At 55.3% G+C, this 56,422-nt stretch carries 57 protein-coding genes and 1 pseudogene (2 of these 58 cut by a window edge); 25 read left to right on the plus strand and 33 right to left on the minus strand.

What is annotated here, in order from left to right:
- Window positions 1-408: the beginning of a tyrosine-type recombinase/integrase gene (locus tag FY206_RS00545; protein WP_032644403.1), read on the minus strand. 855 nt of this gene lie to the left of the window's left edge; only the first 408 of its 1,263 coding nucleotides appear in the window; it begins with the start codon at window positions 406-408; the stop codon falls past the left edge of the window.
- A 193-nt stretch (window positions 409-601) separates the two neighbouring features.
- On the minus strand, window positions 602-1,465 hold the full coding sequence (locus tag FY206_RS00550) for a YicC/YloC family endoribonuclease (protein WP_008502687.1): 864 nt from the start codon (window positions 1,463-1,465) through the stop codon (window positions 602-604).
- A 125-nt stretch (window positions 1,466-1,590) separates the two neighbouring features.
- Between FY206_RS00550 and rph the strand changes: the two genes are divergently transcribed.
- Window positions 1,591-2,307 carry a ribonuclease PH gene (gene rph / locus FY206_RS00555; RefSeq protein ID WP_006177715.1) on the plus strand — a complete coding sequence of 239 codons (717 nt, stop codon included), beginning with the start codon at window positions 1,591-1,593 and terminating at the stop codon, window positions 2,305-2,307.
- A gap of 67 nt (window positions 2,308-2,374) precedes the next feature.
- Window positions 2,375-3,016, plus strand: a complete 642-nt coding sequence (gene pyrE / locus FY206_RS00560) for an orotate phosphoribosyltransferase (protein WP_032644404.1) — start codon at window positions 2,375-2,377, stop codon at window positions 3,014-3,016.
- Between the two features lie 82 nt (window positions 3,017-3,098).
- Here pyrE and slmA read toward each other — a convergent pair whose 3' ends face one another.
- The 3 genes from slmA to coaBC all read right to left on the minus strand — a co-directional run bounded on the left by slmA (window position 3,099) and on the right by coaBC (window position 5,463).
- Window positions 3,099-3,695, minus strand: a complete 597-nt coding sequence (gene slmA / locus FY206_RS00565) for a nucleoid occlusion factor SlmA (protein WP_008502690.1) — start codon at window positions 3,693-3,695, stop codon at window positions 3,099-3,101.
- 120 nt (window positions 3,696-3,815) lie between these two features.
- Window positions 3,816-4,274 carry a dUTP diphosphatase gene (dut, locus tag FY206_RS00570; RefSeq protein WP_008502691.1) on the minus strand — a complete coding sequence of 153 codons (459 nt, stop codon included), beginning with the start codon at window positions 4,272-4,274 and terminating at the stop codon, window positions 3,816-3,818.
- Entirely contained in the window at window positions 4,252-5,463 is a 1,212-nt protein-coding gene (gene coaBC, locus FY206_RS00575) for a bifunctional phosphopantothenoylcysteine decarboxylase/phosphopantothenate--cysteine ligase CoaBC (RefSeq protein WP_086379674.1), read from the minus strand. The genes dut and coaBC overlap by 23 nt, the downstream gene beginning before the upstream one ends.
- A gap of 171 nt (window positions 5,464-5,634) precedes the next feature.
- Between coaBC and radC the strand changes: the two genes are divergently transcribed.
- From radC to mutM, 4 genes are all read left to right on the plus strand, one after another.
- Window positions 5,635-6,303, plus strand: coding sequence for a RadC family protein (radC, locus tag FY206_RS00580; RefSeq protein WP_032644406.1), 669 nt, complete (start codon window positions 5,635-5,637; stop codon window positions 6,301-6,303).
- A 218-nt stretch (window positions 6,304-6,521) separates the two neighbouring features.
- On the plus strand, window positions 6,522-6,758 hold the full coding sequence (rpmB, locus tag FY206_RS00585; protein ID WP_002436699.1) for a 50S ribosomal protein L28: 237 nt from the start codon (window positions 6,522-6,524) through the stop codon (window positions 6,756-6,758).
- Between the two features lie 22 nt (window positions 6,759-6,780).
- A complete protein-coding gene (rpmG, locus tag FY206_RS00590; protein WP_003024094.1) occupies window positions 6,781-6,948 on the plus strand; it encodes a 50S ribosomal protein L33 in 168 nt (55 codons plus the stop codon).
- A 72-nt stretch (window positions 6,949-7,020) separates the two neighbouring features.
- Window positions 7,021-7,830, plus strand: a complete 810-nt coding sequence (gene mutM, locus FY206_RS00595) for a bifunctional DNA-formamidopyrimidine glycosylase/DNA-(apurinic or apyrimidinic site) lyase (protein ID WP_023309890.1) — start codon at window positions 7,021-7,023, stop codon at window positions 7,828-7,830.
- A 2-nt stretch (window positions 7,831-7,832) separates the two neighbouring features.
- Here mutM and coaD read toward each other — a convergent pair whose 3' ends face one another.
- The 7 genes from coaD to rfaQ all read right to left on the minus strand — a co-directional run bounded on the left by coaD (window position 7,833) and on the right by rfaQ (window position 14,725).
- Complete coding sequence (gene coaD / locus FY206_RS00600; protein ID WP_032644407.1) at window positions 7,833-8,312, minus strand: pantetheine-phosphate adenylyltransferase; 480 nt, start codon at window positions 8,310-8,312, stop codon at window positions 7,833-7,835.
- Window positions 8,313-8,315: 3 nt separating this feature from the next.
- Window positions 8,316-9,086, minus strand: coding sequence for a glycosyltransferase family 2 protein (locus tag FY206_RS00605; RefSeq protein WP_032644408.1), 771 nt, complete (start codon window positions 9,084-9,086; stop codon window positions 8,316-8,318).
- A complete protein-coding gene (gene waaA / locus FY206_RS00610; RefSeq protein ID WP_032644409.1) occupies window positions 9,086-10,360 on the minus strand; it encodes a lipid IV(A) 3-deoxy-D-manno-octulosonic acid transferase in 1,275 nt (424 codons plus the stop codon). Before waaA ends, FY206_RS00605 begins: the two co-directional genes overlap by 1 nt.
- 66 nt (window positions 10,361-10,426) lie before the next feature.
- Complete coding sequence (locus FY206_RS00615) at window positions 10,427-11,416, minus strand: glycosyltransferase (protein ID WP_032644410.1); 990 nt, start codon at window positions 11,414-11,416, stop codon at window positions 10,427-10,429.
- Window positions 11,417-11,427: 11 nt separating this feature from the next.
- On the minus strand, window positions 11,428-12,528 hold the full coding sequence (locus tag FY206_RS00620) for a glycosyltransferase (protein WP_032644411.1): 1,101 nt from the start codon (window positions 12,526-12,528) through the stop codon (window positions 11,428-11,430).
- A gap of 2 nt (window positions 12,529-12,530) precedes the next feature.
- Window positions 12,531-13,658, minus strand: a complete 1,128-nt coding sequence (locus FY206_RS00625) for a glycosyltransferase family 4 protein (protein ID WP_032644412.1) — start codon at window positions 13,656-13,658, stop codon at window positions 12,531-12,533.
- Window positions 13,655-14,725 (minus strand): putative lipopolysaccharide heptosyltransferase III, encoded by a 1,071-nt coding sequence (rfaQ, locus tag FY206_RS00630; protein ID WP_077064258.1) that lies wholly within the window; start codon window positions 14,723-14,725, stop codon window positions 13,655-13,657. The genes FY206_RS00625 and rfaQ overlap by 4 nt, the downstream gene beginning before the upstream one ends.
- 150 nt (window positions 14,726-14,875) lie before the next feature.
- Between rfaQ and FY206_RS00635 the strand changes: the two genes are divergently transcribed.
- The gene (locus FY206_RS00635; protein WP_032644413.1) at window positions 14,876-15,832 is read left to right on the plus strand and encodes a polysaccharide deacetylase family protein; all 957 of its coding nucleotides are present in this window, start codon (window positions 14,876-14,878) and stop codon (window positions 15,830-15,832) included.
- A 24-nt stretch (window positions 15,833-15,856) separates the two neighbouring features.
- On the opposite strand, the gene FY206_RS00640 is transcribed toward FY206_RS00635, so the two are convergent.
- Genes FY206_RS00640 through rfaD form a run of 6 tightly spaced genes read right to left on the minus strand, consistent with a single transcriptional unit; the run spans window position 15,857 to window position 22,054 of the window.
- A complete protein-coding gene (locus FY206_RS00640) occupies window positions 15,857-17,071 on the minus strand; it encodes an O-antigen ligase family protein (RefSeq protein ID WP_032644414.1) in 1,215 nt (404 codons plus the stop codon).
- Entirely contained in the window at window positions 17,059-17,967 is a 909-nt protein-coding gene (locus FY206_RS00645) for a glycosyltransferase family 2 protein (RefSeq protein ID WP_032644415.1), read from the minus strand. The genes FY206_RS00640 and FY206_RS00645 overlap by 13 nt, the downstream gene beginning before the upstream one ends.
- A 5-nt stretch (window positions 17,968-17,972) precedes the next feature.
- On the minus strand, window positions 17,973-19,082 hold the full coding sequence (locus FY206_RS00650; protein WP_032644416.1) for a glycosyltransferase family 9 protein: 1,110 nt from the start codon (window positions 19,080-19,082) through the stop codon (window positions 17,973-17,975).
- Window positions 19,083-19,085: 3 nt separating this feature from the next.
- Window positions 19,086-20,069, minus strand: coding sequence for a lipopolysaccharide heptosyltransferase RfaC (gene rfaC / locus FY206_RS00655; protein WP_032644417.1), 984 nt, complete (start codon window positions 20,067-20,069; stop codon window positions 19,086-19,088).
- Between the two features lie 3 nt (window positions 20,070-20,072).
- Window positions 20,073-21,119, minus strand: coding sequence for an ADP-heptose--LPS heptosyltransferase RfaF (gene rfaF, locus FY206_RS00660; protein WP_032644418.1), 1,047 nt, complete (start codon window positions 21,117-21,119; stop codon window positions 20,073-20,075).
- 2 nt (window positions 21,120-21,121) lie between these two features.
- Window positions 21,122-22,054 carry an ADP-glyceromanno-heptose 6-epimerase gene (gene rfaD, locus FY206_RS00665; protein ID WP_032644419.1) on the minus strand — a complete coding sequence of 311 codons (933 nt, stop codon included), beginning with the start codon at window positions 22,052-22,054 and terminating at the stop codon, window positions 21,122-21,124.
- 215 nt (window positions 22,055-22,269) lie between these two features.
- On the opposite strand from rfaD, the gene kbl reads away from it, so the two are divergent.
- From kbl to FY206_RS00680, 3 genes and pseudogenes are all read left to right on the plus strand, one after another.
- Entirely contained in the window at window positions 22,270-23,466 is a 1,197-nt protein-coding gene (gene kbl / locus FY206_RS00670; RefSeq protein WP_077064257.1) for a glycine C-acetyltransferase, read from the plus strand.
- 9 nt (window positions 23,467-23,475) lie between these two features.
- Window positions 23,476-24,501 (plus strand): L-threonine 3-dehydrogenase, encoded by a 1,026-nt coding sequence (tdh, locus tag FY206_RS00675; RefSeq protein ID WP_032644421.1) that lies wholly within the window; start codon window positions 23,476-23,478, stop codon window positions 24,499-24,501.
- A gap of 294 nt (window positions 24,502-24,795) precedes the next feature.
- Window positions 24,796-25,119 (plus strand): annotated as a pseudogene (locus FY206_RS00680) (IS4 family transposase); the annotation flags it as partial.
- 151 nt (window positions 25,120-25,270) lie between these two features.
- Here FY206_RS00680 and FY206_RS00685 read toward each other — a convergent pair.
- Complete coding sequence (locus tag FY206_RS00685) at window positions 25,271-26,350, minus strand: glycosyltransferase family 9 protein (protein WP_032644422.1); 1,080 nt, start codon at window positions 26,348-26,350, stop codon at window positions 25,271-25,273.
- 315 nt (window positions 26,351-26,665) lie between these two features.
- Between FY206_RS00685 and FY206_RS00690 the strand changes: the two genes are divergently transcribed.
- The gene (locus FY206_RS00690) at window positions 26,666-27,466 is read left to right on the plus strand and encodes a glycosyltransferase family 2 protein (RefSeq protein ID WP_032644424.1); all 801 of its coding nucleotides are present in this window, start codon (window positions 26,666-26,668) and stop codon (window positions 27,464-27,466) included.
- 3 nt (window positions 27,467-27,469) lie between these two features.
- On the opposite strand, the gene FY206_RS00695 is transcribed toward FY206_RS00690, so the two are convergent.
- From FY206_RS00695 to gpmM, 3 genes are read right to left on the minus strand one after another with little or no spacing between them, the layout of a single operon-like run.
- On the minus strand, window positions 27,470-28,402 hold the full coding sequence (locus FY206_RS00695; RefSeq protein ID WP_032644426.1) for a divergent polysaccharide deacetylase family protein: 933 nt from the start codon (window positions 28,400-28,402) through the stop codon (window positions 27,470-27,472).
- A 3-nt stretch (window positions 28,403-28,405) separates the two neighbouring features.
- Window positions 28,406-29,665, minus strand: coding sequence for a murein hydrolase activator EnvC (gene envC, locus FY206_RS00700; protein WP_229267856.1), 1,260 nt, complete (start codon window positions 29,663-29,665; stop codon window positions 28,406-28,408).
- A gap of 33 nt (window positions 29,666-29,698) precedes the next feature.
- Window positions 29,699-31,243 (minus strand): 2,3-bisphosphoglycerate-independent phosphoglycerate mutase, encoded by a 1,545-nt coding sequence (gene gpmM / locus FY206_RS00705; protein ID WP_032644428.1) that lies wholly within the window; start codon window positions 31,241-31,243, stop codon window positions 29,699-29,701.
- Window positions 31,244-31,489: 246 nt separating this feature from the next.
- On the opposite strand from gpmM, the gene FY206_RS00710 reads away from it, so the two are divergent.
- The 5 genes from FY206_RS00710 to cysE all read left to right on the plus strand — a co-directional run bounded on the left by FY206_RS00710 (window position 31,490) and on the right by cysE (window position 34,599).
- A complete protein-coding gene (locus FY206_RS00710; protein ID WP_032644429.1) occupies window positions 31,490-31,921 on the plus strand; it encodes a rhodanese-like domain-containing protein in 432 nt (143 codons plus the stop codon).
- Between the two features lie 11 nt (window positions 31,922-31,932).
- Window positions 31,933-32,184 carry a glutaredoxin 3 gene (grxC, locus tag FY206_RS00715; protein WP_032644430.1) on the plus strand — a complete coding sequence of 84 codons (252 nt, stop codon included), beginning with the start codon at window positions 31,933-31,935 and terminating at the stop codon, window positions 32,182-32,184.
- A gap of 32 nt (window positions 32,185-32,216) precedes the next feature.
- Entirely contained in the window at window positions 32,217-32,684 is a 468-nt protein-coding gene (gene secB / locus FY206_RS00720; protein ID WP_003860835.1) for a protein-export chaperone SecB, read from the plus strand.
- Complete coding sequence (gpsA, locus tag FY206_RS00725) at window positions 32,684-33,703, plus strand: NAD(P)H-dependent glycerol-3-phosphate dehydrogenase (protein WP_032644431.1); 1,020 nt, start codon at window positions 32,684-32,686, stop codon at window positions 33,701-33,703. Before secB ends, gpsA begins: the two co-directional genes overlap by 1 nt.
- Before the next feature lie 74 nt (window positions 33,704-33,777).
- The gene (gene cysE / locus FY206_RS00730) at window positions 33,778-34,599 is read left to right on the plus strand and encodes a serine O-acetyltransferase (RefSeq protein ID WP_008502718.1); all 822 of its coding nucleotides are present in this window, start codon (window positions 33,778-33,780) and stop codon (window positions 34,597-34,599) included.
- Window positions 34,600-34,631: 32 nt separating this feature from the next.
- Here the strand turns inward: cysE and trmL are convergent, their stop codons facing one another.
- The 9 genes from trmL to FY206_RS00775 all read right to left on the minus strand — a co-directional run bounded on the left by trmL (window position 34,632) and on the right by FY206_RS00775 (window position 44,725).
- Window positions 34,632-35,102, minus strand: a complete 471-nt coding sequence (trmL, locus tag FY206_RS00735; RefSeq protein WP_032644432.1) for a tRNA (uridine(34)/cytosine(34)/5-carboxymethylaminomethyluridine(34)-2'-O)-methyltransferase TrmL — start codon at window positions 35,100-35,102, stop codon at window positions 34,632-34,634.
- Between the two features lie 45 nt (window positions 35,103-35,147).
- Window positions 35,148-36,488, minus strand: a complete 1,341-nt coding sequence (locus tag FY206_RS00740) for an MFS transporter (protein WP_032644433.1) — start codon at window positions 36,486-36,488, stop codon at window positions 35,148-35,150.
- Between the two features lie 183 nt (window positions 36,489-36,671).
- Window positions 36,672-37,859: a quinone-dependent L-lactate dehydrogenase gene (lldD, locus tag FY206_RS00745; RefSeq protein ID WP_077064256.1), complete on the minus strand. Its 1,188-nt coding sequence runs from the start codon at window positions 37,857-37,859 to the stop codon at window positions 36,672-36,674.
- Window positions 37,856-38,629 (minus strand): transcriptional regulator LldR, encoded by a 774-nt coding sequence (gene lldR / locus FY206_RS00750; RefSeq protein ID WP_032644435.1) that lies wholly within the window; start codon window positions 38,627-38,629, stop codon window positions 37,856-37,858. Before lldR ends, lldD begins: the two co-directional genes overlap by 4 nt.
- Window positions 38,626-40,281: an L-lactate permease gene (gene lldP, locus FY206_RS00755; protein ID WP_032644436.1), complete on the minus strand. Its 1,656-nt coding sequence runs from the start codon at window positions 40,279-40,281 to the stop codon at window positions 38,626-38,628. Before lldP ends, lldR begins: the two co-directional genes overlap by 4 nt.
- Window positions 40,282-40,556: 275 nt before the next feature.
- The gene (locus FY206_RS00760; RefSeq protein WP_032644437.1) at window positions 40,557-40,919 is read right to left on the minus strand and encodes a YibL family ribosome-associated protein; all 363 of its coding nucleotides are present in this window, start codon (window positions 40,917-40,919) and stop codon (window positions 40,557-40,559) included.
- A gap of 58 nt (window positions 40,920-40,977) precedes the next feature.
- A complete protein-coding gene (gene mtlR / locus FY206_RS00765; protein ID WP_032644438.1) occupies window positions 40,978-41,568 on the minus strand; it encodes a mannitol operon repressor MtlR in 591 nt (196 codons plus the stop codon).
- Window positions 41,565-42,713, minus strand: a complete 1,149-nt coding sequence (gene mtlD / locus FY206_RS00770) for a mannitol-1-phosphate 5-dehydrogenase (RefSeq protein WP_045890258.1) — start codon at window positions 42,711-42,713, stop codon at window positions 41,565-41,567. The genes mtlR and mtlD overlap by 4 nt, the downstream gene beginning before the upstream one ends.
- Before the next feature lie 104 nt (window positions 42,714-42,817).
- Window positions 42,818-44,725 carry a PTS mannitol transporter subunit IICBA gene (locus FY206_RS00775; protein WP_032644440.1) on the minus strand — a complete coding sequence of 636 codons (1,908 nt, stop codon included), beginning with the start codon at window positions 44,723-44,725 and terminating at the stop codon, window positions 42,818-42,820.
- A 652-nt stretch (window positions 44,726-45,377) separates the two neighbouring features.
- On the opposite strand from FY206_RS00775, the gene FY206_RS00780 reads away from it, so the two are divergent.
- The 6 genes from FY206_RS00780 to aldB all read left to right on the plus strand — a co-directional run bounded on the left by FY206_RS00780 (window position 45,378) and on the right by aldB (window position 52,530).
- On the plus strand, window positions 45,378-45,734 hold the full coding sequence (locus tag FY206_RS00780; RefSeq protein WP_032644441.1) for a DUF3302 domain-containing protein: 357 nt from the start codon (window positions 45,378-45,380) through the stop codon (window positions 45,732-45,734).
- A gap of 2 nt (window positions 45,735-45,736) precedes the next feature.
- On the plus strand, window positions 45,737-46,873 hold the full coding sequence (locus tag FY206_RS00785) for an HlyD family secretion protein (protein ID WP_077064254.1): 1,137 nt from the start codon (window positions 45,737-45,739) through the stop codon (window positions 46,871-46,873).
- A 90-nt stretch (window positions 46,874-46,963) separates the two neighbouring features.
- On the plus strand, window positions 46,964-47,572 hold the full coding sequence (locus tag FY206_RS00790) for a glutathione S-transferase (protein ID WP_032644444.1): 609 nt from the start codon (window positions 46,964-46,966) through the stop codon (window positions 47,570-47,572).
- Between the two features lie 103 nt (window positions 47,573-47,675).
- Complete coding sequence (gene selA, locus FY206_RS00795) at window positions 47,676-49,061, plus strand: L-seryl-tRNA(Sec) selenium transferase (protein ID WP_032644445.1); 1,386 nt, start codon at window positions 47,676-47,678, stop codon at window positions 49,059-49,061.
- Window positions 49,058-50,905: a selenocysteine-specific translation elongation factor gene (gene selB / locus FY206_RS00800; RefSeq protein WP_032644446.1), complete on the plus strand. Its 1,848-nt coding sequence runs from the start codon at window positions 49,058-49,060 to the stop codon at window positions 50,903-50,905. The genes selA and selB overlap by 4 nt, the downstream gene beginning before the upstream one ends.
- Before the next feature lie 86 nt (window positions 50,906-50,991).
- Window positions 50,992-52,530 (plus strand): aldehyde dehydrogenase AldB, encoded by a 1,539-nt coding sequence (gene aldB, locus FY206_RS00805; protein ID WP_032644447.1) that lies wholly within the window; start codon window positions 50,992-50,994, stop codon window positions 52,528-52,530.
- Here aldB and FY206_RS00810 read toward each other — a convergent pair.
- Window positions 52,527-53,489: a LysR family transcriptional regulator gene (locus tag FY206_RS00810; protein ID WP_032644448.1), complete on the minus strand. Its 963-nt coding sequence runs from the start codon at window positions 53,487-53,489 to the stop codon at window positions 52,527-52,529. The two genes, aldB and FY206_RS00810, sit on opposite strands and share 4 nt — an antisense overlap.
- Window positions 53,490-53,609: 120 nt before the next feature.
- Here FY206_RS00810 and FY206_RS00815 point away from each other — a divergent pair, with 120 nt between their 5' ends.
- The 3 genes from FY206_RS00815 (at window position 53,610) to FY206_RS00825 (ending at window position 55,164) form a co-directional block, all read left to right on the plus strand.
- The gene (locus FY206_RS00815) at window positions 53,610-54,350 is read left to right on the plus strand and encodes a MipA/OmpV family protein (protein ID WP_032644449.1); all 741 of its coding nucleotides are present in this window, start codon (window positions 53,610-53,612) and stop codon (window positions 54,348-54,350) included.
- Window positions 54,351-54,559: 209 nt separating this feature from the next.
- On the plus strand, window positions 54,560-54,745 hold the full coding sequence (locus tag FY206_RS00820; RefSeq protein ID WP_072001253.1) for a type II toxin-antitoxin system HicA family toxin: 186 nt from the start codon (window positions 54,560-54,562) through the stop codon (window positions 54,743-54,745).
- A gap of 14 nt (window positions 54,746-54,759) precedes the next feature.
- Window positions 54,760-55,164 carry a type II toxin-antitoxin system HicB family antitoxin gene (locus FY206_RS00825; protein WP_032644451.1) on the plus strand — a complete coding sequence of 135 codons (405 nt, stop codon included), beginning with the start codon at window positions 54,760-54,762 and terminating at the stop codon, window positions 55,162-55,164.
- 55 nt (window positions 55,165-55,219) lie between these two features.
- Here FY206_RS00825 and FY206_RS00830 read toward each other — a convergent pair whose 3' ends face one another.
- Window positions 55,220-56,422, minus strand: partial view of a glycoside hydrolase family 127 protein gene (locus FY206_RS00830; protein ID WP_032644452.1) — the 3' portion only. 747 nt of this gene lie beyond the right edge of the window; 1,203 of the gene's 1,950 nt are visible here — the last part of the coding sequence; its start codon lies off the right edge, out of view; its stop codon occupies window positions 55,220-55,222.

The following is a 56,422-nucleotide window of genomic DNA, read 5'->3' on the forward strand; positions in this document are numbered from 1 at the left end:
TTTTTCGATTCGGCGGCGCAGTATGTCGGGGTGCTTCCAGCGTTTAAGTATCTGGCGTTCAAAATATTCGCTGGCTAATTGGGATACCCGAAGTGCATGTTTTTCAGACTCTATTTTTTTGAGGGCGTCAGCTTTTCGTTCTTGCTTCTCTCCGGCAACGTCATAACCCAATGCTACACGTGCAGAGAGTTCTTTGGCGGTCTCTCGCGCTTTTGCTAGTGAGAGTTCAGCATAGGAACCGATACCCATTACCCGCTGTTTTCCAGAGAAACGATAGCGAAAACGCCAGAATGGAGCAGCATATTTCTTTGGAAAACAGAGAGATAAACCATTGCCATCTGACCTTGCTTCGAAGCGTTCGTCAGCTCTGATCCATGCCTTGATTTGTATGTCTGTCATTTTTGCCATATATGACTCTGCTTATGTGCTGTGTGTACATAATCATGATGCCATAAAAGTCATTATGTACATAGTTAAGTACACGCTAAACATGTGCTGTAGTGATACATGATGAGACAAGGTGATAAAGATATAGCCCGTATTAACGGGCTATTAGAGGTGGTCTTAGCTTGGGTGAGACAAGGTGAGATCGTCTGAGATATTACTCAATGTTCTGGATCTGCTCGCGCATCTGCTCAATCAGCACTTTCAGCTCAATCGCTGAATTGGTCACTTCTGCATTGATCGACTTAGACGCCAGGGTGTTCGACTCGCGATTGAACTCCTGCATCATAAAGTCCAGACGGCGGCCGACAGCTTCTTTCTTCTTCAGAATGTTGTAGGTCTCTTTGACGTGCGCTTCCAGACGGTCCAGCTCTTCAGCGACATCAATACGCTGCGCCATCAGCACCAGCTCTTGTTCCAGACGGGTATTTTCCAGCTGAACTTCCGCTTCTTCCAGTTTGGCGACAAGGCGCTCGCGCTGCCATTGCAGCACTTCTGGCATATGGGTGCGGACTTTGGCCACTTCGGCGCTCACGCCTTCAAGACGCTGCTCAATCATCGCTTTCAGCGCCTGGCCTTCGGTTTCGCGGGCAACGATAAAGTCGTCCAGCGTGCCGTCGAGGGCTGCCAGGATTTCAGCGGCAATGGCGTCCAGATCCTGCTCACCGGCGGCCATAACGCCAGGCCAGCGCAGAATATCAACCGGGTTGATTTCGCCTTCGTCGCTCTGCATTTTCACCCAGTTCGCCGCATTGACGAGCTGTTTCGCCAGTTTTTCATTGAGGATGAGTTCGCCCTGCGCGCTGGCATCGGGCTCAAAGCGCAGGTTACATTCCACTTTCCCGCGCGTCAGACGTGTACGGATACGTTCACGTACAACAGGCTCAAGGCTGCGAAACTGCTCCGGCATACGGAAATACGTTTCCAGGTAACGCTGGTTTACCGAGCGCATTTCCCATGTGGCGCTACCCCAGCTACCCTTGATTTCACGCCGGGCGTAGGCGGTCATACTGCGGATCATAGACATTCCCGTTTTTAAAGGAGAGATGGGGGGATTATAGCTTTCGGGGGCTTCACAGGATAGGAATAAGCGCCCTTTATCCGTATAATGCGCAGCCACATTCGTTTCAAGCCGGAGAATCCATCATGCGTCCATCAGGCCGTAGCGCCAATCAGGTGCGTCCCGTCACCCTGACCCGTAACTATACAAAACACGCTGAAGGCTCCGTGCTGGTTGAGTTTGGTGACACTAAAGTGCTGTGCACAGCCTCCATCGAAGAAGGCGTTCCGCGCTTCCTGAAAGGTCAGGGTCAGGGCTGGATCACCGCAGAATACGGCATGCTGCCGCGTGCGACCCATACCCGTAACGCCCGTGAAGCGGCAAAGGGTAAGCAGGGCGGTCGTACCATGGAGATTCAGCGTCTGATCGCGCGTGCGCTGCGCGCCGCCGTTGATCTGAAAGTTCTCGGCGAGTTCACCATCACGCTGGACTGTGACGTGATTCAGGCAGACGGCGGCACGCGTACCGCGTCCATTACCGGTGCCTGCGTGGCGCTGGCGGATGCTCTGAACAAGCTGGTTGCTGCCGGTAAGCTGAAAACCAACCCAATGAAGGGCATGGTTGCGGCGGTTTCCGTGGGTATCGTTAACGGCGAAGCGCTTTGCGATCTGGAATACGTTGAAGATTCCGCAGCCGAAACCGACATGAACGTGGTGATGACCGAAGATGGCCGCATCATTGAGGTGCAGGGCACGGCGGAAGGCGAGCCGTTCACCCACGAAGAGCTTCTCTCCCTGCTGGCGTTGGCCCGAGGGGGAATCGAATCCATTGTAACGACGCAGAAAGCGGCGTTAGAAAATTGATTTTAAAGGCGACCAATGAGTCGCCTTTTTTTTGCCTGTAAGACAGAAAAACCAAAGGAGCAAATCCATGAAATCGTATCAGCGCCAGTTTATTGAGTTTGCGCTTAACAAGCAGGTACTTAAGTTTGGCGAATTTACGCTGAAATCCGGGCGCAAGAGTCCCTATTTCTTCAACGCCGGGCTGTTTAATACCGGGCGCGATCTGGCATTGTTAGGCCGTTTCTATGCCGAAGCGCTGGTGGATTCCGGGATTGATTTTGACCTGCTGTTTGGCCCGGCCTATAAAGGCATTCCGATTGCGACCACCACCGCGGTGGCGCTGGCGGAGCACCATGACCGCGACGTGCCGTACTGCTTCAACCGCAAAGAGGCCAAAACCCACGGTGAAGGCGGGAATCTGGTCGGCAGCGCGCTGCAGGGCCGCGTCATGCTGGTGGACGATGTGATCACCGCGGGCACGGCAATCCGTGAATCGATGGAGATTATCCAGGCCAACGGTGCGACGCTGGCTGGCGTGCTGATTTCACTGGATCGCCAGGAGCGTGGTCGCGGAGAAATTTCCGCTATTCAGGAAGTCGAACGCGATTACGGCTGCAAAGTGACGTCGATTATCACCCTGAAAGATCTGATTGCGTATCTGGAAGAGAAGCCGGAGATGGCGGACCATCTGGCGGCGGTACGTGCATACCGGGAAGCGTTCGGGGTTTAATTGCTACGCCCGGTGGCGCTACGCTTACCGGGCCTACCCGTTCGTAGGCCGGATAAGGCAAAGCCGTCATCCGGCGACGGCATTACTGTAATTGTGCTGCCACTAACGGCCAGCGGGCGTCAAAATCGTCCGTTGGACGGTATTTGAACTCGCTACGCACAAAGCGGGAGAGCATCCCTTCACAAAACGCCAGTATCTGGCTCGCCAGCAGCGTTTCATCAATGCTATAACCCTCGCCTTCACGCATTTTCTTCTCGCGCAGTACCTGGCGCAGCTGCGCTTCAATACGCTCGAAAAGCTGGTTAATGCGGCCCTGCAGTCTGTCCTGTTCAAACATCAGCGCGTGGCCGGTGAGGATGCGGGTTAAGCCCGGATTGCGTTCACCGAAGCCCAGGATTAACAGCACAATCAGACGCAGACGCGCGGTGGTGTCTTTTTCGTCTTTCAGAATCAGGTTGATGCGCGTGATCAGGCTGTCTTCGATAAATTCGATCAGGCTGTCGAACATCCGGGTTTTGCTCGGAAAATGACGGTACAGCGCCGCCTCAGACACGCCTACAGAGGCGGCCAGTTTAGCGGTGGTGATGCGTTGACTGCCATCGCTGGATTCAAGCATCAGAGCCAGAGATTGAAGTATTTCTTCGCGACGATTCCTTTTCGCGGTTTGTTTTTCTGCCATGTTACAAAATACCCCTGAAAATAAGCACTTGCCAGGCTGGCATCCACACAGCGACCGCAAACTGGCGTTTGCGGTTTGTTATTGCATTATGGCGCTGTGAGATGCGTGTCTGTCGGGCCGTTATTTGCGCCCGGAATGGCCGAAGCCGCCTTCGCCACGGTCGGTGGCGTCAAAGTCTGCCACCAGGTTAAATTCTGCCTGTACCACCGGTACAAAGACCATCTGTGCGATACGCTCGCCCGGTTCAATGGTGAAGCTGTCCTGGCCACGGTTCCAGACGGAGACCATCAGCTGACCCTGGTAGTCGGAGTCGATCAGGCCGACCAGGTTACCCAGCACCACGCCGTGCTTATGACCCAGGCCAGAACGCGGCAGGATCACCGCTGCCAGTGACGGGTCAGCAATGTGAATCGCCAGGCCCGTTGGCACCAGGGTAGTGGCGCCCGGCGCCAGCTCTACGGCGTCATCGAGACAGGCGCGCAGGTCAAGACCGGCAGAGCCGGAGGTGGCATAGGTTGGCAGCGGGAATTGCTCGCCAACACGCGGGTCCAGAATCTTAACGTCGATTTTTTTCATCATAACGGGTAACGATCTCGTCCAGTAATTGTTGGCCCAGGAGTTCCTTGCGCTCAAGCGGTAAGACTTTATCTCCATCCTGCCAGAAAAGGTGCAGTGCGTTGCTGTCGCTGTTAAATCCTTGTGTGGCCAGCGATACGTCGTTCGCGCAAATCAAATCGAGGTTTTTGCGGGTACGTTTTTGCCGGGCATATTCTTCCACATTATTCGTTTCTGCGGCAAACCCAACAACGTATGGACGATGGTTTTTTAGTGCGGCGACACCGGCAACAATGTCCGGGTTTTTCACCATTTTTAGTGTTAATTCATCGCCTTGCTTTTTAATTTTCGCCTCGGCGATCGTCTCGGCACGATAGTCTGCCACGGCCGCACAGCCGATAAAAATCTGCTGGCGTTGGGCATGCGCCTGTACGGCGGCTTCCATCTCCAGCGCGGTGGTAACGTCGATACGCTTAACAAACGCAGGCGTAGGCAGCGATACTGGGCCGCTCACCAGCGTGACGTTCGCGCCGCGTCTTGCGGCGGCGGCGGCAATCGCAAAGCCCATTTTGCCGGAGCTGTGGTTGGTGATGTAGCGCACCGGATCCAGCGGCTCGCGCGTGGGGCCCGCGGTAATCATGATGTTGAGATGTTGCAGATCGTTGACAGGCGAAAAATGGGCTGCGGCCATATCAACAATCGTCAGCGGATCAAGCATGCGGCCCGGGCCGACGTCGCCGCAGGCCTGGCTGCCGCTGTCCGGACCCCAGATAAGCAGGCCGCGTGAGGCCAGCGTCTCCAGATTGTGCTGGGTAGCCGCGTTACGGTACATCTGCTGGTTCATGGCAGGAACGACGGCGACAGGCGCAGGCGTGGCCAGACAAATGGTGGAGACCAGGTCGTTTGCCATACCGGCCGCCACGCGCGCGATTAAATCCGCCGTGGCGGGGGCGAGGATAACCAGGTCAGCCCATTTACCCAGCTCAATATGGCCCATTGCGGCTTCGGCGGCCGGGTCGAGCAGGCTGTCAGAAACCGGGTATCCTGATACGGCCTGCAGGCTCAGGGGAGTGATAAAGGCTTTACCGCCTTCGGTTATCGCGACCCGCACGTCTGCTCCGCGCTCGCGCAGACGACGCACCAGTTCCGGCGCTTTATAGGCAGCAATGCCGCCGCTCACGCCAAGAGCGATTTTTTTACCGGCCAGGCTCATCATGATTCTTTCCTGTTGGGTTTCACCAGAGAGCGGGCATTTTATCACAATCCCCAAAGCGGGGTGATTTTGTGCTTCGTCCACTTTGCGAGGCGCTACGCAAGAACGCAATCTAGCCGTCGAGCGACGGATTGCCCTGTGGCAGCATGAGGTAAAAAAGGGAGAAAGAGCATGGAAGAAGAGGATGAGCTGCTGCTACCGCGCGAAAAACTACTGCGTTATGGCGTCACCCTGTTGAAAGACGATGAACTGCTGGCGCTCTTTTTGCGTACCGGAACGCCCGGAAAAACGGTGTTCACGCTGGCAAAAGAGCTGATATTACATTTTGGTTCGCTGTACGGTTTACTGACCGCCGATCTGGCGCAGTTTAAGCACGTTGAGGGGATCGGCGTGGCGAAATATGCCCAGTTGAGGGGCATTGCAGAACTTGCCCGCCGTTTTTACAATGTCCGCATGGAGGAGGAAGATCCGATCCTGACGCCCGCGATGACGCGCGAATTTGTGCAAAGCCAGTTAACCGATATTGAACGCGAGATCTTTATGGTGATCTTTGTCGATAACAGAAACCGGGTGCTGAAACATAGCTGTCTCTTTGCGGGCACATTGAGCCACGTTGAGGTGCATCCGCGTGAAATTGTGCGCGAAGCGATAAAAGTGAATGCAGCGGGCGTGATCCTCGCGCATAATCACCCCTCTGGCTGTGCAGAACCGAGCAGAGCTGACAAAGAAATCACCGAGCGCATTATAAAATGCTGTCAATTCATGGACATTCGTGTGCTGGACCATCTGATAATTGGCCGCGGAGAGTACCTTTCTTTTGCAGAACATGGCTGGATTTAGGCTATTTCTCGCGATCCATCGGGATCTTTGTCTGTTCGGGACTTGAGCACACCGCCGAGTCAGCGTATACTACGCCACCTTTGAGAATCTCGGGTTTGGCATTTGGGCCTGGCAATCGAGAGTTCACTTAGAACTATGCGATGACCGGGCTGTAAAGCCTGACGAGGCGCCGATACCCCATACGAAGCTCGAGCTAATTTGATTTTTGGAGAATAGACATGTCCCGAGTCTGCCAAGTTACTGGCAAGCGTCCGGTGACCGGTAACAACCGTTCCCACGCACTGAACGCGACTAAACGCCGTTTCCTGCCGAACCTGCACTCTCACCGTTTCTGGGTTGAGAGCGAGAAGCGTTTTGTCACCCTGCGCGTATCTGCTAAAGGTATGCGTGTAATCGATAAGAAAGGCATCGATACAGTTCTGTCCGAACTGCGTGCCCGTGGCGAAAAGTACTAAGTACTTAAAGAGGAAATAAATCATGGCTAAAGGTATTCGCGAGAAAATCAAGCTGGTTTCTTCTGCTGGTACAGGTCACTTCTACACCACCACGAAGAACAAACGTACTAAGCCGGAAAAACTGGAACTGAAAAAATTCGATCCAGTTGTACGCCAGCACGTACTGTACAAAGAAGCTAAAATCAAATAATTTTAGCCTCCTTGTATCGAAAAACCCCGCAACTGCGGGGTTTTTTGCATTCTGTATCTCAACGGAGGAACCATGCCTGAATTACCTGAGGTAGAAACCAGCCGTCGCGGCATTGAGCCCCATCTGGTCGGCGCGACGATTCTTCACGCGGTTGTCCGTAACGGACGTTTGCGCTGGCCGGTGTCCGATGAGATCCACGCGTTAAGTGACAAACCTGTTCTTAGCGTGCAGCGCCGCGCGAAATATCTGCTGCTGGAGCTGCCCGACGGCTGGATTATTATCCATCTGGGGATGTCCGGGAGCCTGCGCATCCTTACCGAAGAACTACCCGCGGAAAAGCACGACCACGTCGATCTGGTGATGAGCAACGGCAAAGTGCTCCGTTACACCGACCCACGGCGCTTTGGCGCGTGGCTGTGGACGAAAGAGCTGGAAGGCCATAACGTGCTGGCGCATCTGGGCCCTGAACCGCTCTCAGACGCGTTTAACGCGGAATACCTGAAAGCGAAGTGCGCGAAGAAGAAAAGCCCGATTAAGCCCTGGCTGATGGATAACAAACTGGTGGTCGGCGTGGGGAATATCTATGCCAGCGAATCGCTGTTTGCGGCCGGGATCCATCCCGATCGGCTGGCCTCTTCGCTGTCGGCGCAGGAGTGCGAGCTGCTGGTTCGGGTGATAAAAGCCGTATTGCTGCGCTCAATTGAGCAGGGCGGGACTACGCTGAAGGACTTCCTGCAAAGTGACGGCAAGCCGGGCTATTTCGCCCAGGAGCTGCAGGTGTATGGCCGTAAAGGCGAACCGTGCCGAGTCTGCGGCACGCCAGTTATTGCCACGAAGCACGCCCAGCGCGCCACGTTCTACTGCCGTCAGTGCCAGAAATAGGGCTACTTTAGCTTTTCCATCAACGCCTGGTGGACGTTAGCCGGCAGGAAATGAGTAACATCGCCGTGATGGCGCGCCACCTCTTTTACCAGCGTGGAAGAGATAAACGACCACTCTTTGGAGGGCATCAGGAACACGCTCTCCAGCTCCGGCATCAGGTGGCGGTTCATGTGCGCCAGCTGCATCTCATATTCGAAGTCTGCCACCGCGCGTAAACCCCGAATCAGAATATTGGCCTGCTGGGCGCGGGCGAAGTTAGCCATCAGATCGCTAAACCCGACCACCTCAACGTTCGGCAGATGCGAAATGGCATCGGTGGCGAGCTTTACGCGCTCGTTGAGGTCAAACATCGGCTTTTTGCTGGGGCTGGCGGCAATCGCCAGGATCACCTTATCGAACATGCACGCCGCACGTGTGATGATATCAAGATGACCGTTGGTGATCGGATCGAAGGTACCCGGATAAATCGCTTTTGTGCTCATGGCTCACGTTTTCTCTGAGTAGCCGCGGCAGAGCGCCCACAGCTCGGTGTATTTGTTGAAAGTATACTGGGCATTGACGACGGCGAGTAACCATCCCTGTTTACCGTCCAGCACGCCACCACGCAGCAGCAGCGTTTTCAGAAACGCGCCCAGCGTGTGGGTGAATATACCCGTCAGCGAGGCCTTCTTGCCGCGCTGGTGACGCTCCTGCGCCCATGCGGTGGCATAGTTAAGCTGTTTGCGCTGGAAGCTCGCGAAATCACGGCAGGTCAGGTGCAGCAAATCGCCCGTCAGGGGGATGACCTGGGCGCTATCGCAGCTCAGGGATTCATGGACCAGATTGTTGTTGTACTGATAACGCTCGCGCTCGTAGAGGCGCATTACGCGATCAGGATACCAGCCGCTGTGGCGCATAAAACGGCCAAGGAAGTAGTTTCGACGGGCAATGCTGTATACGGCGCCAGGCTGGGGCGAGGAAAGCACCGCCTGAATGGCCTGCTGGAGTTCTGGCGTAACGCGCTCGTCAGTATCAAGCACCAGGACATAATCACCGGAAGCAAAACCCTGCGCGCGCTGGCGCTGGGTGCCATAGCCTTGCCAGTCCGTATTGGTAAAGACCTTTGCACCCGCTGCGCGGGCAACGTCCACCGTGTTGTCCGTGCTGCCGGAGTCAAGAATGACTATCTCGTCAGCCCAGGCAACGGAGGCCAGGCAGTCCGGAAGCAGGTCGGCGGCGTTTTTGGCGATCATCACGACCGACAGACGCGTTGACATCAGTGGCTCCGCTGGGGCAGGTAAGGTTGCAGAAGCTGCAAAAGACGGGTGAGCGCGCCCTGATTCTGGTGCAGCACTTCAACGGCATGGCGGCCGTACCACAGGCGATAATCTTCGTCAGTCAGCAGGGTCGAAACCTCTTTAACCACCGAATCCGCATCGGTCACGGTAATTAAACCCTCCGCCTGCTGTAATTTCGCGCAGATATCTTTGAAGTTAAACGTGTGCGGCCCCATCAGCACCGGAATGGCGTGAGCTGCCGGCTCGAGCGGGTTATGACCGCCGCGTTCGACCAGGCTGCCGCCGACAAACGCGAGGTCAGCAATGCCGTACAGCAGCATCAGTTCGCCCATCGTATCGCCAATCACCACCTGGGTGCTGCCGGAAGGGATCTCACCGCTGCTGCGCAAGGTGAAGCTGAAGCCGCCTTTCTGGACCATTTCACGGGCATCTTTAAAACGCTCCGGATGACGAGGCACGAGGATCAGCAGTAAATCAGGGAATTTTTCCAGCAGCTTGCGGTGAGCCTGCAGGATGATCTCTTCTTCACCGTCATGGGTGCTGGTGGCAATCCAGACCTGACGACGCGGGGCCCACTGGCGACGCAGCGTGATCGCGCGGGCGGCGAGTTCAGGGGTAACGGAAATATCAAATTTCAGGCTGCCCGTTACCGCAAGCTGGTTGCGTTTCAGGCCCAGAGAGATAAAGCGTGCCGCATCTTCTTCATTCTGCGCGGCAATCAGCGTGATCTTGCTGAGCAGGCGGCGCATAAATTTACCCAGCTTGCCGTACCCTTTCGCCGAGCGTTCTGACAGGCGCGCGTTGGCAATCACCAGCGGGATTTTACGGGCATGCAGGGCGGAAATCATGTTCGGCCACAGTTCGGTTTCCATCACAATCACCAGTTTCGGGCGAACGGTATTCAGGAAACGATTCATGGCGCAGGGCAGATCGTAAGGAAGATAGACGTGCTGCACGTCTTTACCGAAAGCGGATAACGCGCGCTCCGAGCCGGTTGGCGTCATGGTGGTGACGGTGATCGGCAGCGACGGGTAGCGGTGACGAAGGGCGCGAACCAGCGGGATCGCCGCCAGCGTTTCACCGACAGAAACGGAATGCAGCAAAATACCGTCCGGTACGACCTTATTGCGGCAGAAGCCATAGCGTTCAGCCCAGCGTTTACGATACGCAGGCGCTTTCCGGCTACGAAGCAATAGTCTCAGCCACACCAGTGGCTGAATGATGTAGAGCAGAGCGGTATACAACAATTCCAAGCGATTATCCGTTTTTTTAGTTTCGGCGGGCAAATTCTAAGCATTTAGGCCAGGTAAAGCTATCTCTTATGCCAGATACCGTTTTAAACGGAAATAACGTCGACCCAGCCGCCAGCGCAAACGCGGACTTTTAGCACTTTTCCAGATGAGTTTCCAGATGCCTGTTTCGAAGAACTCTCTAATAATTAATGATTTCTTCTTTTCATCCTTCATGTTGTCGAAGGTATGAATAATGCCCAGCCCCTCTTTGGCAATTTGCCAGTGGCAGGCAGGGATCCCTTTCACCTTATCCGGGTAGCGCTGATTGATGGCATCGAGCATCTGCAGGATTTTCATGTAGTGACGCGCGGAGCGAATCAGCGTGTCGTCATTGTCCGGCATATGGGACACCGATGCAGAGTGAATGTAGTAGTCGTAATAACGTTCACTGGTGTACTGAACCCGCTCAGCCGCGAGCAGGACTTCGGTGGTCCACGGGATATCCTGATGGCGCAGACCCGGTTCGAAATGGAAGCTGTGTTTACGAATAAAATCGTGACGATAGATATTCAACCAGGTGACGTGAAGGAATTTACGCGAATCCAGCGCCATTTTTAACCACGCAGGGCCCGTCATGACCCCTGTCGACGCCAGTTTGTCTTCAGGGAAGATCGGCCGTGAGGGTTTCTTGTTATTCTCCCAGACGTAGTTCCCGTTACAGGTGGCGACATCCAGATCCTGCGTGACGGCCATATCCAGCAGGCGCTGGTACATGCCGGGTTTAAAGACATCATCAATATCCGGGAAGGAGAGATATTGACCCGTCGCAACGGCCAGACCGGTATTACGCGCGATGGAGACGCCCTGATTTTGCTGTTCGATTACCTGCATCTGCGGGAGTTTTTCGCGCCAGTTTTCAACGATCTCCATCGAACGGTCGGTAGAGCCGTCATTGACAATGATGACTTCCATGCTGTCGATGCGTTGATTTACAAGACAGGTAAAAAACTGATCCAGGAAAGCTTCACCGTTATAAACGGCAACCACCACGCTTAACAATGGGGCTGAATTTTGCATAAGAAACCTGATTATTTTTGATTGTCGACCAGAGCAATATATTGCTGGCAAATGGCTTTGATACCGAACGACGCGATGGTTGCATCGCCAAGGACCGGCGGGGCGGTATAAATATCCGCCAGCGTTTTTGCCAGTGATTCGTCGTTCAACTCTGCCAGCCCGCGCGCTAAGTCTCCGGTAAGGATTTCGGCTGGGCCGCCCGGGCAATTTGTACTGACCGGTGGCGTCTGGCAGATAATGGCTTCAACCAGCACATTACCAAAACCTTCGCAGTCAGAACTTAACACTAAAAGGCGTGCCCCTTGAATCCAGGGATAGGGGTTGGAATCGAACGGCCGGAAAACCGTTTTGTTTTCAATACCCAGCTCGGCAGCCAGCTGCTTGAGTTTTTGGATTTGAGCGTCCGATCCGTTGCCCATCATGACCAGCGTTGTGTCAATTTTACTCAGGGCGAACGCACGCAAAAGGCGGTCGTGGCGTTTGTGCTCATGGAAGCGGCCAACGTGAATAATGTAATCCTTTCCCTGCATTTCAAAGGGTGCGTCCGCCAGACGCTGAATTTCAGGAATATCAAAAGGATTATGGATAACCGCTTTGCGCCGAAGAGTAAGCGCCAGCGTCTCGGAAAGATCTTTCAATACGGCGCCTGAGACGGCGACAACGTTTCGGTTTTCGTAGGTATGACGAATTTTAAGGTGTTTAAACCAGCGTGAAAGCCCGCTGCGATGGCGAAGATAGGAGAACGAGAACATGCCATGTACGCAGAACCAGACTTTGTCGCGTTCCAGCGCGCGGCTGTGCGCCACAATGCGGTCTGTTTTATGCAGGTGAGAGAACGCCACGTCAAATTTGCCGCTGCGCTCAGCCCGCTCAATCGCCCGATCCAGCAGCTGGGCGCGGCGTGGGATCTCCGTCAGCTTCCGCCACGGTTTTTTGCAGGTATCCTGAACAACCTGATAATCGATGCCTTCCGGGATGGTGTAGTCGCACACTTTCCGCAGAGAGAAGAGAGAGACCTGATGCCCCATTTCTATTAACCCGCGGGAGAGTGTAAGAACCGTTTTTTCAGCTCCTCCACCGGGTAAACCATCAATAATCATTAGGATGCGCATTTTTAATCCAGTAATTTTTGATAAAGCGAAATAAGCTGACTTGACAGTTTTTCAGGGGTGGCGTCTTTCACACGTTCCCGTGCCGCGCGTCCCATATCGTTATTTTTTTCCAGAGAAGGAGTGGCGGATATCGCTTCCTTCAATGTGTTGATATCAAGTGCGTCACAATAAAATCCGTTCTGGCCCTGCTGAATAAATTCTGCTCCACCGCAACTCTCTGAAGTAATGACGGGCAAGCCGCAGGCCATCGCTTCAAGAATGACGTTAGGGAAGGGATCATACAGCGTTGGCAACAGTAAACCATCGGACAGCTGATAAAAAGGTAGCGTTTCTTTTTGCATCCCCAGGAAATGGATTTGCCCTTCGCAGCCAAGTGAACGGGCAAGGTCGCGATAACGGCTTTCTGCTTTATCCTGGCCAACCACAATCAGCCACGCCGCTGTTCCAGCGATAGCGCGTATGGCGCTCGCCAGGCCTTTTCGTTCAAACCCTGAACCGACAAAACAGAACACCACGGCATCGGCTGGCAAGCCGAACTGCTGACGCAGCGCGGCACGCTGTGCTTCCTGAGCCGGAACGAAGCGGCTGGAATCAATTGAATTATAAATTACATGTATTTTATTTGCGTCAATATCAAAGTCTTCGACGATTTCGCGCTTGATCATCTCCGCGTTACAGATGACAGCTTTTAGCTCAGGCGCCTGGTACATTTCTCGTTCGGCATGCATCACGTAGCGGTGATAGCGATCAACCATCAGCATCTTTGCACGCCACGCGGGTAGAATGCGCGCGCGCTGCAGTAGCCAGCGGCGGTGGACGCCATCGCCTGCGCGATAGATGTCGCAACCCGGGATACGCTCATGGCTTTGCACAATATCAAACTGCTGCTGCTGCCACAGCGCGCTCGCGGCCTGTGCAAATCCGCGTTCACGACTGATGCGACCCCATTTTTGCGGATTGCAAATGTGAATATGCCAGTCGTCTTGCTTCTCTCCCTGCCACTCACGCGTGATGACGTTGAGTTCAAGGTTCTGATTGCTCAGGGCCGTGAGGGCGCGCGAAACGAAGCGTTCCGCTCCGCCATCAGGGCGATACTTTTGGCGAACTATCGCCAGGCGATGGGGTTTCATGACAGATATCTCCTCGCGGCGGAGACGACAGCATCAACGGGAATGGCGTCGAGATAGCGTTCTTTCGTTTTAGTATCAATGGCGTCCGGATCGGGCAGCGGGCCGTAGTCGCCAGCCCAGATGACCTGGCCGTTGACCTGCCATGGAGACCAAAACGTCAGTTTGGAAGGACCAAACAGCGCCACGCAGGGCGTCTGCAGCGCGGCGGCCATATGCATCGGCACGGAGTCCACGCCAATAAACAGAGAGGCGCGATCGATAAGCGCGGCCAGCTGGCGTAGCGTTAATTGACCCGCCAGCGAGACGACGCCGGTCTTCGGCGCGGCAGCGAGAATGCGTTCGATCATTGCCAGCTCCTTTTTATCCGGCCCCGCGGTGAGAACTACCGTATGACCATCCTGCTGCAGCGCAGTAATAGTCTGCGCCATTTTGTCTTCATCCCAGCATTTGAAGAACCAGCGGGATGTCGGCTGAATCACGATGTAGCGTTCACCCACTCCGTTTTGGACCAGTTTTTGATGCGCGCGCTGCCAGTCTTCTTCAGTGTAGGCCATGGTGACGGCGGGCTGCGCCGGGACCGGTAATGGAGACAGAATGGAGAGGTTTTGCTCAACGGTGTGCAGGGATGGGTGATTCGCAACGGGGACTAATTCACTGTGACAAATACGCCAGAATGCATTGTTGCGTTTGTTAAAGGCAAATCCGAGGCGAACCGGCGCGCCGGTGAAGCGGGTGACAATCGCGCTACGCCACTGATCCGCAAGGTTAATCACCAGATGATAATGCTGCTTTCTTAACGCCCGCAGCAGCTGCCACTCTTTTTGAAGATGCTTCAGCGTGCCCAGCTGCTTCCATTTTCGATCGATGCCATAAAGGGTACCGATCGCCGGATGCGCGGCGAGCATATCGCGCGTTTCTTCATACAGCAGAACATCAATCTGCGCCTGCGGCCATTTTTGACGTAACGAATTAATGACGGGAGTGGTCAGCAACATGTCGCCATGATGGCGGAGTTTGATAAGTAAAATGCGCAAATCGGGCGTATCAGGTAAGTTATTCATCATCATCTTATCGGCGTTGTACTGTTGGCAATTCTAATAGACCTGATAGCGACTTGCACTCTTTCTCCATAATCTCAGGAATTTCCCGCCAAGGGTTTACTCGGGCTTTGGAGAATGCGTAACATAGCGCTAACTTCCCTGTCTTGCGGACTCATTATGAAAAAACCAGCGTTTATCATCACGATTGATACTGAGGGCGATAATCTCTGGCAAAATCACCGCGTTATTAAAACGGAAAACGCGCGCTATCTTGCGCGGTTCCAGACGCTTTGTGAACGTTTCGGCTTTAAACCCGTGTGGCTGACCAATTACGAGATGGCGGTTGAGCCCGTTTTTATCGAATTCGCCAGAGACGTGATTGCCCGCGGCCAGGGCGAGGTGGGGATGCATCTCCACGCATGGAATAGCCCACCGGAACACGATCTTACGGGAGACGACTGGCGCTGGCAGCCTTATTTGATTGAATTTTCGGATGAGGTGATGCGCGAAAAAGTGCTGTTCATGACTCGCCTGCTGGAAGAGACCTTCCAGACCAAAATGCTAAGCCACCGTGCCGGTCGTTGGGCATTTGATAGCCGCTACGCCAGGTTACTGATTGAGCTGGGCTATCAGGTTGATTGTTCCGTTACGCCGCGCGTGAACTGGCGCAACGCGAAGGGTGCACCACAAGGCAATGGTGGAACGAATTATCAGCATTTTCCGGACCACGCTTACTTTATTGATATTAATGATATCTCTCGGGCTGGCAATAGCCCATTACTGGAAGTGCCGATGAGCATTCAGTATAAACACCCGGCCTGGCTCAACACGGTTAAGCAGGGTTACGATCGTCTGCGCGGTAAATACCGCTCACCCTCCGTCAACTGGCTGAGGCCGTCCGGTGGCAATGCGGAGCAAATGATTCAGGTCGCACAGCAATGCCTTTCTCAGGGAAATGATTACGTTGAGTTTATGCTCCATTCGTCGGAATTTATGCCCGGCGGCAGTCCTACGTTTAAGGACGAGGCGGCGATCGAGGGGTTATACCAGGATCTGGAAGCGCTGTTTAGCTGGTTATCCGACAAGACGGTGGGGATGACGCTGGCGGAGTTTTATCAATACAAGAAAAAATAATGCCCGCCAGGCGGGCATTATTAGTTACTGGTGTTGTCGGGTTTGTGAAAAGAGTGTACTTAGCGCAAACACGGTGACAAAGAAGATAAGCGCCTCTGAGCTCAACAAAATGACGTCCGTCAGACCATAGAGCAATAAAAGAAGCATGGTCGTCAGCAGCAGGCCGTTTCTGTTTTTAAGCGCATAAGCGATCATCGATATATAGAAAAAGAAGAGTACTACCAGCCCGGGGATCCCCTGCAGAGAGTATTTTTCAATAAACTCGTTGTGTAGATGGATTTTTAAATATTCGAGTGCTGCAGTGAGATGTGGATGTCCATTTTTCACATATTGCTGTGTCCATGTTTCACGGCCTTCACTCGACTGCCCTAATGGATGCGCAAGCCCATTCTGAATGCCAACCTCCCACATGGAAAAACGTGCCCCAAGTGAAGTTGTATCGTACCCTTTTTGATAGCTATCTAATTCAGTTTGCGTTTGCGCTAGCTTAGGAGCAATCAGCGGCTTGTAGCTAACAATAACGATACCCGCCACAATGCATAAGAAAATCAGCGTGGATTTAAGATGGATTCTTCTGAAGTGGTAGAGCGTGAGTACAATTGCCAGGAGTAAATATAATCCCATTGCGGCACGTGTACCCGTTAAAAGAATGATAAAATAAGATATTAATATGGTGAAGCCGGCGACAACATACAATTTTACACTCTTCTGTAGATAAAGGCTGTATACAAACGCCAGTGACAATACAGAGTATACATAGGCCGACACGGTCGCACGGTTTATGGCCATCTCAATACGTCCCATGCCCTGTGATGCTTGCCATAAACCATAGCCAGTGGCAAGGACAAATCCTGCACCAGAGGCATACAAGAAATATTTGTGGAAGGATGTTTTATCAATATAAGACTTAAACCGGTCAAGATAGAAAATGAGAACACTCGCGAGAATCAATTTTTTACTTGCACCGAGATAACCGTTATAAACGTTCAGTCCTTCGCTATGATATTCATACACCAGATACCAGCCAAGATTAAGCAACCCAATTAATAAAATCGGTAATGCAATGGTAAATGGACGCACTGTGATTTTTTTATATTCGCATGCTAAGCCGATGATGCTGGCATAAATCGCAATATAGAAAAACTCTCGCTGTTTACCTGAGCTCAGTAACGCCAGCGCAAGCGAAATAAGGCTCAAAAGCAGCGTAAGCTGATAAAGCCGCAGTTTTACTTTTTCCATAATGCCTCAATAACCCTTTTTTTGTAGCTGAAACGAACATCGCTGGAGAAGAAAAAAGAGAACGAATAGAGTGCTCTTACCCGCTGTTTAACCAGTTTGAGTTGTGCATCAGTAAGATGTTGCCGGTGGTTACTGTAAATATCAAACCAGTGACAATTAATGAGATGCCTGAAGGCATGCGGGAACTTTTTTTCCATTTCTAATGTGCAATCAACCAGCATGGCGATTTTACCGGCGTCCAGACGACTCGATAAGCTGTCGCCACGTTTGATGTAATAATAGTGTCCCTTCCGCTGATACACGATTTTACTCGATTGCATCAGCATGCCGGGAAATACGGCGAAATCTTCATAACAGACCATCGAAGGAATCGGGTTATTTACATACAATTTTCGATGAATGAATTGCCCAATAAGATGCGCCTGAAAATCTTTGTGCTGCAGGAACCGCTTTATTGCCTCATGTTGTGACAAAGCAACAGGCGAGAACCCCTGCCAGTCGGCGGTGATTTTTTTGGTGTCGCGAATTTCCAGCAGGCGCGTCAGTAGCATATCAGGGCGCGCTGTTTTGAGAAACGCTATGGCGTCCCGGATGCTGCCCGGTTTCAATCGGTCATCGCTATCCAGCATGGTAATGTACTCGCCTGACGCCAGCGAGAGGGCGCTGTTTCGAACTTGACCGACGTTACGGTACTCAACGTATCGGGATTGCACATTCGGAAGCGTTGGCAACCATGCCTCAATAATATCCTCTGTGGAATCATTAGAACTGTCGTTAAAGATAATGATCTCAACAGCATCCCCCGCATTATCAATCGCGTTTTGCAGGCTTTGTAGCGTTGCGTCAAGCGTATCCTGGGCGTTATGTGCGGCAATAATGATGCTTAGAAAAGCCATAACAATTAGTTTCCTTGGGCATCAACGGTATATGCGGCCGCGTTAGCTGTTGCTAACGCGCAAATGAAATGTCTAATGCTGTCCAGCGATTCATCTGTTACAGAAAAGAGCTCTTCCCGGCTCTGTGAGAAGTAATACCGTGTTTCAAAAACATACGAGCAAATATTGTCATCATTACCAATCAGCAACACGTTGCCAAGCGGGCGCTGTTCGTAGTGGCAGCAGGGGCCAAACAGCAAGACGACCGGCACGCCTACCGCATCGGCAATGTAAACATTTCCCGAGTCGGACGCGATATAGCAATCCATCTTTGAAATAGCCCACGGGAGTTCTTCAAGCGAGATTTTGCCGATCAGATTGATAAAGTTGGGCAGTTCGCCGTAAGCGCGGGTGATGTCGTCCATCCACGATTGTTCATTTGGGGCGCCAAAGACATAAAACTCGCAGGGCAGGTCGGCGAGACGATCGGCAATTTGCTTCCAGATGACCGGTGGAACGGTTTTCGCTTTATTCCCTGCGGCAACGCTGATGCCGATTCGGATCACGCCGGGTTTATCGAGGATTGCTGGATAGGTCGCGGGTTTGAAAAGTGGCTTTGTAGCGTGCTTTGGCGAGTCTTGCCAGGTTAAAGAGCGATCGGCCAGTTTCAGATAGTTTGTGACCGACAGCGTCTTTTTATCGTGTACAACGATACCGTCTGCCGTTGCATAGAAAATACCGTGATACCATCTGCGCGTGTAGATGCTTAAGAATTGTTTGTTTTTAGCATTACATACGGAGGCTAAAAAGAGGTTCACGCTGTTGGGCTGCAGAAGATAGACATTGTCATAGCGGTTCATGATCTGGCAGGCAAAGACCAGCTTTCGCCACAGGTTACGCTTATGCTGCTCGATAAAAAAAAACTCGTCGATTGTCTCATCATGCTTCGCCAGCGCACCTACGCTACGACTGACGAGCACGTCGCTTTTTTGCAGGTATGCCAGAAGAGGCGTTGCATTAACAAAATCGCCGATTTTAGCTGTCTGAATGACCAGGTTTTTACCTGTCTCTTTACGGAACAGCTTCCGGATAAGCTTCACCGGAAAGAGTAAAATCAGCAGAAATACGTAACTCATGCGTTAAATATCCCTGTTGGAAAGCCAACGGCTGCCCTGTAAAAATGAAAAAATCGCATCTGCGCTGATATCCTTCGTTTGCTGGGTCGGGCTGACCATCTGATGCTGGTTTTTACCGTAACCCCCGATCAATCCAGGATCGGTCGGGCCAAAAATCGTAATATTCGGGCGATCCAGCGCCGCGGTTAAATGGCTCAAGCCCGTATCAACGGAAACAACAGCATTCGCTCCCGCCAGCTCTGCTGCAACCTGCGCCAGCGTGAGTTTCGGCAACACCTCGACGTGCGAAAAGCCTGACGCCAGACGCTCTGCACGCTGCCGCTCATGCTCTGCGCCCCACGGGAGTTTAATATGGATGCCGGTAGGTTGCATTAGTTCAATCAGGCTTCGCCAGTGCGTTTCCGGCCAGTGTTTATCGTCGCGCGTTGTGGCATGCAGGAAGACAAGATAAGGCTGAACGCGGGGATCTGTATTGCGCAAAAAGTGCTGCGCAATGGCGTAGTCGCCCTGGGTTTCCGGTTTCGCATAGCCCAGGCTTTTAGCAAACAGCTCGCGGGTACGTTCAACGGCGTGCTGTTGCTTTGCGATATGGTGGCGGCGGTTATAGAACAGGCTCGCCAGCGGTTCGCGGGCGGTGTGCCAGTCCATGCCGTGCTTGACGCCATGTGCCAGACGCGTCACCAGCGCCGCGCTTTTCACGAGCCCCTGGGCGTCGATGATAGCGTCGTAATGCTGTGCCTGCACCGCCTGACGAAAGGCTTTGCGTTCGGCTTTAACCGGCGCGGAGAACCACGCTTTGCGCCAGCGGCGAATCGCTACCGGGATCGCGCGGTCAACCGCTTCATGCCAGGTGGGAATTTGCGCGAAGCCTTCTTCCACCACCCAGTCAAAACGAATGCCGGGAATGGCCTGCATGGCATCCGTCAGCGACGGCAGCGTATGCAGCACATCGCCCATCGAAGAGGTTTTAACGATCAGTACCCGCATTCGTTATCCTTCTTCGCTTAACAGCAGTTCGTTAAGCTCTTCGAGAACGCGCGCTGGCGTAATGTCGATCAGGCTCTGATGATAACCTTCCGCGGCATCGCCTTTGCGCACCTTGTAGTAGCCGGTGATCAGGCGAATGACGCGGGCTTTATGCGAAAGCGGCGGCGTGAAGTCCGGGCTGCTTGGGCCATACAGCGCGACCAGAGGTCGGTTGAGCGCAGCGGCGACGTGCATCAGACCTGAATCGTTGGAGACCACAGCCTTACAGGCAGCAATCAGAATCACCGCCTGTTCAAGCTGCGTTTCTCCTGCCAGGTTGCGGCACCAGGCCTGCTGTTCATTGCTGAGCGTCGCGAGGATTTCGTTGCCAGCCTCGTGGTCTTTTGCCGAGCCGAACAGGACAATCTGGTAGCCTTCGTCAATCAGCTGTTTCGCCAGCTCCGCATAGTGATAGTGCGGCCAGCGTTTTGCCGGGCCGAACTCGGCGCCAGGGCAGAAGCCAATCATCGGGCGTTCAGACGAAAGGCCAAACGCGCTGCAGGTCTGGGACTTTTCACCGTCGTTAACCTGAAGCTGCGGCCAGAGCAGCGGCTGCGGCAGATCTTTTGCACAGCGCATCACGCCTTTGTCGTAGGCCAGCGCCACGTAGCGCTCGACCATTAATGGCCAGGCGGCTTTATCCAGCACCCGCGCATCGTTCAGCAGCCCGTAGCGCATTTCACCGCGCCAGCCGGTGCGATGTGGGATGCCCGCAAAAAAGGGCACCAGGGCCGATTTAAAGGAGTTTGGCAGAACGTACGCGCGATCGTAGCGCTTCTCGCGCAGGCTATGGCCGAGCTTGCGGCGTTCGCCGATTTCCAGCGCCCCGTGGCCGAGTGGCATCGGGATGGCTTCGTTCACTTCCGGCATACGCGATAGCAGCGGACGGCACCATGCGGGTGCCATCACGTCGATTATCGCCTGGGGATAACGCGCCTTGAGCGTGCGATAGAGACTTTGCGACATCATCATGTCGCCCACCCATGACGGGCCGATCACCAGAATTTTCATACTTACGCGTCGCGGTTCAGCCAGGCCATATATTCCGTTACGCCTTCGGCAACGGTCTTGAACGGCTTGTCGTAGCCTGCGGCGCGCAGATTAGTCAGGTCTGCCTGGGTGAACGCCTGATAGCGGCCTTTCAGCTTATCCGGGAACGGAATGTACTCGATGCTGCCTTTTTTATGGTACGCCAGCGTGGCGTCAGCCACCGCCTGGAAGGACTCTGCGCGGCCGGTACCGAGGTTGAAGATGCCGGAGACGCCGTTCTCCAGGAACCACAGGTTTACGGCGGCCACGTCACCCACGTAGACGAAGTCGCGCTTGAAGCCGTCGCTGCCTTCGAACAGTTTCGGGCTTTCGCCGTTATTCAGCTGGGTGTTCAGGTGGAACGCTACGCTTGCCATGCTGCCTTTATGCCCTTCGCGCGGCCCGTAGACGTTGAAGTAGCGGAAGCCGACGATCTGGGAATTCGCTTCTGGCAGAATCTGACGCACGTACTCGTCGAACAGGAATTTAGAATAGCCGTAGACGTTCAGCGGCTGCTCATATTCGCGGGATTCGATGAAGTCCGAGGTGCGCCCGCCGTAGGTGGCCGCGGATGAGGCGTACAGGAACGGAATTTCACGCTCCAGGCAGTAGTGCAGGATCTCTTTGGAGTACTGATAGTTGTTGTCCATCATGTACTTGCCGTCCCACTCGGTGGTGGAAGAACACGCCCCTTCGTGGAAGATGGCGTCGATCTCGCCGAACTCTTCGCCGGCCATAATCTGGATAAGGAAATCTTCTTTATCCATGTAGTCAGCGATGTTCAGATCCACCAGGTTGACGAACTTGGTGCCGTCTTTCAGGTTGTCAACCACCAGGATGTCGGTGATGCCTTTGTCATTGAGAGCCTTAACAATATTGCTGCCGATAAAGCCCGCGCCGCCGGTAACGATGATCATAACGGTAACCTTTGAAGTGTGGAGTCCGGGCACAATCCCGGACGCTAATGCTTCTATCATATCATTAGTATGGCTGCCCTTCAGCCATTCACCGACATAGCGCAAGGGTACACGTGATTTATGCTGCAAAAACGACAAGAGATGACGTGTCATCTCGTCATGAACTATAGGTTTGGGTAATATGTCCCGAAATTTGCCGAGTCTGGAGAATTGCAATGCGTGGTGATTTTTACAAACAGTTAAACAGCGACCTCGAGACCGCACGTGCGGAAGGGTTGTTCAAGGAAGAGCGTATTATCACGTCTGCTCAGCAGGCGGACATCACCGTTGCCGACGGCAGCCATGTGATCAACTTTTGTGCGAACAACTATTTAGGTCTGGCGAATCACCCTGAGCTGATTGCCGCGGCAAAAAACGGCATGGATACCCACGGCTTCGGCATGGCCTCCGTACGCTTTATCTGCGGCACGCAGGACAGCCACAAACAGCTTGAGCAAAAGCTGGCGAGCTTCCTCGGAATGGAAGACGCGATTCTCTACTCCTCCTGCTTCGACGCCAACGGCGGTCTGTTTGAGACCCTGCTCGGCGCAGAAGATGCGATTATCTCCGATGCCCTGAACCATGCTTCCATCATCGACGGCGTGCGCCTGTGTAAGGCGAAGCGTTTCCGCTACGCCAACAACGATATGGTCGAGCTGGAAGCGCGCCTGAAAGAGGCCCGTGAAGCCGGTGCTCGCCACGTGCTGATCGCCACCGACGGCGTGTTCTCCATGGACGGCGTGATCGCTAACCTGAAAGGCGTCTGTGACCTGGCGGATAAATACGACGCGCTGGTGATGGTCGATGACTCGCATGCGGTTGGCTTTGTTGGCGAAAATGGCCGTGGTTCCCACGAGTACTGCGACGTGATGGGCCGCGTGGACATCATCACCGGCACGCTGGGCAAAGCGCTCGGCGGCGCGTCAGGCGGCTATACCGCCGCGCGTAAAGAGGTGGTTGAGTGGCTGCGCCAGCGCTCCCGTCCGTATCTGTTCTCCAACTCCCTGGCACCGGCGATTGTTGCCGCCTCCATTAAGGTGCTGGAGATGGTGGAGTCCGGTGCTGAGCTGCGCGATCGTCTCTGGTCCAACGCCCGCTTGTTCCGTGAAAAAATGAGCGCCGCAGGGTTCACCCTGGCCGGTGCCGACCATGCCATCATTCCGGTGATGCTGGGCGATGCGGTCGTCGCGCAGCAGTTTGCCCGCGAACTGCAAAAAGAAGGGATTTACGTCACCGGGTTCTTCTTCCCGGTGGTGCCAAAAGGTCAGGCGCGTACCCGCACCCAGATGTCCGCGGCGCACACGCCTGAACAAATTGAACGTGCGGTGGAAGCCTTTACCCGCATCGGTAAACAGCTGGGCGTCATTGCCTGAGGACGTGTGATGAAAGCGTTATCCAAACTGAAAGCGGAAGAAGGGATTTGGATGACCGACGTGCCGGAGCCGGAAGTCGGTCATAACGATCTGCTGATCAAAATTCGTAAAACGGCTATCTGCGGTACTGACGTTCACATCTACAACTGGGACCAGTGGTCGCAGAAAACCATTCCTGTACCGATGGTTGTCGGTCACGAATATGTCGGTGAAGTGGTGGGTATCGGCCAGGAAGTGAAAGGCTTCCAAATCGGTGACCGCGTCTCCGGTGAAGGTCATATTACCTGCGGCCACTGCCGTAACTGCCGCGGCGGGCGTACGCACCTGTGTCGTAATACCATCGGCGTGGGCGTGAACCGTCCGGGCTGCTTCGCGGAATATCTGGTGATCCCGGCCTTTAACGCCTTCAAAATCCCGGACAATATCTCTGACGATCTGGCCTCTATCTTCGACCCGTTCGGCAACGCGGTGCACACGGCGCTCTCCTTCGACCTGGTCGGTGAAGACGTGCTGGTCTCCGGTGCGGGCCCCATTGGCATTATGGCGGCAGCCGTGGCGAAGCATGTGGGCGCACGTAACGTTGTGATCACCGACGTGAACGAATACCGTCTGTCGCTGGCGCGCAAAATGGGCGTCACCCGCGCGGTGGACGTATCGAAAGAGAGCCTGACCGACGTGATGGAAGAGCTGGGCATGACCGAAGGCTTTGACGTGGGTCTGGAGATGTCCGGCGCGCCGCCGGCGTTCCGCACCATGCTCGACACCATGAACCACGGTGGCCGAATCGCGATGCTGGGTATCCCGCCGTCAGATATGTCTATCGACTGGAACAAAGTGATCTTCAAGGGGCTGTTCATCAAGGGCATCTATGGCCGCGAGATGTTCGAAACCTGGTATAAGATGGCGGCGCTGATCCAGTCTGGTCTGGATCTGTCCCCGATTATCACTCATCGTTTCTCCATTGATGAGTTCCAGCAGGGCTTCGACGCGATGCGTTCTGGCCAGTCAGGGAAGGTGATCCTGAGCTGGGATTAAACCCACCAGCGGGCACCCGCATGAGCGGGTGCCATTGCGACTTTTAATAGTTTGAACTTTCGGTTTTTTCTTGTAATGATTTAATCAATTATATTTATTACTATAAATATTTTACACGTCAAATATATTTGGTGATTAACAGAATGTTTATTTTTCTGCTGATAAAGTGAATATTCGCAAACCGCGAAAATATAGTGACAAGATTATAAATGTTCCCAATAAAGCAGGCTATGAAAAGTAAGAACACTCCTCTATGCCTGCTTCACAAGTTTGTCATAAACTTTTCAGCCAGTCCCTTCACCTGTTAAGCACAAGATTAAGCGTGTTGAACGGCACCTCAACAGCGGCCTCATGTGCAGTGATATTCCCTCCGTCTATCAGCAACTTATATCCCGCTTTATGCACAGCCTTTCATTTTGTGTCATTGACGTGGACTGGAGTGGCTATCCTTCATCCGAACTCAGTGTTTTGCGGGCAAGCCTGTTGTGTGATGGCAGAGCTAACCATCGGATGAGTAAGGTTATGTCCTCCTGCTACCAGAACAACTCTGCCGTGCAAAATGCCTTTCTCGATCAGATGGCTGTCGCCATCGGCAAAAATAAGCAGGTCATTAATGTCATGCGGCAGTCGCGGGGCTCCTGTCGGGGATGAACCCCGACAGGGTATATGCCGATATAGCGAGGGCCTATCGAAACATTATCATGGTGTACTAATGATGTTTCTGGGGATCCCTCAGTCCTGAGGCTCTTTATTAGTTAGGATAACCCCTCTAATTAAGTTTACTCAGTACTTTTGATGAAATATCATCAATGTTAATTTTATTGTGGCGCTTATCATAAATCAGCTGCTCTGAGTTCTCACCAACAGGTGAGAAAATAGTATTGCCCTCAAAGTTTTTATTGTGATCCAGCAGCATCGAAAAATAGATGGCAATGAGTTTTTTGTCATATGCGCAGGCGATATGAACGATGGCTGTATCAACGGAGACCACCAAATCGGCTTTTTTAATCAGCGTGATGGCATCCCAAAGCGATTTAAAGCGACACACAGTAATTTTCTCATCATCGAAAGTAAGATCCGCCAGTTTTTTACCTTCACCAATGATAAAGACTTGAGCATCCGGGTACTGCGCAATATCATTCGCCAGTTTTTCCAGTTGAGGTTGCGAAAGACTCCGTTCCGCGACGCTCGCGAATGGGTTAAGCACAACGATCTTTTTTCCTGAATGCGGCTGTAGATAATTGTCTATGAAATCCTCATGTTCTGGTAAAACAGGTAACGAGTAACGAAGGAATTCTGGCTTAACGTTAAGGGCGTTAAGAATTTTCTTTTGTGGATAGGTTATATGAAACTCACAACTGATAGGCAGCATTAAGTTATAAGGCTTTTCCAGCCAGCCACCAAATCCAATCGCATATTTATAATGGATCTTCGCTAAAATTTGGGTATTAAATAATTCCTTCCTTTTCATCCATGAATAATGACTTATCACAAGGTCTGTCTCGATATCTTTCATTGCTTTGATATTGTTGATATCGACAACATAAACTTCATCAATATCCGTCATTTTTTCGAAGAGATCGCGATTTCGCTCTTCAACGATGACCTGAAGTTGATAGCCTGCATCTTTCAGGTTACGCCAGATTCCCGTGTGACATACCGCATCGCCAATTCCAAGATCAACGAAAGGGAAAAGGATTTTCTTAACGCTGGATACGTCAATTTTTTCTTTTCGCTTATCTTGTAGTTGTCGTGATAATGAAAGTAACTTTAGCCGTCTTTTTAGTTCTTTCGTTTTATAGTTTCGCTGTCTGTTAATTTCCTTGAAATAACCAATTATTTTTTTCATAACCACGCTAAGCCAAATTAAGCATTTTACTGTGGGTAGTATAATCTTAACGCCACCGAAAAGAAAAGACTGCGGAAATAGAGCTGAGCGGCGATAATTTTATTATTATTAAACAATGACTTAATGAGTTCTATTGCTCTTTGACCCCCGTCATTTTTCTGAGGCAATCAACGCAGCACAGAGTTTTTATTGATCAACGTGAGGCATGCATGCTTTTTCTTGAAAAATAACAAATAAGATACAGATCCGGAAGTGACAACAGTGATAGCAGGAACTATCTTGTCAGGAGTGACTTGACTGAGTTCAGGAGACCACATGTTTAAATTAACCGTATGTCTTTTGACATATAACTCTGCTCGATTATTACATAAGGTTTTAACTCCGTTAATCAGGATTGCAGATGAATTTATTGTTGTAGATTCTGGTAGTTCAGATGAGACGTTAGTCATCCTTAAGGAATTTGCCATTACGCCAATATTTCATCCGTATGCAATGCACGGCGAGCAGATGAATATTGCTATTTCCCGGTCATCTAACGACTGGGTGTTATGTATGGACAGTGATGAAATTCTTGATGAGGAAACCGTTCAGTATATCTTGGGGTTAAAGTCTGGAGAGGAGCCTCCTGCTGATTGCGGCTGGAGCCTTTCACGTTACTGGTATGTCTTAGGAGAGAGAACGCGAACCATCTATCCGATTTCTTCTCCAGATTTCCCATTAAGATTGTTCAACCGTCAGTACGCCAGATTTAACAATCGACCAGTGGATGATAAGGCGATAGGTGCGGCGCAAGTAACGCGCATACCAGGCCATGTTCGGCACGACACATTTTATTCCCTACATGAAGTGTTAAATAAGCTAAATGTCTATACCACCCGAGTCGTAAAAAATCAGACGCTCAGGCCGTCAATCGCACGTGGTGTGGCGAGTGCTATTGGAGCTTTCTTTAAATGGTATCTGTTTAGCGGGGCATGGCGGCAGGGAAAAGTTGGGGTGGTGACGGGACTCTATGCCACCTTGTACAGTTTTTTAAAATATTTCAAAGCCTGGTATCAGTATCAAGATAAACGCGAGTCCGCCGCCCGGGAGCAGACGGACTCTCAGATTGCGAAATAAGCGTCAGGCTTTCTTACCCCATCCCTGCCACTGATGCTGGAAATATTGCACCAGCGTACTCTGGCTCACGCTTTCACCAATCACAGAGAAGAAGCGGGTCGCATAGACCGGTTCTGGCGGCTGCTTCGGTGCACAGCGCTTCACGCCGCGGAACGGGTTACGCGGCTGCGTTGCGGGTGGTTGTGCGCTACCCGGGCGAGACGTATCGACCTGCGGCTCATTGAGCAGATCGCTCGGACGCACCAGCGTGATATCCGCAGGCAAGGTCGGCAGCATCTGCTGCAGGACGCGAACGGTAGACGGGTGCGGGTGACCGATAGCAATGGCTGAGCCATTGCGGCGGGCCAGCTGTACCGCGCGATTAAACTGCATGCGGATATCGGCTTCGTTCTGGGTATCATCCAGGAACACCTTGCGCTTAATCACCTTGACGCCCGTACCCTGAGCGGCACGCATCGCCTGGCTGTTGCCGATGGTCATGCTGTCGAGGAAGTAGAGATTGTAACGCTCCAGCGCCTGCATCACTTTGAGCATCCCGTACAGGCTGGACGTCATCGCGCTGCCCATATGGTTGTTCAGGCCCACGGCATAAGGCACTTTGTTGTACGCCTCGCGTATGATGCGCTCGATCTCATCGCTGCTCATATCCGGGCGCAGGGTGTCTTTCTCCAGCGGCTGCTTGCTGAGCGGCGCCATGGGCAGGTGGATCAGCACCTGGTGCCCGCTGTTGTGGGCTTTGGTCGCCATCTCATGTGCATGAGGGGCATTCGGAAGGACGGCAACGGAGATGGCCGACGGCATCGCCAGCACCTGATTTTCATAATGTGGACGATAACCGAAGTCATCAATCACGATGGCGAGTTTACCTGCGTATACCGGTGCAGCCAGCGCCAGCGCGCTGACGACGGAGAAAACGAATCGACGAAATTGAAGCAAAACTTATCTTCCCAACCACGGCTGTGGATTGACCGCCTGACCCTGGCGACGAATTTCGAAATAGAGTGACGGGCGGCCCTGACCGCCACTGCTGCCCACAAGGGCGATGGGTTGGCCCGCGCGCACCTGCGTGCCAACGCTGACCAGCGCGCTCTGGTTGTAGCCGTAAAGGCTCATGTCGCCTTTACCGTGTTCGACCACCACCACAAGGCCGTAACCCTGCAGCCAGTCGGCCAGAATCACGCGGCCATCGGCAATGGCTTTCACTTCGCTACCTTCAGACGCGCCGATAACGATCCCTTTCCAACGTAGCTCACCCTGCAGCTGTTCGCCATAGCGATGCAGAATTGAACCGCGAACGGGCCAGAAAGCCTGACCGCGAGGAGAGCCCAAACCGCCGGTACGCGACATCAGGGAACGTTCGCTCTCGCTTGGCTTGTAGGTCGTCCCTTTGCGGGACGCTTCCTGCTGCTTGTCGCGAACGGCCTGCGCCTCGCGAGCCTCTTTTTCGGCGCGCGCTTTCGCCGCCGCTTCCGCACGGGCGATGCTGTTACGCAGTTTTGATTCGTTGGCGCGCATTTCGCTCAGCTGGCTTTGGCCTTCCTGAATGGAGGACTCAAGGCCGGAAAGAGTTTTCTTACGCTCGTTGCGCGCCTGCTCAAGCTTTGCCTGCTGGGCCTGCTGATCGTAGAGCAGCGTTTGCTGCTGGCTCTGCTTCTCTTCCAGCTCGGCTTTTTGCGTGGAGACCTCTTCACGCGTCTGCTTCAGCTGCGCGATCGTCTCCTGACGTGCCTGGTTGAGGTAGCCAAAGTAGGCCTGCAGGCGCTGGCCACGCTGGCTCTCTTCACCGCTGAGGATCAGCTGGAGTCCGGTATGTTCACCCTGACGGAATGCGGCATCTAGCTGAGCGGCAAGGTTGCGCTCCTGCGCATCACGCTGGCGCTCCAGTTTGGCAATTGACGCATTCATCTCGTCGATCTGCTTATTCAACTGGGCGAGGGTATTTTGCGTTTCACGAAGTTTTCGCGTGGCGGCGGAGATGGCCTCTTCCTGCTGCTTAAGCTGGGCGAGCAGGGCGGCGCGCTGCTGTTGCTGCTGGCGTACCGCGCGCTCTTTGGCGGCGATATCGGCCTGAATGGATTTCAGCTGGTCGCGGTCATCCGCGTGGGCGGATGCGGCGCACAGCAATACGCCAGCGCTGAGCGCGCTGGCGTAAAACAGAGGCCTGACTGATAACCTAAGCGGCTTCACGACCCATGTGATTGAAAAAATCGCCTTTCCCCTCATGGGGAGCGATTATTCCACGATGAACAGCGGCTTACCAGTCATCTCTTCAGGGATCGGCATACCCATCAGCGACAGCATGGTTGGCGCGATGTCAGAAAGCTTGCCGCCTTCCACTGCTTTCAGTGATTTATCACCCACATAAATCAGCGGAACGGGCAGGTTGGTGTGGGCGGTGTGCGCCTGGCCGGTCGCCGGGTCGCGCATCTGTTCAGCGTTACCGTGGTCCGCGGTGATCAGCAGCTGGCCGCCAACGGATTCAACCGCTTTCGCCACCTGCTCAACGCAGTGGTCCAGCGCTTCGACCGCTTTCACCGCCGCTTCCATCACCCCGGTATGACCGACCATGTCGCCGTTAGGGTAGTTACAGATAATGGTGTCGTACTTACCGCTCTCGATCGCCGCAACCAGTTTTTCCGTCAGCTCGGCAGAGCTCATTTCTGGCTGCAGATCGTAGGTGGCCACTTTAGGGGAGTTGATCAGAATGCGGTCTTCGCCTTTGAACGGTTCTTCAACGCCGCCGTTAAAGAAGAAGGTCACGTGCGCGTATTTTTCCGTTTCGGAAATACGCAGCTGCGTTTTGTCGTTCTTCGCCATCCATTCGCCAAAGGTATTGGCCAGCGAGGCGGGTGGATACGCGCAAGGGGCTTTGATGTCTGCCGCATATTCGGTCAACTGGATGAAGTCGAGGTTTACCACTTTCTTGCGGGCGAAGCCGTCGAAGTCGCTGTTGACGAACGCACGGGTGATTTCGCGCGCGCGGTCAGCGCGGAAGTTCATGAAGATCAGCGCGTCGCCGTCTTCCATGGCGGCATCGGCCTGGCCTTCAGCGCGAATCACGGAGGCTTTCACGAATTCGTCGTTTTCATCACGTGCATAAGCCGCTTCCAGGGCTTCAACGGCGGTCGCGAACTGGAATTCACCTTTTGCCAGGGTCAACAGGTCATAGGCTTGTTCAACGCGATCCCAGCGGTTGTCGCGGTCCATGGCGTAGTAACGACCAATGATGGAAGCGACGCGGCCTTTACCCAGCGCGGCGAATTTCTCTTCGAAGGCTTGCAGAGAGCCTTTTGCGCTGCGCGGTGGCGTATCGCGACCGTCCAGGAAGGCGTGCAGATAGATTTTTTCCGCACCGCGTTCAGCGGCCAGTTCAACCATCGCCATAATGTGGTCTTCGTGGCTGTGAACCCCGCCGGCAGAGAGCAGGCCCATAATATGAACGGCCTTGCCAGCGGCAACGGCTTTATCAACCGCGCCAGTCAGCGTTGGGTTGGAGAAGAAGGTGCGTTCTTTGATTTCAACGTCCAGACGCGTCAGGTCCTGATACACGATACGCCCGGCACCCAGGTTTACGTGACCGACTTCGGAGTTGCCCATCTGGCGGTCCGGCAGGCCCACTTCCAGGCCAGACGCGTCAATCAGCGTATGCGGACGTTTCGCCCACAGCGCATCCATGACCGGGGTTTTGGCGTTGAAAATAGCGTTATCCTGGCTGTCTTCACGGTAGCCATAGCCATCCAGAATCACCAGTACCATAGGTTTTTTAGAAACCGACATTGCGACAACCTCATGCTCAAGAGTCAAAATTTGCGTAATTTTACTACAGCTGAATCGATCAAATAGCCGCAGAAGATCAAAGAAAGCGCGGAGGCAAGGTGCTGACCAGACCATTTTGAGGCATTTTTTTAGGTGGCATGCCGCAGAAAATGGATTAGGTTAGGGTCGCTGGCTGTATTTGCCAGAACGCACAGGTATACTCCTGTCCTGGTTTTTTTATCACTTAGTCGGGAGTAGTTACCCTCCATGCAAGAAATTATGCAATTCGTTAGCCGCCATCCGGTTCTGAGCATCGCGTGGATTGGCCTGCTGGCTGCTGTGCTGTCCACCACATTTAAGAGCCTGACGTCTAAGATTAAGGTTATCACCCGTGGTGAAGCGACGCGTCTGATTAACAAAGAAGATGCCGTCGTGGTCGATCTGCGTCAGCGTGACGATTTCCGTAAAGGTCACATTGCGGGCGCAATCAACCTGCTGCCAGCGGAAATCAAAGCGAACAACGTCGGTGAGCTTGAAAAGCACAAAGCCCAGCCGATTATCGTTGTGGATGCGACCGGCATGCAGGCACAGGAATCTGCCAGCGCGCTTCATAAAGCAGGCTTCGAAAACGTAACGGTGCTGAAAGAAGGTATTTCCGGCTGGAGCGGGGAAAATCTTCCTTTGGTGCGCGGTAAATAAGGAGTTCAGTCATGGCCCATATTGAGATCTATACCAAAGCGACGTGCCCGTTCTGCCATCGTGCGAAAGCGCTGTTGAACAGCAAAGGCGTTACGTTCCAGGAGCTGCCGATCGACGGTGACGCGATCAAACGCGAAGAGATGATTCAACGTAGTGGCCGTACGACGGTTCCACAGATTTTTATTGATGCGCAGCACATTGGCGGCTGTGATGACTTGTATGCGCTCGACGCCCGTGGTGGACTCGATCCGCTGCTGGGCTAAGAGACTTTAGGACAATTAAAAAGGGTATTTCCATGTCAGAACAAAACAACACCGAGATGACTTTCCAGATCCAGCGTATCTACACCAAAGATGTCTCTTTCGAAGCGCCAAATGCGCCACACGTTTTCCAGAAAGATTGGCAGCCAGAGGTTAAACTTGATCTGGATACCGCATCTACCCAACTGGCGGATGACGTGTATGAAGTCGTGCTGCGTGTGACCGTCACCGCTTCTCTGGGCGAAGAAACGGCTTTCCTGTGTGAAGTTCAGCAGGGCGGTATCTTCTCTATCGGCGGTATTGAAGGCAACCAGATGGCGCATTGCCTGGGCGCGTACTGCCCGAACATTCTGTTCCCGTATGCGCGTGAATGCATCACCAGCCTGGTTTCCCGCGGTACATTCCCGCAACTGAACCTTGCGCCAGTGAACTTTGATGCGCTGTTCATGAACTATCTGCAGCAGCAGGCTGGCGAAGGTGCTGAACAACATCAGGATGCCTGATGAGCACTGTTAATGCGTCAATGACTGTGATCGGTGCCGGTTCATACGGCACCGCTCTTGCCATCACGCTGGCAAGAAATGGTCACGACGTGGTCCTGTGGGGCCACGACCCAAAACATATCGCCACGCTGCAGCGCGATCGTTGCAACGTCGCGTTTCTTCCGGACGTTCCGTTCCCTGACTCCCTGCACCTTGAAAGCGACCTCGCGACCGCGCTGGCGGCCAGCCGCAACATTCTGATTGTGGTGCCGAGCCATGTCTTCGGCGACGTGCTCCGTCAGATTAAGCCGCTGATGCGCCCGGATGCGCGCATTGTCTGGGCGACAAAAGGACTGGAAGCCGAAACCGGACGTCTGCTGCAGGACGTTGCCCGCGAAGCGCTGGGCGATGCGATCCCGCTGGCGGTCATTTCCGGCCCGACCTTTGCCAAAGAGCTGGCCGCTGGCCTGCCGACGGCGATTTCACTGGCCTCAACCGATCCGGCCTTCTCCGACGATCTCCAGCAATTGCTGCACTGCGGCAAGAGCTTCCGCGTTTACAGCAACCCCGATTTTATCGGCGTGCAGCTGGGCGGGGCGGTGAAGAACGTGATTGCGATTGGTGCCGGGATGTCCGACGGCATTGGTTTTGGTGCCAACGCCCGTACGGCGCTGATCACTCGAGGGCTGACCGAAATGTCGCGCCTGGGCGAAGCGCTGGGTGCCGATCCGTCCACCTTTATGGGGATGGCGGGCCTGGGCGATCTGGTGCTGACCTGTACCGACAACCAGTCTCGTAACCGCCGCTTTGGCATGATGCTCGGACAGGGCAGCGATGTAAAAGGCGCGCAGGAGAAGATTGGTCAGGTGGTTGAAGGCTACCGCAATACCAAAGAAGTCCGCGAGCTGGCGCACCGTTTTGGTGTCGAAATGCCAATAACCGAGGAAATTTATCAGGTATTGTATTGCGGAAAAAATGCGCGCGAGGCAGCATTGACCTTATTAGGTCGTGCGCGCAAGGACGAGCGCAGCAGTAACTAGTCGGAAACGTTGTCACCTGAATGACCCAGCCAGCGCAGAACTGGCTGGTCATTAACTATCGTCTGGAGTAAGCAATGCCGTGTGAAGAACTGGATATCGTCTGGAACAATATAAAAGCCGAAGCCCGGGCGCTGGCCGACTGCGAGCCTATGCTGGCCAGTTTCTACCACGCAACGCTACTCAAGCACGAAAACCTCGGCAGCGCGCTAAGCTACATGCTTGCCAACAAGCTGGCGTCCTCAATCATGCCTGCTATCGCCATTCGTGAAGTGGTGGAAGAGGCTTACGCCGCTGACCCGGAAATGATCGCCTCTGCCGCCTGTGATATCCAGGCCGTGCGCACCCGTGACCCGGCGGTCGATAAATATTCTACGCCGCTGCTGTACCTGAAAGGCTTCCACGCCCTGCAGGCTTACCGCATCGGCCACTGGCTGTGGAATGAAGGCCGCCGCGCGCTGGCGATCTTCCTGCAAAACCAGGTTTCCGTGACCTTCCAGGTCGATATTCACCCGGCGGCGAAAATTGGCCGTGGGATCATGCTCGACCACGCCACCGGCATTGTTGTGGGTGAAACGGCGGTGATTGAAGATGACGTCTCGATCCTGCAGTCGGTTACCCTTGGCGGTACCGGTAAAACCAGCGGCGATCGCCATCCGAAAATTCGTGAAGGGGTGATGATTGGCGCGGGAGCCAAAATCCTCGGCAATATCGAAGTCGGACGCGGCGCGAAGATTGGCGCAGGGTCGGTTGTGCTCCAACCGGTGCCGCCGCACACCACCGCCGCTGGCGTACCGGCGCGCATCGTCGGTAAGCCAGACAGCGATAAGCCGTCCATGGATATGGATCAGCACTTCAACGGCATTCACCATACCTTTGAGTATGGTGACGGCATCTGAGATTTTGCCCGGCGGCGCTGCGCTTACCGGGCCTACCTTAATACGGCGCCGGGATACCCCAGCTGGCGCCAGGCTTCATATACCACCACCGACACCGCGTTCGACAGGTTCATGCTGCGGCTGTCCGGCATCATCGGAATACGAATTTTCTGCTCGGCGGGCAGGGCATCCAGAATCGTGGCCGGCAGGCCGCGGGTTTCCGGGCCAAACATCAGATAGTCACCTGCCTGATAGCTTACGGCGCTGTGCGCTGGCGTGCCTTTGGTGGTCAGGGCGAACATGCGCTGCGGCTGCTCGGCTTCCAGAAACGCGTCGTAGTCGCGGTGGCGAACCACGGCGGTAAATTCATGATAATCCAGCCCCGCGCGGCGCAGGCGCTTGTCGTCCCACGTAAAGCCCATCGGCTCAATGATGTGCAGGCGAAAGCCGGTGTTGGCGCACAGGCGGATGATGTTGCCGGTGTTCGGCGGAATTTCTGGTTCGAATAAAACGATGTTAAGCATGCTGCCCCCTTAATTGCGGGGGCAGAATAGCAGAAAAGAGCGGAACTACGCGACGCCGGGCTCCTGCGAGCGGCTATACAGCATTTTGTAGACGGTTGCCGCCGCGGCCACCAGCGCGGGCACGCTGAGGATCATTAAAATACTGTCTGCCTGCCACTGCATGGAAAGCAGCTGCGCGCTGGTCATGGTGCCCGCCACGCCGCCAAAGCGGCCAATGCCCTGCATCCAGGCGATGCCCGTCGCGCGGCACTCGGTAGGGTAAAAGGTGGCGGCCAGGGTCTGCATGCCCGACTGCGCGCCGTTCATCGCGATCCCCATCAGGAAGATCAGCCCGCCAAACAGGGCGATATGGTTATGCTCAATGCCCAGTAGCAGGATAAGGCCCATCGTAAGCACGAAACCACACGCAACCACCCTGTGCGCTTCCCAGCGGTCCATCATCCAGCCTGCAAGCAGAATGCCGGCGGTGCCCCCGAAGGTGAACAGCGAGGTGAGCCAGGCGGATTCCGCCAGGGCATAGCCCATCCCCTGCATCAGGGTCGGCATCCAGCTCAGCAGGACGTAGTAAATCACCAGCCCCATAAAGTAAGTGACCCACAGCATCAGTGTGCCGGGCAGCCAGGGCATGGAGAAGAGCTGCGCCACGCTCCCTTTTTTAGAGGCGACTTTCTCTTCCGCCAGGAAAAAGCCCGTGACGCTCTCCAGGGTGCTGCGAGCGAAGCGGCTGGCAATTCGGCGGACCTGCATGACGTCCTTCCCGCGCTGCACCAGAAACTTCACCGACTCCGGCAACAGCAGCGCCAGCAGCAGCGTTAAAATCAGCGGGGCAATCGCGCCGGTCAGCAGCACGCTTCGCCAGCCGTGGTGGGGGATAAGCCAGGACGAGATCGCCCCGCCGCCCGCCGCACCGAGAGGGAAGCCGCAGTACATGGTATTAATCGCCATGGCGCGGCAGCGCTGGGGGGCGAACTCGGAGATAAGCGTGATGGCGTTCGGCATGGCGGCACCGAGCCCCAGGCCCGTCAGAAAGCGCCACAGCGTCAGGGTATTCAGGCTTTGCGCCCAGGCCGTCCCCAGGCTTGCAAGACCGAAGAACAGGCAGGAAAAGACCAGCACGCGCTTGCGTCCGATCCGGTCCGATACCGGACCGGCGACCAGCGCACCCAGCGACAGCCCCAGCAGCGCCGCGCTCAGCACCGGGCCCAGATCCTGTTTGTGGATCCCCCATTCCGCCGACAGCGTAGGCGCGATGTAGCCCATTGCCGCCGTATCAAAGCCGTCGATCGCCAGAACCAGAAAGCCCAGCACAATGAGCAGCCAGTGAAACCCCGAAAAGGGGCTCTCATCGATTACCTGCTGAATATCCACCTTGCCTGAATACGTCATACGCTCCCCTTCGATGTGATGTTGTTTTTGTGTTCTTGTATTTGCTTGTCTATACAATTGCGGACGGCAGGTGGATGTCAAATTTTCTTATCCAATATGTTATCTGGATGTTATTTTCGGCAAAAAAAAGCGCCCGAGGGGGAGATCGGACGCGTAAGAAAGAGGGGTTAACGACGGGGAGATTTAAGCCGCGTTTCCCTGAGCAAGCGGAGCCAGCGCCGCCGGTAATTTGCTTAACTCCTGCACCAGAGAGTCTTTGCTGATTTCGCTAATCGTCTTCGCGCCGGTCAGCGTCATCGCCACCTTCATCTCTTTTTCGATCAGGTTAAGCAGGTTCGCCACGCCTGCCTGACCCGCCGTCGCCAGCGCGTACAGATACGCGCGTCCCAGCAGCACGCTGTCGGCGCCGAGCGCAATCATGCGCACCACGTCCAGCCCGCTGCGGATCCCGCTGTCGGCCAGGATGGCGATATCGCCTTTCACCGCATCGGCGATGGCCGGCAGGGCGCGTGCGGAGGAGAGTACCCCGTCAAGCTGGCGTCCGCCGTGGTTTGAGACCACAATCCCGTCTGCGCCAAACCGCACCGCGTCGCGGGCATCTTCCGGATCGAGGATCCCTTTGATCACCATCGGGCCATCCCAGAATTCGCGGATCCACTCCAGGTCTTTCCAGGAGATGGACGGATCGAAGTTGTTCGCCAGCCAGCCGATGTAATCTTCCAGCCCGGTCGGTTTACCGAGGTAGGCCGAGATATTGCCCAGATCGTGCGGACGTCCGTTCAGACCCACATCCCACGCCCACTGCGGGTGCGTCACCGCCTGCCAGTAGCGGCGCAGGGCGGCGTTTGGGCCGCTCATGCCGGAGTGCGCGTCGCGATAGCGCGCGCCGGGGGTTGGCATATCAACGGTAAAGACCAGCGTGGAGCAGCCCGCGGCTTTGGCGCGCTCGAGCGCGTTACGCATAAAGCCGCGATCGCGCAGCACGTACAGCTGGAACCACATTGGCCGCTTGATGGTCGGGGCGACCTCTTCAATCGGGCAAACCGAGACGGTAGAGAGGGTGAACGGAATGCCTTTGGCATCCGCCGCGGCGGCGGCCTGAACTTCGCCACGGCGGGCATACATGCCGCACAGGCCTACGGGCGCGAGCGCCACGGGCATGGAGAGCGTTTCGTTAAACAGCTTTGTCTCAAGGCTCAGGTCAGACATATTCTTCAGCACGCGCTGGCGCAGAGCCACCTCAGACAGATCTTCCACGTTGCGGCGCAGGGTGTATTCGGCATACGCCCCGCCGTCGATGTAGTGGAACAGGAACGGGGGCAAAATGCGCTGCGCCGCGGCGCGATAGTCACTGGCTGCTGAAATAATCATGCTTTGTTCTCCCTGGAAATATCACTGTCGCCAGGCAGACGGGTAATACGCGCCTGTCGGGCCTGGTCTTCATCAAATCGTTTAATGGTGGTGTGCACGAAGCCGAGATGCGCCATCATCGCCTTGCGCGCGGCCTCGGCATCACCGGCCAGAATGGCGTTGAGTACCGCCTCGTGCTGTTCGGTCAGCTGGGCAAACACCGGCGGGACCAGATACATGCGCTGGCGGCTCTGCTTCACGGAGGATTGCAGCAGGTCAAAGAACCCGCGCATGGTCTGGAGCAGCACCACGTTGTGCGACGCCTCGGCAATCGCCAGGTGAAAACGCACGTCCGCCTGGGAGGCGATATCCGGGTCGCTGCTTTGCGTGGCCTCAAAGCAGGCGACGAGTTTCTCCTTGTCGGCGTCGGTTGCCCGCATGGCCGCGTGCCAGGCGGTGCTGGTTTCGATGGCGTGGCGCGCTTCCAGGATGTCGAAGCTGTAGTCCGGATCGTTCTCCATCAGCGTCTTCAGCGGCTGAACGATGTTTTGCTCGGACCAGTCGTCATGCTGCCAGCGTACAAAGGTGCCGCCGCCGCGACGGCTCACCAGTACCCCTTCGCTGACCAGCGTCGCCAGCGCCTCGCGCAGGGAATTGCGCGACACGCCAAGCTGGGCGGCGAGCTGGCGTTCGGCGGGCAGCTTCATGCCCGCTTCCAGCTGTTGTTCTTCAATCAGCGCCCGCACGCGAGAGGCAATCTCGTCGGACAGGCGTCTGGGCATCACTATCATGGGATCATCCAGGTTAAGACATAGGCCTGCAGGGTGGTGATCACCCCGACCATGCAGGTGAATATCAGGCTGTGCTTCACGGTAAAGCGGAACAGATCCGACTCTTTACCGACCAGTCCCACCGCCGCGCAGGCAATGGCGATGGATTGAGGAGAGATCATTTTTCCGGTCACGCCGCCGGTGGTATTCGCGGCCACCAGCAGGACGTCCGACACGCCAATCTGCTGAGCCGCCGTGGCCTGCAGCGCGGCAAACAGGGCGTTAGACGAGGTATCTGACCCGGTCAGGAACACCCCCAGCCAGCCGAGGAACGGCGAGAAGAAGGTGAAGGCGTGGCTGGTATGCGCCAGCGCCAGTGCCAGCGTCGATGACAGGCCGGAGTAGTTGGAGATAAACGCGAACGCCAGCACCATGCCGATGGAGTAAATCGGCAGCATCAGCTCTTTAACGGTCGCCGCAAAGGTCTGCACCGCGGCGGCAGGCTTCATGCGCAGCCACACTACGGAAAGGATCGCGGCAAACAGGATGGCGGTCCCGGTGGCGGAGAACCAGTCGAATTTATAGACCGCGGCATACGGCGTGGCGGCGTGCACCACCGGCGGCATGCGGGCAACCATCTTGTCGAGGAACGGCACGGAAATATTAATCACCATGTCGTACAGCGCCCCGCCCGGCGCAAACAGGGCCTTAAACGGCGGGATGCTCCACAGGGTGACCGTTGCGGTCAGGAACAGGAACGGCGACCAGGCGCGGATCACCTGCCCAGCGGTATAGCCCGTGCGCGCCAGGGTTTGATCGACCTGCGAGGCGCCCATGTCGGCGAAGCGGAAAATACGCACCGGCTGCCAGCGCTTCAGGAACAGCGTCAGACAGACCAGCGAGACCAGCGAAGAGATAATGTCCGGCAGCTCCGGGCCGAGGAAGTTTGAACTCAGGTACTGGGCAATCGCGAACGAACCGCCCGCCACCATCACCGCAGGCCAGGTCTCCTTCACGCCGCGCCAGCCGTCCATAATCGCCATGATCCAGAACAGCACGATAATGGTCAGGAACGGCAGCTGGCGGCCCACCATCTGGCCGATCTCGAAGCTGTCCAGCCCGGTAACCTGTCCGGCCACCAGAATCGGAATACCCATCGCGCCAAACGCCACCGGGGCGGTGTTCACAATCAGGCACAGGCCCGCGGCATACAGCGGGTTAAAGCCCAGGCCCACCAGCAGCGCGGCGGTGATCGCCACCGGTGCGCCAAAGCCTGCCGCCCCTTCCAGAAACGCCCCAAAGGAGAAGCCGACAATCAGCATCTGCAGGCGCTGGTCCGGCGTGATGGAGAGAATCGACGAGCGGATGATGTCGAACTGCCCGGTTTTCACCGAGATTTTATAGACAAAGACCGCCGCGATGATGATCCACGCAATCGGCCACAGGCCGTAGAAGAAACCGTAGACGACGGAGGCCAGCGCGCGATCGACCGGCATTTTGTAGAAGAACAGCGCCACCAGCAGGGCGATGGCAACGGTATACGTCGCGGCGAGGTAGCCCTTCAGCTTGAGCTTAATCAGCGCAAAGAAGAAGAACAGGATCGGAAGCGATGCGATCAGGCTCGACAGCCAGATATTACCGGCCGGGTCGTAGTTTTGTTGCCAGAGGCTCATGCAGGTCTCCTGGGGACCAGACAGCCTGCGCTGCGGGTGAGTCTCCGCTCAACTCTGCGTCACAGTCTGTGTAAAAGTGGTCCTGCCAATGTTGTGTTGTAGGGTTAATGACAATGAATGGTTAATCAGATGTTATGGGCTGGCAATGGTTTTGTGAGCGGAAATAATGGAATTGTGAACAAGGGAAGGATTGGTTGCGCTATTGGTTGGACCAATTAACGTGAAGGTACAAGAGGAAGGTAGGCCGGGTAAGCGCAGCGCCACCCGGCATGAAATCAGAACGCGGTCTTACAAAAGCCCGTCATCTCTTTCAGGCCCATTTCGCGGCCAAGCTCGGTCATCGGATGTACCACCACCAGGCCACGGACGCTTTTCTTCAGCTTGCCCATGTCGGCCTGCTCTTTTTTGGTGATCGCACGGCGGTGCGGCATGCCCATTAGCTTTTGCGCTTCTTTGCTCAGCTTCTGGCCTTTCACCTCGCGCAGGCGCTCGATTTCTGTTTCCAGCGTGGCAACCTCTTTTTCCAGCTCGGCGTACTTCTCGGCGGAATCGACCAGCGACAGGCCCGCCATCTGGTGACGGATCAGATCCAGGCGGTCGCTCAGGCGTTTAATTTCGTTCTTTTCGACTTCTTTCATGACAAATAACTCTGAAAACGGGGAATTTACAGGGAAGGATACACCAATGTGAGCAGGCTTACTTCTGAAACGCTTTTTTTAAGCTGATTCGTGAAATCAGCTCGGTCAGGGAGAGAACCATCGTGGAGCGGACAACCTGCTGATAACGCAGCTTTTGCATCGCGTACAGCTCAGGATCGCTATTATCAAAATGCGGAGCAGGGGGTAGCGCGGTAACGCAGTGCAGCTCGCCAAACGGCCCCAGGATCTCATCGTCGGTAAACGTGTACTCGTTACCGTCATGGTTGAGCTCTTCGCGCAGCGCCATTAACAGCTCCGCATCTTCATACTCTTGTCGGTTCAGCACGCCAAGACCATAAATCAGCTTCAGACGCACGGAGAGATCGCCCAGCGGTCCATCGCCGTCCAGTAACGGTTCCACAGCATATTTTACCGCGTAGTCGTCTTTGCGAAACACCTGAAGCACCAGGATATTCACCGCCTCGGTTAACAGCTCGACGGCGGCAATCAGGAAGCTTCGTACGGTTTTGCCAGCATTCAGACGCTCAAGCACACGATTTTCAAAGGCCTGGGTTTGTTCCATTATTGCCTGCATATCTGACAATCTATAATCTGGGCGCAGGTTAACCTGCGCCGCACTGTGCATCATTTGGTTGCGTTGTATGCGTTAACCGCCTCCACAACCACGTCGCTGTTGGCGTCCAGACCGGAAATCTGCGCCAGCGCAGCCTGCGCGCCTTTGGTGTCAATCAGCTGAGCCAGCTCAATCGCCTGCGGATCCTGCTCGCTGCGGTAGTGCATGGCAGCGGCAATGCCTTTCACCAGGTTGGCGTGCGGCAGGCCGTATTCCAGCGTGCCGAGCAGCGGCTTAATCAGACGGTCGCCCGCGCTCAGCTTACGCAGCGGCTGACGGCCCACGCGCTCAACGTCATCTTTCAGATACGGGTTTTCAAAGCGACCGAGGATTTTCTGGATGTATGCTGCGTGTTTATCCGCATCAAAACCGTAGCGTTTGATCAGCACCGCGCCGCTCTCTTCCATTGCCCCTTTTACCACCGCGCGGATCTTCTCATCGAGGATCGCGTCACGAATGGTCTGATGACCGGCCAATTTTCCGAGGTACGCGGTTATAGCATGCCCGGTGTTCAGCGTGAAGAGTTTGCGTTCGACAAATGCCATCAGGTTATCGGTTAATTCCATGCCCGGAATGGTCGGCAGCGCGCCCTTAAACTGGGTTTTATCGACGATCCACTCGCTGAAGGTTTCCACGGTCACTTCCAGCGGGTCGTTGGCGGCGGATTCTGACGGCGGCACGATGCGATCGACCGCGGAATCCACGAACCCGACGTGCGCTTCAACCCAGGCTTTGTCTTCTTCAGCGACCGCGTTGAGTACGTGGCCTTTCAGCTGCGTGGTGCCGCGCACCATGTTTTCGCAGGCGATGATGTTCAGCGGGGTGTCGATACCCTGCGCTTTACGTTTTGCCAGGCCTTTCGCGACCGCAGGGGCGATACGCTCGAGTACAACCGGGCCCACGGCGGTAGTGATGAGATCGACGCTGGCGATCAGGTCAATCACGTCGTCACCGATGCTGCTGACCGCGCTGACGCCGGATACCGTCTCAACCTGCTCGTTTTCGCCCACCACGTGCACCTGATAGCTATGACGGGCATTCAGGGCATCCAGTACGACCTGATTCACATCGGCGAACGTCAGCGTAATGCCCGCGTCTGCCAGCAGTTTGCCGATAAAGCCACGACCAATGTTACCTGCGCCAAAATGTAATGCTTTCATAGTGTTAACCTTCATCAATGTTTTTACCCGAGAGGGCTGGGGTGAGGAGCTTTCTCCCCCTCACCCTAGCCCTCTCCCCGGAGGGGAGAGGGAAGAGAACGGACCTACTTGTTCAACAGCGCCAGCACTTCTTCAACGCTGGTGGTATTGGCCAGACGCTCAATAACCGTTTCGTCATCCAGCGCGTTGGTCAGGCTGGTAATCACCTGAATGTGCTCGTTATTGCGAGCGGCGATACCAATCACCAGGCGGGCGATGTCGTCTTCTTCTTCACCGAAGCGCACGCCCTGCGGATACTGACAGAATACGACGCCGGTTTTCAGGACGCGATCTTTCGCTTCAACCGTACCGTGCGGCACCGCGATGGATTCGCCCAGGTAGGTTGGCGTCAGTTTTTCGCGTTCCAGCATCGCATCGACGTATTCAGGCTGAACGTAGCCGCCTTTTACCAGCTGCTCACCGGCAAAGCGAATCGCCTCTTCTTTGGTAGCCGCGGTACGACCGAGGAAGATGTTTTCCGCACCCAGCTTGAACAGGTGGGCATTGCTCTCGTCAAAACTGTCCTGCAGGCTGGAGCGCACCTTCACTTCGTTTTCTTCGTGACGCTGTGCGGCAACCAGACGTTCGGTCAGGCTGCTGTACAGACCGCTGTCGAGGAAGTTGGTCAGCGAAATGTGCTGTGCCTGTGGCACCTGGCGCATGGCGCGCTCGGTCAGATCGCGGTGGGTGATGACCAGGTCAACGTCCGGCGGCAGGCTGTTAATCGCGCTGTTGGTCACGGAGATGTTGGTCAGGCCCGCATCCTGCACTTTCTTGCGCAGCACGCCGGCACCCATTGCGCTGGAACCCATACCGGCGTCGCAGGCAACGATAATTTTACGCACGTGGCTCAGGTCGTTAGACACATCGCCTGCTGCCAGCGGGGTTGCGCCTTTGGATTCGGCTTTCATGTCGTGCATACGACGGGTTGCCGCTTCGATATCGTCATCTTCTTTCACTTTGCTGGTTTTCAGCAGGATAGAAGAGACCACGAAGGAGACCGCCATGGCCGCACAGATGGCCGCGATGTTCGCGAAGTACGCCCCTTTTGGCGTCATCGCCAGTACCGCCAGGATAGAACCCGGAGAAGCAGGGGAGACCAGACCGCCGCCCAGCACGCTCAGGGTGAACACGCCGGTCATGCCGCCGAGGATAACGGCCAGGATCAGACGCGGGTTCATCAGCACGTACGGGAAGTAAATTTCGTGGATACCGCCCAGGAAGTGGATGATCGCCGCACCGCCAGCAGACTGTTTCGCGCTGCCGCGACCAAAGAACATATACGCCAGCAGGACGCCCATACCCGGACCCGGGTTCGCTTCAATCAGGAAGAAGATGGACTTGCCGAGATCGTGAGACTGCTGAATGCCCAGCGGCGAGAAGATGCCGTGGTTGATGGCGTTGTTGAGGAACAGGATTTTCGCCGGTTCAACGAAGATAGAGGCCAGCGGCAGCATGTCGTGCGCCACCATGAAGTTAACGCCCGCCGCCAGAATTTTGGACAGGACTTCAACCGCAGGGCCAATGCCGAGGAACGCCAGAATCGCGAGGATCATCCCGATGATGCCCGCAGAGAAGTTGTTCACCAGCATTTCGAAGCCGGATTTGATCTTACCGTCAACCCAGACGTCGAATTTCTTAATCGCCCAGCCGCCCAGAGGACCGGCAATCATGGCGCCGAGGAACATCGGCATATCCGCACCGACGATCACACCCATTGTGGTGATGGCACCCACAACGCCACCACGGTCACCGCCTACCAGACGACCACCGGTGAAACCGATCAGCAGCGGCAGGAGATAGGTAATCATTGGGCCAACAAGTTTCGCCAGCGTTTCGTTAGGCAACCACCCTGTCGGAATGAACAATGCGGTGATAATACCCCACGCGATAAACGCGCCGATATTTGGCATCACCATGTTGCTGAGGAAACGACCAAAGCTTTGAACTTTGATCTTGAAATCGGATGACATAAAACACCCCTTCTTCTGTTTACGCTTAGGCTTGCGGCCCGAGGTTTATTGTTAATGAGGCGGCAGAGGTAGCCGGACCCTGTTCTGATGCTGTGAAATCTGGCACTGAATCGTTCAACTGTCCAGACGGGGTAAAATTGTGTGATACGTGTCACGTAAAGGTAGGGGGTGCGGATATCAATGAAGTGATCTCACTCACAAAATTGGTGGGCAAAAAAAATACGATGGCGAGAAAAAAAGCAAAATCCACCCTTTTGTGTGACTGTTGTCACGTTTTGCTCTGGTGTGTTTGTTTCTGGATTGTGACTGATTTCACAAAATATTTTTATGCAGATTTCTCTGGCTGCGATCGCCAGCAAACTCTGCATTGCGGACATGGGCCAGGATTAACGTCACACGAAAAGCTAAAAAAATGCGTCACGAATGTCGTATGGCAAAAAGGATAAACCTGGATTACGCTCATATTGTAAGGTTACGTCTTTTATTATTCAGGATATATTTTGACACGCTTATAAACTTGCGCGGAGATATTATTAAAAACGATACTCCCCGGCTCTGAAATAGTAAGCACAAGTTCGTGTTTATATAAATTAATTAGGCTGCATACCATTCTATTAATTTAATGAGTTGACGTTGTTTAAGTGAGGAGAATATGTTTCTCAACTATTTTGCGCTGGGCGTATTGATTTTTGTATTTCTGGTTCTCTTTTACGGAATCATCGCTATTCATGACATTCCTTATAACATGGCCAAAAAGCGTAACCATCCGCATGCCGATGCCATTCATACGGCAGGCTGGATTAGCCTGTTTACGCTCCATGCCATCTGGCCGTTTCTGTGGATCTGGGCCACGCTGTACCGCGAAGATCGCGGCTGGGGTATGCAGAACCACATCACAAAGCCTGATGAGGTTCCGGGTATGGATGCGCTGGCCAAACGCGTGGCCGAACTCGAACAAAAGCTGGCAGCGGCACAGCCCGCTGCTGATAAAAACACGCTGGAGCGCTAATCATGGATCTGTTGATTATTTTGACCTATGTGGCGTTTGCCTGGGTAATTTTTAAAATATTCCGCATTCCGGTAAACCAGTGGACGCTTGCCACCGCAACGCTAGGCGGGGTATTTATTGTTGCCGGACTGATTCTGTTAATGAACTATAACCACCCGTATACCTTTACGGCGCAAAAAGCGGTTATTTCTATTCCGATTACGCCGCAGGTGACCGGAATAGTCAGTGAAGTGACCGATAAGAATAACCAGCTTATTAAAAAAGGCGACGTGTTATTTAAACTGGATCCGGGCCGCTACCAGGCGCGTGTCGACAGACTGCAGGCCGACCTGGTCACCGCGACGCACAATATTGACAGCTTGAAGGCGCAGCTTGCAGAAGCCGTCGCCAATACCACCCGCGTCTCCGCCGAGCGTGACCGCCTGTACAAAGATTATCAGCGCTACCTGAAAGGCAGCCAGGCAAAGGTGAATCCGTTCTCTGAAAGCGATATCGACAACGCGCGGCAGAACTATCTGGCACAGGATGCGCTGGTAAAAGGCTCCGTGGCTGAACAGACGCAAATTCAAAGCCAGCTGGACAGCATGGTGAACGGCGAACAGTCGCAGATTGCCTCCTTACGCGCCCAGCTTGCCGAAGCGAAATACAATCTGGATCAGACCGTGGTGCGTGCGCCGAGCAATGGCTATATCACTCAGGTGCTGATTCGTCCGGGAACCTACGCCGCCGCGCTGCCGCTGCGTCCGGTGATGGTCTTTATTCCGGAACAGAAGCGCCAGATCGTGGCCCAGTTCCGCCAGAACTCGCTGCTGCGTCTGAAGCCGGGCGATGAGGCGGAAGTGGTGTTTAACGCGCTGCCGGGCCAGGTGTTCTCCGGTAAGCTCACCAGCGTTCTGCCGGTGGTGCCTGGCGGGTCGTATCAGGCGCAGGGGGCGTTGCAGGCATTGACCGTCACGCCGGGTACGGATGGCGTACAGGCGCTGATTGAGCTGGAGCCTAACGCCGACGTCGATGCGCTGCCGGACGGCATCTATGCCCAGGTGGCGGTCTATTCAGACCATTTCGCCCACGTCTCGGTGATGCGTAAAGTGCTGCTGCGCATGACCAGCTGGATGCACTACCTCTACCTCGATCACTAATCTTCCAGGGGCAGGAATGCGACATCCATACCTGCCCTTTTTTCATCGCCTGATCCATACTGACCTTTTTCCGGCATCAAGGATCAGGCAATGAAACTCATCGGTAGCTACACCAGTCCCTTCGTGCGAAAAATCTCGATTCTCCTGCTGGAGAAAGGGATTGAATTTGAATTCGTCAATGAACAGCCCTACAGCGCCCAAAACGGCGTCGCGCAGTACAACCCGCTGGGGAAAGTCCCGGCGCTGGTGACGGACGAGGGGGAATACTGGTTCGATTCCCCGATTATTGCGGAGTATATCGAGCTGCTGGGCGTGGCCCCGGCGATGCTTCCGGCCGACCCTAAAGCGGCGCTGGCGGTGAAGCAAATTGAAGCTCTGGCCGACGGCATTATGGATGCGGCGCTGACTTCCGTGCGCGAGCAGGCCAGGCCCGCTGCACAGCAGTCGGAAACAGAACTGCTGCGCCAGCGGGAAAAAATCAACCGCAGTCTGGATATGTGCGAACAGCTCATCCGGGAGGGAAAAATTCACACCGACAGCCTGAACCTGGCCACCGTCGCCATCGCCTGCGCCATCGGGTATCTCAACTTCCGCCGCGTCTCCCCGGGCTGGTGCGTCGACCGTCCGCTGCTGGTGAAGCTTGCAGACACGCTGTTTAGCCGCGAGAGCTTTGCCCGTACCGAACCGCCAAAGGCTTGACGCGGGTTATAACACTTCGCTGCAGGAGGCGGTACAATCCCTCCACATGTTAACTCCCTCTCCCGTCGGGAGGGGGGAAGATATTTACTCGCCAGGCGCTTTCATGACTACTCATCATTCGCTCTACAGCCAGATCCCCGCTACCGACCGCCTTCTTCGCGAACCTCGCATTCATGCTGTTGTGGAGCGCTTTGGCCATACCGCGACGGTTGCGATGTTACGCCTGCTTCAGGACGAAGCACGATGCGCCATTCAGGCAGAAAATAGCTTGCCCGGCTGGTGTACCGCGTGGGAGCTGGAAGTGGAACGCCGGCTGGACGAGAACGCGCAGAGCGCGTTACGCCCGGTGATTAACCTGACCGGTACCGTGCTGCATACCAATCTGGGCCGCGCGCAGCAGGCGGAAGAAGCGGTTGCTGCGGTCGCGCAGGCTATGCGTGCGCCGGTCACGCTGGAGTACGATCTGGACGGCGCCGGACGCGGGCATCGCGATCGTGCCCTGGCGGATCTGCTGTGCCAGCTGACCGGCGCGGAAGATGCCTGCATTGTGAATAACAACGCCGCAGCGGTGCTGCTGATGCTGGCGGCTACCGCCAGCGGCAAAGAGGTGGTGGTTTCCCGCGGCGAGCTGGTGGAGATTGGCGGGGCGTTTCGCATCCCGGACGTGATGCGCCAGGCGGGCTGCACGCTCCATGAGGTGGGCACCACAAACCGTACCCACGCGAAAGATTATCGCGCAGCGGTGAACGAAAACACCGCCCTGCTGATGAAGGTCCACACCAGCAATTACCAGATTGAAGGCTTCACCAAAACGGTTGATGAGGCCGAGCTGGCGGCGATGGGGCGCGAGCTCAATATTCCGGTGATTGCCGATCTCGGCAGCGGTTCGCTGGTCGATCTGAGCCAGTACGGCCTGCCAAAAGAACCGATGCCGCAGGAGATGATTGCGGCGGGCGTCAGCCTGGTCAGCTTTTCCGGCGACAAGCTGCTGGGCGGGCCGCAGGCCGGGATTATCGTCGGCAAGCGCGAGCTGATTGCGAAGCTGCAGCAGCATCCGCTCAAGCGCGCCCTGCGCGCCGATAAAATGACCCTTGCCGCGCTGGACGCGACGCTGCGGCTCTATCTCCATCCGGAGAAGCTGGCCGACCGCCTGCCTGCGCTGCGCCTGTTAACCCGCGATGCCGCCTCGATTCGCGCCCAGGCCGAACTGCTGCTGCCGCGCATTGCCCCGCATTACCCCGATTTTGTCGTTCGCATTGAGCCCTGCCAGTCCCAGATTGGCAGCGGTTCGCTGCCGGTGGACAGGCTGCCGAGCGAAGCGCTCACCTTCACCCCGCGCGACGGGCGCGGCAGCCACCTGGAAGCCCTGTCGTTGCGCTGGCGCGGCCTGCCAACGCCGGTTATCGGGCGGATTTACGATGGCCGAATGTGGCTGGATCTGCGCTGCCTTGAAGATGAAGAGCGATTTCTGGAGATGTTGTTGAAATGATTATTGCCACCGCCGGTCATGTTGACCACGGAAAAACCACGTTGCTGCAGGCCATTACCGGGATAAACGCCGACCGCCTGCCGGAAGAGAAAAAGCGCGGCATGACCATCGACCTGGGCTATGCCTACTGGCCCCAGCCCGATGGCCGCGTGCTGGGCTTTATTGATGTTCCAGGGCATGAAAAGTTTCTGTCCAACATGCTGGCGGGCGTCGGCGGCATCGATCATGCCCTGCTGGTGGTGGCCTGCGATGACGGCGTGATGGCGCAAACCCGTGAGCACCTGGCGATCCTGCAGCTGACCGGCAGCCCGCAGCTGACCGTGGCGCTGACGAAAGCCGATCGCGTGGATGAAGCCCGCGTCAGCGAGGTGCGCGAAACGGTACAGGCGACCCTGCGCGAGTATGGCTTTGTCGACGCACCGCTATTTGTCACCGTGGCGACGGAAGGCCGCGGTATCGACGAACTTCGCCACCACCTGCAGCAACTTTCACCGCGTGACCATGCCAGCCATCACCGCTTCCGTCTGGCGATTGACCGCGCATTTACCGTTAAAGGCGCGGGTCTGGTGGTCACCGGTACCGCCTTGAGCGGTGAAGTGAAGGTGGGAGATAGCCTGTGGCTGACGGGGGTGAACAAGCCGATGCGCGTGCGCGGGCTGCACGCGCAAAACCAGCCTGCTGAGCGTGCTCATGCCGGGCAGCGTATCGCGCTGAACATCGCCGGGGATGCAGAAAAAGAGCAGCTTAACCGCGGCGACTGGCTGCTGGCCGACTCCCCACCTGAACCGTCTGAACGCGTGATTGTCTCCCTGCAGGCCAACGTGCCCCTGACCCAGTGGCAGCCGCTGCATATTCACCATGCGGCCAGCCATATCACCGGCCGCGTGTCGCTGCTGGAAAACGATCTCGCCGAGCTGGTATTCGATTCACCGCTCTGGCTGGCAGACAACGACCGTCTGGTCCTGCGGGATATCTCCGCGCGGGAAACGCTGGCCGGGGCGCGGGTGGTGGCGCTTAACCCGCCGCGGCGCGGCAAGCGTAAGCCGGAATATCTGCAGTGGCTGGCCGCGCTGGCACAGGCGCCGGATGATAGCGCCGCGCTGCGGGTGCATCTCGATCGCGGTGCGGTAAGCCTGAGTGATTTTGCCTGGGCACGCCAGCTGAGCGGGGAAGGGCTGCGTCAGTTGACCGGAGAACCGGGCTTTATTCAGGCCGGGAACAGCCTGCTCAACGCTCCGGTTGCCGCACGCTGGCAGCGTAAGATACTGAACACGCTGGCGACGTATCATGAACAGCATCAGGATGAGCCAGGCCCGGGCCGCGAGCGCCTGCGCCGCATGGCCCTGCCGATGGAAGACGACGCGCTGGTGCTGCTGCTGATCGAAAACATGCGTGAAAGCGGGGTGATTAAAAGCCACCACGGCTGGCTGCACCTGCCGGATCACAAGGCCGGGTTCACCACAGAGCAAGAGGCGATATGGCAAAAAGCGGCCCCGCTGTTCGGCGATGAGCCGTGGTGGGTTCGCGATCTGGCTCGGGAAACGAACACCGACGAGCAGGTGATGCGTCAGGTATTGCGCCACGCGGCGCAGCAGGGGCTGATAGTCGCGATCGTGAAAGATCGTTATTACCGTAACGATCGTATTGTGGCGTTTGCCAACCTGATCCGCGAGCTGGATCAGGCGCGCGGCTCAACCTGCGCCGCCGATTTCCGCGACCGGCTGAACGTCGGCCGCAAGCTGGCGATCCAGATCCTGGAGTATTTCAACCGCATCGGCTTTACCCGCCGTCGCGGCAACGATCACCTTCTGCGAGATTCGCTATTATTTCCTGAAACTCCGTGACCCCCGTCGTAAACGCCGTTACCGGCTGGCGAGAAAATCGCCAGCCGGAACTACCCTTGTTGTACACCAACAGCAAGGAGATGGTCATGACAAACAATCCTCCCTCATCGCGTATCCAGCCCGGCGAGTATGGTTTTCCCCTCAAGCTGAAGCCCCGTTATGACAATTTTATTGGCGGCGACTGGGTCGCTCCCGTCGACGGCGAATACTATTCGAACCTGACCCCGGTTACCGGCCAGCCGCTGTGCGAGATTGCCAGCTCCGGCAAGCGTGACATCGACCTGGCGCTGGATGCGGCCCACAACGCGAAAGAGAAATGGGCTCACACCTCCGTGCAGGATCGCGCGGCCATTCTGTTCAAAATTGCCGACCGGATGGAGCAGAATCTGGAGCTGCTGGCGACGGCGGAAACCTGGGATAACGGCAAGCCGATCCGGGAAACGATGGCGGCAGACGTGCCGCTGGCCATCGACCACTTCCGCTATTTTGCCTCCTGTATTCGCGCTCAGGAGGGGGGGATCAGCGAGGTCGACAGCGACACCGTGGCGTATCACTTCCACGAACCGCTGGGCGTGGTAGGGCAAATTATTCCGTGGAACTTCCCGCTGCTGATGGCGAGCTGGAAAATGGCCCCCGCGCTGGCGGCCGGAAACTGTATTGTGCTCAAACCGGCGCGTCTGACCCCGCTCTCGGTTCTGCTGCTGATGGAAATCGTTGGCGATCTGCTGCCACCGGGCGTGATTAACGTGGTGAACGGTGCGGGCGGTGAGATAGGGGAATATCTGGCGACCTCAAAACGGATCGCTAAAGTGGCGTTTACCGGGTCGACGGAGGTGGGCCAGCAGATCATGCAGTACGCCACGCAGAACATCATCCCGGTGACGCTGGAGCTGGGCGGGAAATCCCCGAACATCTTCTTCGCGGACGTGATGGAGGAAGAAGATGCCTTCTTCGATAAGGCTCTGGAAGGGTTTGCGCTGTTTGCGTTTAACCAGGGCGAAGTCTGCACCTGCCCAAGCCGCGCGCTGGTGCAGGAGTCCATCTATGAGCGCTTTATGGAGCGGGCCATTCGCCGCGTTGAGTCTATCCGCAGCGGTAACCCGCTCGATAACGTCACGCAGATGGGCGCGCAGGTCTCGCATGGGCAGCTGGAGACTATCCTCAACTACATCGACATTGGTAAGAAAGAAGGGGCGGATATTCTCACCGGAGGGCGTCGTAAGATGCTCGGCGGGGATCTGCAGGAAGGCTATTACCTTGAGCCGACGATCCTGTTCGGTCAGAACAACATGCGCGTCTTCCAGGAGGAGATTTTCGGACCGGTGCTGGCGGTGACGACCTTCAAAACGATGGAGGAGGCGCTGGAGATTGCCAACGACACGCCGTATGGCCTGGGGGCTGGCGTCTGGAGCCGCAACGGTAATCTGGCCTATAAAATGGGCCGGGGCATTCAGGCCGGGCGCGTCTGGACCAACTGCTACCACGCCTATCCGGCACACGCGGCATTTGGCGGTTATAAGCAGTCGGGCATTGGGCGTGAAACCCACAAGATGATGCTGGAACATTACCAGCAGACGAAATGTTTGCTGGTGAGCTACTCCGATAAACCGCTGGGGCTGTTCTAATCGCCCAGCTCAGGCCGTCCATGGGCGGCCTGAGCAATTTGCTGGCGCAGGCAGTTCAGAACGCCATCCAGAACGTATTGCACACGCCAGGGCTGGTAGTCGCGCTTGCGGAAAATCGCCGTCAGATCGAGCCACCACTCTTCCTGGTGCGGGAAGCAGGGGACCAGCATCCCGTGCGTTAATTCTTTTTTCAGACTCTCTTTTGGCGCAAAAACAATCCCAAGATTATTTCTCGCCAGTTCCAGGGCCGTTTGCGTATTGTCGCAAATATAATTACCGGTCACCCGGTAATCATGCACTTCTTCACTGCCATGCATCCTAAAACGCCAGATGTTGGCATCATCGACCAGCATGGAGTCAATGAGAATACAGGAGTGATGAATTAAATCTTCAGGTCCGGTTAAGGGATGGTTATTTAAATATTCGCGCGTTGCGAATGCCGTAACGGAATATTGTGTTAACACGCTGGCGACCAGGCTTTCGTCTTTCGGTTGCGCATAGGTAATTAAGATATCGCAGTCATCCGGAAAGGACACGCCTTCTGAAAATTCATTCCGGTCCAGGTTGTAGGTTTTCAGGGAGATGCGGATGTCACCGATGTCTTCTATCTGGTGGATCACGTGTCGCGCGAGGTAGGTCACGATACCCGTTGGGGCATAGATCGTCACTTTTCCGCGCTTTTCATGCTTATAATCAGCAATGAAATTAACAAGCTGGCTGTTCTTATCCAGCGTGGCATTCACGTAGGGGAGTAGCGCTTCACCAAACTGGGTCAGGGAGAGCTGGCGCGTAGTGCGCTCAAAAACCTTGAGTCCGACCCGCGTTTCAAAATCAGAGAGATATTTACTGACGTTGGCCTGCGCCATGCCCAGCAGGGCGGCTGCATCACCAATGCTGTGGGTGGCGGCAATGACGGAGATAATTTTTAATTCCCGTGGTTTTAGCTGTAGTTTACTCATTACGCGCACCCATCTATATGATTTTATATATAATATTATATAAACCGCAGCGTTGCATTGGCAAATTTGTAACCATTATTATGCGCCTCGCTTGTTTGGCATTTAAATGGATTACATAGAATGACTATTAAATACAACTTACTCATCGCTGCCACGTTATTTGCATCAACGTCTGCCATGGCCGGTGAATTTTCACTTGGAGCGGGGGCTGTATTTAATGAGTCTCCTTACAAAGGCTATAACGAAAATACAACCGCAGTACCGTTAATTAGCTACGAAGGCGATCGTTTCTATATTCGCCAGACCACGGGCGGATGGGTTCTGTGGAAAGATGCAAAAAATGAGTTGAGCCTGACCGCTACGTGGATGCCGCTGCATTTTGATCCTGATGACAACGACGACCATCAGATGAAGAAGCTCGATGAACGTAAGGCGTCCGCATTCCTCGGCGGCGCGTACTACCGCCACGAACGCTGGGGTTCGCTGAAAGTGGCCCTTTCTGGCGATGCGATGGATGAAAGCGGCGGCGTGGTGGGCGAGATATCTTACTTCCACCCAATCAGAATGGAACGCCTGACCCTGACGCCTTCTGCTGGCGTGTTCTACAGCGACGAAAGCTATAACGATTACTACTACGGTGTCTCCGGCAGCGAGTCCCGACGCTCAGGACTGGATCAATACACCGCCGGTGACAGCTGGACGCCATACGTTGGCCTGGCGGCTAAGTATCAGCTAACCGAGAAGCTGTACCTCAATGCCAGCGCGGTCTATACCGTGTTGCCTGACGACGTGAAGAACAGCCCGATGATCGACCGCGACGACAGCTTCGCGCTGATGACCGGGCTGACCTGGCGCTTCTGATGTGGTAAAGCCGGGTGGCGGCTTCGCCTTACCCGGCCTACGATCGTGCCTGCATTTTTATCTGCAATACAACGTTTTCCTTTTTCATTTCTCGATGCCTCTTCCTGTTTCGTCAAAACACGACTGCATTGATATTCCTTATGCGCTAATGTGATTCGACCCGATAGCGATGGTGTGTGTCGTGTGTATAATCATGGAAGGATTGGGATGTGAAAAGTGCGGATGTCATTACTGTTCTGCTCGGCCATGGCTGGAAATGCGTCAGAACGAAAGGAAGCCATCATCAGTTTCGCCATCCAGAACAGAAAGGGCTGGTTACTGTCCCACATCCTAAAAAGGATATTAAACCGGGCACTCTCGCCCAGATCTGGCGGCAGGCGGGAATTAAACACTGATATCAGGAGTAGTTATGTTTTATCCGGCGTACATTCATTCTGACTCCGACGGTAGCGCCAGCGGCTTTTTCCCTGACGTTCCAGGCTGTTATTTTGCTGGTGATTCCCTGGATGATGCATTTCAGGATGCACGTGATGCACTTACAGCACACTTCGAAGCGCTGTTTGAAATGGATGAAGCACTGCCTCTTCCGGGTAATGTGGAAGCGCATCTGGAAGGTCGTCCTGAGGATTTTATTGGCGGGCAATGGCTGTTGGTGGATATTAATATGAAGCAGTTCGACGGCAGGGCCGAGCGTATCAACATCACGATGCCTCGACGTTTGCTGGTCAAGATTGACTCCTTTGTCAGCGAGCATCCTCAGTTCGCTAATCGGAGCGCATTTCTGGCTGAGGCAGCACGTCGCGTGCTGCCATAGCGTTTGCCCTCTCCCCGTGGGAGAGGGTTGGGTGAGGGCAACAGGCTGCAGAAATTCAGCCTTCATCCACCCAGATCCGCATTTCCCCTTCTCCCCGGTTCGCCCAACTGAACCAGGGAATAAAGGTCAGCGTCTGGGGCTGACGCCGTACCGGCGAGCGGTCGTACTGCCAGAGCGCATCCGTCTCTTTCACGTGACAGCCCATCCCCTCCGCCTGTATCAACATTTTGTGCGCGAAAATGCCTTTCCCTTCAAAGACCCGGAACTCGACGTCGCGCGGCAAAGAAAGGTTATGCAGATTGGCACCGTTATCCGCCTCTTCCAGGCAATAAACCAGCGGTCCGCGCTGCAGCGCGACTTTCCCCGCCTGCTGACGTACCTGCGGATTGCCATACACACGGCGAACCGGCATAGGCAGCGTCAGCGTGATGACATCCCCTTCCTGCCAGGTACGAGTGAGATAGTGGTATCCACGGGAGATCTCGCCCGTGACCGTTTCTCCATTTAATAAAACGCCAGGCGCCGCACACCAGTCCGGTAGCCGCAAAGCCAGGGTATGCGTGACGGGAACAGGCGAGGTAATCTCGATTTTCACCTCTTCCTGCCACGGATAATTACCGCTGATCCGCAGCGCCAGGGTTTCATCGCCAACCGGAACGACGACATCGTTGCCGACGTAGAGGTTAATAAAAAGCGCATCCTGGCGAACGGTATAAATGTAGTGCCCCAGCGACGTCAGCACGCGGGCGATATTCGGCGGACAGCAGGCGCAGCCAAACCAGCGCTGGCGGACGGGCTTCACGTGATCGTAGATATGGTTGAACGCCAGCGTTTTCGGATGCACTTCCAGCGGGTTCACGTAAAAGAAATGTTTACCGTCCAGCGCCATCCCGCCCAGCACCGTATTGTACAGCGCGCGCTCCATCACGTCGGCATAGTGGCCGTCTGCCTCCATTTCCAGCATCCGCCGGGCAAACATCATCAGGCCGATGGAGGCGCAGCTTTCGGCATACACCGTATCGTTGGGCAGGTCGTAATCGCTGCTGAACGCCTCGCCGCTGCTTTGCGAGCCAATCCCGCCGGTAATGTACAGCTGGCGCTGCGCCATATTTTTCCACAGCCGCAGGCAGTCCTGCCGTTTCCCCTCGTCGTGACTCAGGCGCGCCAGATGCGCCATGCCCGCCATCAGGTAGACAAAACGCACCGCGTGGCCGATGGCCGTTTGTTGATCGGCAAGCGGCTGATGCGCCTGGCTGTA

The organism is Enterobacter chengduensis (genome assembly GCF_001984825.2).
Lineage (GTDB): Bacteria > Pseudomonadota > Gammaproteobacteria > Enterobacterales > Enterobacteriaceae > Enterobacter > Enterobacter chengduensis.

Coding starts and splice junctions, on each gene's coding strand:
- rpmG (WP_003024094.1), top strand. CDS start 6,781: ATGGCTAAAGGTATTCGCGAGAAAATCAAGCTGGTTTCTTCTGCTGGT.
- lldP (WP_032644436.1), bottom strand. CDS start 40,281: ATGAGCCTCTGGCAACAAAACTACGACCCGGCCGGTAATATCTGGCTG.
- coaBC (WP_086379674.1), bottom strand. CDS start 5,463: ATGAGCCTGGCCGGTAAAAAAATCGCTCTTGGCGTGAGCGGCGGCATT.
- trmL (WP_032644432.1), bottom strand. CDS start 35,102: ATGCTTAACATCGTTTTATTCGAACCAGAAATTCCGCCGAACACCGGC.
- FY206_RS00615 (WP_032644410.1), bottom strand. CDS start 11,416: ATGCAAAATTCAGCCCCATTGTTAAGCGTGGTGGTTGCCGTTTATAAC.
- FY206_RS00740 (WP_032644433.1), bottom strand. CDS start 36,488: ATGACGTATTCAGGCAAGGTGGATATTCAGCAGGTAATCGATGAGAGC.
- rpmB (WP_002436699.1), top strand. CDS start 6,522: ATGTCCCGAGTCTGCCAAGTTACTGGCAAGCGTCCGGTGACCGGTAAC.
- FY206_RS00810 (WP_032644448.1), bottom strand. CDS start 53,489: ATGAGTAAACTACAGCTAAAACCACGGGAATTAAAAATTATCTCCGTC.
- FY206_RS00650 (WP_032644416.1), bottom strand. CDS start 19,082: ATGAGTTACGTATTTCTGCTGATTTTACTCTTTCCGGTGAAGCTTATC.
- FY206_RS00625 (WP_032644412.1), bottom strand. CDS start 13,658: ATGAAACCCCATCGCCTGGCGATAGTTCGCCAAAAGTATCGCCCTGAT.
- lldD (WP_077064256.1), bottom strand. CDS start 37,859: ATGATTATTTCAGCAGCCAGTGACTATCGCGCCGCGGCGCAGCGCATT.
- rfaD (WP_032644419.1), bottom strand. CDS start 22,054: ATGATCATCGTTACCGGCGGCGCGGGCTTTATCGGCAGCAATATTGTT.
- FY206_RS00775 (WP_032644440.1), bottom strand. CDS start 44,725: ATGTCATCCGATTTCAAGATCAAAGTTCAAAGCTTTGGTCGTTTCCTC.
- kbl (WP_077064257.1), top strand. CDS start 22,270: ATGCGTGGTGATTTTTACAAACAGTTAAACAGCGACCTCGAGACCGCA.
- mtlD (WP_045890258.1), bottom strand. CDS start 42,713: ATGAAAGCATTACATTTTGGCGCAGGTAACATTGGTCGTGGCTTTATC.
- mutM (WP_023309890.1), top strand. CDS start 7,021: ATGCCTGAATTACCTGAGGTAGAAACCAGCCGTCGCGGCATTGAGCCC.
- FY206_RS00685 (WP_032644422.1), bottom strand. CDS start 26,350: ATGAAAAAAATAATTGGTTATTTCAAGGAAATTAACAGACAGCGAAAC.
- FY206_RS00645 (WP_032644415.1), bottom strand. CDS start 17,967: ATGGCTTTTCTAAGCATCATTATTGCCGCACATAACGCCCAGGATACG.
- selB (WP_032644446.1), top strand. CDS start 49,058: ATGATTATTGCCACCGCCGGTCATGTTGACCACGGAAAAACCACGTTG.
- dut (WP_008502691.1), bottom strand. CDS start 4,274: ATGATGAAAAAAATCGACGTTAAGATTCTGGACCCGCGTGTTGGCGAG.
- grxC (WP_032644430.1), top strand. CDS start 31,933: ATGGCCCATATTGAGATCTATACCAAAGCGACGTGCCCGTTCTGCCAT.
- FY206_RS00620 (WP_032644411.1), bottom strand. CDS start 12,528: ATGCGCATCCTAATGATTATTGATGGTTTACCCGGTGGAGGAGCTGAA.
- rfaQ (WP_077064258.1), bottom strand. CDS start 14,725: ATGATGATGAATAACTTACCTGATACGCCCGATTTGCGCATTTTACTT.
- FY206_RS00815 (WP_032644449.1), top strand. CDS start 53,610: ATGACTATTAAATACAACTTACTCATCGCTGCCACGTTATTTGCATCA.
- gpmM (WP_032644428.1), bottom strand. CDS start 31,243: ATGTCGGTTTCTAAAAAACCTATGGTACTGGTGATTCTGGATGGCTAT.
- tdh (WP_032644421.1), top strand. CDS start 23,476: ATGAAAGCGTTATCCAAACTGAAAGCGGAAGAAGGGATTTGGATGACC.
- gpsA (WP_032644431.1), top strand. CDS start 32,684: ATGAGCACTGTTAATGCGTCAATGACTGTGATCGGTGCCGGTTCATAC.
- FY206_RS00760 (WP_032644437.1), bottom strand. CDS start 40,919: ATGAAAGAAGTCGAAAAGAACGAAATTAAACGCCTGAGCGACCGCCTG.
- cysE (WP_008502718.1), top strand. CDS start 33,778: ATGCCGTGTGAAGAACTGGATATCGTCTGGAACAATATAAAAGCCGAA.
- FY206_RS00710 (WP_032644429.1), top strand. CDS start 31,490: ATGCAAGAAATTATGCAATTCGTTAGCCGCCATCCGGTTCTGAGCATC.
- pyrE (WP_032644404.1), top strand. CDS start 2,375: ATGAAATCGTATCAGCGCCAGTTTATTGAGTTTGCGCTTAACAAGCAG.
- FY206_RS00825 (WP_032644451.1), top strand. CDS start 54,760: ATGTTTTATCCGGCGTACATTCATTCTGACTCCGACGGTAGCGCCAGC.
- rfaF (WP_032644418.1), bottom strand. CDS start 21,119: ATGAAAATTCTGGTGATCGGCCCGTCATGGGTGGGCGACATGATGATG.
- selA (WP_032644445.1), top strand. CDS start 47,676: ATGACTACTCATCATTCGCTCTACAGCCAGATCCCCGCTACCGACCGC.
- coaD (WP_032644407.1), bottom strand. CDS start 8,312: ATGAGCACAAAAGCGATTTATCCGGGTACCTTCGATCCGATCACCAAC.
- lldR (WP_032644435.1), bottom strand. CDS start 38,629: ATGATAGTGATGCCCAGACGCCTGTCCGACGAGATTGCCTCTCGCGTG.
- secB (WP_003860835.1), top strand. CDS start 32,217: ATGTCAGAACAAAACAACACCGAGATGACTTTCCAGATCCAGCGTATC.
- aldB (WP_032644447.1), top strand. CDS start 50,992: ATGACAAACAATCCTCCCTCATCGCGTATCCAGCCCGGCGAGTATGGT.
- rph (WP_006177715.1), top strand. CDS start 1,591: ATGCGTCCATCAGGCCGTAGCGCCAATCAGGTGCGTCCCGTCACCCTG.
- FY206_RS00690 (WP_032644424.1), top strand. CDS start 26,666: ATGTTTAAATTAACCGTATGTCTTTTGACATATAACTCTGCTCGATTA.
- slmA (WP_008502690.1), bottom strand. CDS start 3,695: ATGGCAGAAAAACAAACCGCGAAAAGGAATCGTCGCGAAGAAATACTT.
- mtlR (WP_032644438.1), bottom strand. CDS start 41,568: ATGATGCACAGTGCGGCGCAGGTTAACCTGCGCCCAGATTATAGATTG.
- FY206_RS00550 (WP_008502687.1), bottom strand. CDS start 1,465: ATGATCCGCAGTATGACCGCCTACGCCCGGCGTGAAATCAAGGGTAGC.
- FY206_RS00640 (WP_032644414.1), bottom strand. CDS start 17,071: ATGGAAAAAGTAAAACTGCGGCTTTATCAGCTTACGCTGCTTTTGAGC.
- FY206_RS00785 (WP_077064254.1), top strand. CDS start 45,737: ATGGATCTGTTGATTATTTTGACCTATGTGGCGTTTGCCTGGGTAATT.
- FY206_RS00780 (WP_032644441.1), top strand. CDS start 45,378: ATGTTTCTCAACTATTTTGCGCTGGGCGTATTGATTTTTGTATTTCTG.
- FY206_RS00605 (WP_032644408.1), bottom strand. CDS start 9,086: ATGTCAACGCGTCTGTCGGTCGTGATGATCGCCAAAAACGCCGCCGAC.
- radC (WP_032644406.1), top strand. CDS start 5,635: ATGGAAGAAGAGGATGAGCTGCTGCTACCGCGCGAAAAACTACTGCGT.
- FY206_RS00790 (WP_032644444.1), top strand. CDS start 46,964: ATGAAACTCATCGGTAGCTACACCAGTCCCTTCGTGCGAAAAATCTCG.
- rfaC (WP_032644417.1), bottom strand. CDS start 20,069: ATGCGGGTACTGATCGTTAAAACCTCTTCGATGGGCGATGTGCTGCAT.
- FY206_RS00635 (WP_032644413.1), top strand. CDS start 14,876: ATGAAAAAACCAGCGTTTATCATCACGATTGATACTGAGGGCGATAAT.